The organism is Martinezella sp. CNPSo 3964, from assembly GCF_057784375.1.
Genome location: NZ_JBXSOW010000010.1, coordinates 1 through 55379, shown reverse-complemented (window position 1 = coordinate 55379; position 55379 = coordinate 1). Strand labels below are relative to the sequence as shown.

Below are 55379 nucleotides of genomic sequence, written 5' to 3'. Positions count from 1 at the left end.
ATGCTTCTTTTTTAATGGGTTACGCACCATATGTCGTTAGCCGTACATCCTGAAACTTGCAGCAGCGTCCATTTTCGCGATTGCTGAAGTGCGGTTTTGGGGCTGATGCGGGGATTGGCGGCAAGACGCGCTCCGCCCGCGCGCCCTCCGCTCCCGCGCATGCCTCGAAGCATCAAATTCGCTGTCTAGTGATAATAGCCGAGGGTTTTCAGCCATTCATCGAAGGAGTGACTGCTGTCGGACGATGCCGGCGAGACGATCTGCCCTAGATAGCGGGGTATGGTGAGGTTTCTGGCTTCACGGGGACTATATCCGAATTCCTTGCCGAAGGCCCGGCTGAAGTGCGCAGCCGAGGAAAAGCCGACGGCAAAGGCGATATCGACGATCTGCTCCCGATTGGCGGGATCGCTGAGGGCGGCATGAGCAGACAGGAGACGACGGCGCTGAATATAGTGATGCACGCCACCATATTGTTCGAATATCTGATAGAGCCTGGTGCGGGATATGCCGAGCTCGCGACATATGTGCTCTACCGTCAGGTCGCCTGACGTGAGGTTGCCTTCCACGAACCGCCGCACGCGCTCCGTCACGGCGAGGGTGCTGTGTTGCTCCATGCCGGTCGATTGCGCCGCCGAAGTCGAAACGGAAGCCACAATCATATTGCGCACCGTCTGGACGACGTGCGGCAGATCGGTCGCTGCAAAGCGTGGAAGATTGTTTTCGACACTATCGAGGAATTCGATCAACATGTTGGTGAACACGCCGGAGAGGGCGATATTGTTCTCGATCTCCACCGGTGTCGGAACGTCGAACAGCAATGCCCTCGGCAGAAAGAGCGAGAGGGCCGTTGCCTCGGTCGAGCGCCCTCGAAATGGCTGTCCCAGCGATCGCAGTTCCACCTTGCCGGGCTTGCCTTCCAAAACACGGCCATCGACCTCTGTCCAGGTCCGGCCGTTGCTCAGCAAGGAAATGTGCCAGTGATCGATGTGGTTGGTTTTCGCCTTCGCTTGCGAGCGCATATAGCTGTGGGGCGGCGTATCTTGCTGAACGATGAGCATGCCGCCAAGATTCCACGCGATATGGTCGGCCGGAAAGCCGGCTTCCGGCGAGACATTGTCCGGCAGTCGCACGTCGGCCACGGGAGCAACATAGGCTTGCCAGGCGGCAAATTGCGCAGCCGGCTCGATGTCACGTGTCGAGAATTTCAACGGCTGCAAGGCCGGCGGTGGCAGGGCTTCCTCCGTCGCTGCCGTCTCCGGTCGCGGAAAACGCCGCCGCTCTGACTGCAAGGACTTTCTGTCCTTGCGCCTTGGCTGATCCTCCGCCTCGTCTGACGCAGATTCGGATCGTTCTTCGCGCCGAAAATCAGACAATCCGTCCTCCTCGAATACGGCCAGGACAGAACATGAGCGCCGCCATCAACTCTCTATCCATCATTCAAGCAGGCGGCTGTCTCCGCTTCGAGCCGCCTTCTTCAGCGAGCCGATATGCTGCTGTAATTCCTGCCGTATTCCTAGCTCTTTCACCATATCAAGACTTTCATTTGCTGCGCCTTTTCGAAAAGGCAAGTCTTGCGGGTCGCCAAACCTATATTCCCGCTGCAATTGTCGCAAAATATGGCCGCTGTCCGAACCGATCTGTCTCCTGCCGGTACATTTTCCAAGTCAAACGCTGCATAGGGGTCGGCATCCTCTGTGCAAGCACATCCAGGCGCAAACGAAAATTTGCTCCATACAGGCGCTTTGCAAAATCGTTCCGAAACTATTCCGCTTTTGCCTCATCCTGCTTGGCACCGCTCGGTTGCTATCGTATTTCCCGAAGGCTTTGACGGGGATGCCTTGCGAACGACCAGTTCCGTTTTCACAGCCCCTATGCGTAGTTTGCAGTTGCCCATCCTGCCAAGCTTGCCTAGGCAGATATCAACCGCAATTTTTGGAATGAGACATGACCGAATCCTCGATAATCCCCGTCTTCGATGGCCATAATGACGTGCTGCTTCGGCTGCGCCGCGGTGGCTTGAATTCCGTCAACGCTTTCCTGAATGGCGAAGCTGCCGGGCATATCGATCTGCCTCGCGCTCGCCGTGGTGGCCTCGCGGGTGGCCTTTGCGCCATATTCATTCCGTCGCCGGATCAGCCGAAGGCTGAAAATGCCGATTTCGCGACACCTGCCCAGCCCGACGCACTGAACGAAACTCTGGCGATGGCGCGGCTTCTGCTTGCGATCGAAGCACGCTCCGAGGGAGCTGTGAAGGTCTGCCGCTCGGCCGCTGATATCAAGGGTTCGATTGCCGAAGGCCAGTTCGCCGCGGTGTTCCACATCGAAGGTGCGGAAGCGGTCGCGGCCGATCTCGATGCGCTTTACGTCCTGCATCAGGCCGGCCTGCGGACGCTTGGACCTGTCTGGAGCCGCCCCAATGTCTTTGCTTATGGTGTGCCTTTCCGTTTCCCTTCGACGCCGGATATCGGCCCCGGGCTCACCGATGCGGGCAAGGATCTGATCCGTGCCTGCAACGAGCTCAGGATTATGATCGATCTCTCGCACATGAACGAGCAGGGATTCTGGGATATCGCCAAACTCTCGAATGCGCCGCTGGTAGCCTCGCATTCGAATGCGCATGCCATCAGCCCGCATAGCCGCAATCTGACCGACAAGCAGCTCGACGCGATCCGCGATACCGGCGGGTTGGTCGGGATCAATTTCGGCGTGCTCTTCCTGCGTGACGACGGCGTGAGAAACACGGATACGCCGCTCGACATTCTTGTTCGCCACGTCGCTTATATTGCCGAGCGCATCGGCATCGAGCATGTCGCGCTCGGTTCCGATTTCGACGGTACGACCATTCCGGCGGCGCTCGGCGATGCAAGCGGCCTGCCGAAGCTGATCGACGCCCTGCGTGTGCATGGGTTCGACGATCAGTCGCTTGCCAAGATCGCCCATCAGAACTGGATCCGGGTTCTCGAACAGACATGGGGCGGCTGAGACGCCCTTTCGTGCCTGTCCGGGCAGGCGGCCCGCTCGACTATCGCTCGATGAGGTTGATCGACAGCGGATGCATGGGCCGCAACGTGACCTTCATGACCGGCTTGGGCGAAGGCTCGCTCGAGCCGGCTACGCGGAATTTCTGCAGGAGCACGGCGAGGATTGCGACGGCCTCCATCATCGCAAAGCCATTGCCGATGCAGACGCGCGGACCGGCGCCGAAGGGCATGAAGGCGTAGCGATGGCGGTTTCTTGCCACCTCCGGCTCAAAGCGGTCGGGATCGAAAACCTGCGGATCTTCCCAAAGGTCTGCATGATGGTGCACGGCGTAGATTGGCACATAGATAATGGTGCCGGCCGGGATCGTATGTGCACCCATGGTAAATTCGCTGGTTACCGCGCGCGAAACGATTGGCGCCGGCGGATAAAGCCGCATGGCTTCGGAGAAGACCTGTCGGGCATAGGTGAGCTTGCCGAGATGTTCGGCCGTCAGCGGGCCGCCCTCGGTCACGGTGGCGATCTCTTCGAAGAGCCTCGCCTGGCAGTCCGGATGGCGGGCGAGAAGATGAAAGGTCCAGGCAAGACCGAGCGCCGTCGTCTCATGTCCGGCGGTAATGAAGGTCATCAGATTGTCGATCACCTCTTCGTCCGTCATCATGCGGCCGGTTTCGGGATCGGCCGCGTCGAGCAGCATGGACACGAGATCGCTACGCTCCTTGCCGCTGCGTCGTCGTTCGGCAATCACCGCGCCAAGAGTAGTTCGCAAGAAGGCGACGGCTGATCGCGCCTTTTCCTTGCCGGGATGTGGCATCCAGTCGGGCAGGCCAAGCAGGCCGAACGCGAATTTCCAGCCTGTCGGCTTGAGGTAGTTGGTAATATTGCGCTCGACCTTGTCGACATCGATGCCATCGCCGCCCGACATCATCGTATCGACGATAATATCGAAGGTGGTGCGCATCATTTCCTGACACAGGTCGATGGAGCTGTTCTTGTAGGTGAGCCAGAGGTCGCGCCTGCGGCTTGCGGCCGCGATCATGGCTGGCTGCAATTCCAGCAATTTCTCGTGACGAAAGGCGCCGGCCACCGATTGACGCTGCCATTTCCAATGGGCGCCATCGGAGGTGAGAATGCCGTTGCCGAGAGCTGGTCCCAACACGCGACGCACGTCCTCGCCTTTGCCGAGCGCATCGGAATTGCGCACCAGCGTCTGATAGATGAGTTCTGGATCCGTGAGATAGATCCGCAGCTTGCCGCCCAATTGAGTAAAGACCATGGGCTCGGTGAAGACTTCCGGCGGCAGCGCATCAAGTGGATTGCGGATCAGCGAAAGCAGGACATGTGGCATGGAGCGCGGAGTAAGGGGAAATGTCATCTCTGAAAGATCGGCGGCGTTCACGCTTGCATTCATCCTTCTATCTCCTTGTTTACCCCGGCGGATGCCTGTAGATCAGGATTAAGGTATTTGCCTTAGAGAGAATAAGGTGGATACCTTAGGGCTTCAAGGGGGATCAAAATGGCGGCCAAAAAAAACAAGAGCGTGGACGCCACAGCACGACCCGACACACGTGAGCGGATTCTTATCTCGACTTTGTCTCTCTTCAATCAGAGGGGGCCGGAAGCGGTGACCACGGCCGAGATCGCCAAATCCGTGCACATCAATCAGGGCAACCTCTATTATCATTTCCGCACCAAGGAATCGCTTGTGCTAGCCCTGTTTTCCCGCTTCGAAGCGGACGCCTTGGCGCTGGTCGGGCAGGCCGATGCCGTTCAGGGAACGGACTCTAAGGCCTATGCCGGCTTTCTGCGCAAGTGGTTCTCGCTCATCTGGACTCATCGCTTCCTATTTCGTGACATTCCAGGCCTTTTGGCGATTGCCCCCGGCTTGAAAACGCCGATCCTGATGGTCAGCTCCGGCATGCGCATCTCCGTCGATGTCATTTTTCAGCGGATGGAAGATGCGGGCCTGATCAGCGTCGCCTTGAGCGACCGCAAGCCGCTGATGACCAATATGTGGATCGTGTCGACCTATTGGGCCGTCTATCTCGGCCTTCAGGAAGGAGTCAGCGATCTTGCACCCCAACATGTGCATTGGGGACTCGGCCAGGTCGCGAGCCTGTTGCGCCCCTATCTTTCGCCGCAGGCACGAGCGGATCTTGAAGAGATGCTCGCGGAGCCCTTCGCGTAAGGCCTTTCTGCTGGGTAAGTCCTTGCCGCCAATCCTTGGGCAAACGAACAAAGAATCTCCGAAGCCAGCCAAAATCGGATGATTTAATCTACTAAAAACATAGGGTTTATATCTAATAATTGCATGCGTCGCAGGGTCACTGTTCCGTCAGACGACGCTTGTGATGGATCGTGAGGATCGCGACGATGAGACTTATCACACGGCTTGCCCTGTCGGCCGTCACTCCGCTTTTTCTTGCGCAGGCCGCGCTGGCTGGCGGTGTGAATGGCGCTCCTGCGCCCTTTGACAAGGGGGGCGTTAAGATCGCTTTGGTCAGCTATATCTCCGCAGGCGATTTCTTCCAGGCTTATCAGGCCGGCGCTGAGGCCCAGGCCAAGGCGCTCGATATCGATCTGCGCGTCTTCCCCGGTCGTCAGGATGCGGCCGCCCAGCGCGAACAGATTCTTCAGGCGATCAATCTCGGCGTATCCGCCATCGTCATTGATCATGGCCTGCCGGAATCGCTTGGCGATGTCGTCCAGCAGGCGCTCGACAAGGGTATCAAGGTCGTCGCTTTCGACGTCAATCTCAACAATCCGAAGATCCCGCAGGTCGAGCAGAGCGATCACGAGCTTGCCGATCTTGCTCTGAAGCAGGTTGTCAAGGAGAACGGCGACAGCTTCAAGGCGGGCTATGTCTATGTCGCCGGCTTCGCGCCGCTCGACCGTCGCAACGAGGTTTGGGACGCGTTCAAGAAGCAGAATGCCGGTGTCGTCGAAAAAGCCCGTTTCGGCAATGTCAGCGATACGACGGCGACCTCGACGGCCGATCAGGCCAAGGCGGCGCTCGCGGCCAATCCCGACATCACCGTCATCTTCGCGCCCTATGACGAATTTGCGCGCGGCGTGAAGCTTGCCGCGACGGATCTCGGCATCGCGAACAAACTGAAGATCTATTCGGCCGACGTTTCGACAGCCGACATTCAGGAGATCACGGAGCCGGGCAGCCCATGGGTTGCGACGGTTGCGACCAATCCCGCTGTCGTCGGTGCCGTCTCCATCCGAGCTGCCGCGTTGCAGGTCGCCGGACAGGAGGTTCCGCACCAGATCACCGTGAAGCCGACGCTGCTGACGCAGGAGGGGCTTCGCGCCGCCAACGTCCAGACGATCGAGGAACTGGCCAAGAAAGTTCCGGCCTTCAGCGCCAGCGATGCGGTGACCGCCAGCTGGATCCCGGACAAGCTTTTCTAAGCAGTCATTCCCGATATGCCGGCGGGACTTTCCGATCCCGCCGGACTACGTCCATGAACCGGAGTTCATATCATGAGCCAGTCCAACGTCGTCTTTGCGAGCAATCGAAACGCCACGCGGGAGGACCTCTTTACCAGAGCCGAAGAGATTTCCGCTGACCTTTCCAAGCGTGCAGCGGAGCTCGATCGCGAAGGTCGGCCGCCGCTCGGCGAAATCGTCAAACTGAAAAATGCCGGATTGTTGAACGCGCTGCATGAGCCACAGATCGGCGGCGGCGGCCTCGATTGGGTGGATGGCTTGCGGCTGGTACGCACCCTTGCGCGCGGCGAAAGCTCTATCGGCCAGCTTCTCGGTTATCACTACGTCAACAGTCAATATATTTATTGGGCCTTCGACGAGGCGCGCGCCCAGGAACTCGGCGGCAAGACGGTCGCCAACAGCCTTTACTGGGGTGCCGCGGTCAACCCGCGCGATCCGGGCCTCGTGCTTACCCGCCGCGGCAACGGCTATGTTCTGAACGGCCGCAAATCCTTTTCCACGGCTGCTCACGTATCCGATTACATCAACGCCAACGCCGCGCTTGAAGACAAGATCATCGGCTTTGCCGTACCGACCAATCGGGCGGGTTACAAAGCCAATGACGATTGGGACAATTTCGGCCAGCGCCTGTCGGACAGCGGCAGCGTCGAGTTTCACGATTTTCCCGTCTATGAGGAGGATCTGGACAGAGCGGCATTGACGGACGGAGAAGCCCCGGTGCTAGCGACGTTCAACACGCCCCTCATCCAGCTCGTTTTCGTGAACTTCTATCTTGGTACGGCTGAAGGCGCATTGCGCGAGGCCGTCGATTATGTCCGCACCACGACACGGCCCTGGATCAGCTCGGGCGTCGAGCGCGCATCGGACGATCCCTATATTCTCGAGCGCATCGGCGAGTTCACGGCTGCTCTCAAGGCTTCGGCTGCGCTGGCCGATAGTGCTGCCGCGGCAGTTCAAGAGGGTCTGGCAAGAGGCGGCAAGGCGACCGCGCGGGAACGAGGCGAGGCGGCAGCGGAGGCCTATGCCGCGAAGGTGCATGCAACCCATGTTTCGCTTGATATCACCTCACGCGTCTTCGAGTTGACCGGTGCAAGGTCGACGGCGGAGAAATACCGCTTCGATCGTTTCTGGCGCAATGTGCGGACACATACCCTGCACGATCCGGTTTTCTACAAGGCCAAGGAAGTCGGCGAATTTGTGCTGAACGACAAGATCCCCGAGGTCAGCCTCTATAGTTGAATACCGGGGTGATGAGCGGTGCAGTCCAAAACTAGGTAGGCTCGTAGTCTGCTCCGGCGGTGAATTCACCCGTACCCAAAATCGGTCAGCGTCGTTGATATCTGCTGTGGTGTGGACAGGGGTTAGAACACGCCGCAGCCTTAAGCGTGCGCTTACGGCTGTGGTTTTCGCACAATGCCGGATGGCTCTTGCTTTAATATCCGGCTCACAAATTCTGTGCTCAACTTATTATTCTGTGGAGGGTTGCCGGCACATGCCGTAATGCGCACATGTTCCTCGCTAGGATTTCCTCTCTCGCGAATCGCTACAACACCCGCTTCCGCAAGGGCAGGCGATCGCGATTGAGAGTGAAATTGATCCAATGGAGTCCTTCATGGCTGACATCCGCGCACCACTTTCCGGGGTGATACCGAAGATTTCCGTCGTCGGTGTCGGCGGTGGCGGCGGCAACGCGATCAACAATATGATCGCGCAACAACTTCAGGGCGTTGAATTCATCGCGGCAAATACGGATGCGCAGGCGCTTGCGACGTCCAAAGCCACCAGGCGCATTCAACTTGGCGCGCAGGTGACGGAAGGTCTCGGCGCAGGCTCCCTGCCGGAAATCGGACGAGCCGCCGCCGAGGAATCCATTGATGAAATCATGGACCATCTCCAGGGCACGCACATGTGCTTCGTCACGGCCGGAATGGGTGGCGGCACCGGCACGGGCGCTGCCCCGATCATCGCGCAGGTCGCGCGACAAGCGGGTATCCTCACGGTCGGCGTTGTCACCAAGCCCTTTACGTTCGAAGGCAACCGGCGCATGCGCACGGCCGATGAGGGCATCGAGCAACTCCGCCAAAGTGCCGATACTGTCATCGTCATTCCCAATCAGAATCTGTTCCGCATTGCGGATGCGACGACCACCTTCGCAAACGCCTTCGTGACTGCGGACCGAGTCCTCTATGCGGGCGTCAGCTGCATCACCGATCTGATCATCAAGGAAGGTCTCATCAACCTCGACTTCGCCGACGTCAAATCCGTAATGCGGGGAATGGGACGTGCGATGATGGGAACGGGCGAGGCTTCGGGGCCGGGCCGCGCATTGAAAGCGGCAGATGCCGCCGTCTCCAACCCGCTTCTGGACGACATGAGCATGAAGGGCGCGCGTGGCGTGCTGATCTCCATCTCCGGCGGAACGGACATGACACTGTTCGAGGTCGACGAGGCCGCCAGCCGCATCCGCGACGAAGTGTTTGCCGATGCCGATATCGTCGTCGGTGCGATCTTTAACAAGAATCTCGACGGGGTGTTCAGGGTATCGGTCGTTGCGACTGGTCTGGAAAGTCTTGCGGCGTCCGCCGGTCAGCCGATGGAAATCAATATGGATCGGCACTAGCTGGCTTCGGCGTGCCGCTCCTGATCTATACTTGATTGTATGAAAGCCCCGGCGCTTATGACGGGGCTTTTGTCTATCCGTCAAAGCGCGCCGTTCTTCGGCGGGATGACGTCGTTGAGGTGATAATTGCCGACGACGTGATATTTCCAGCGAACGGGGTCATGAAGCGTATGCGTGCGGGCATTGCGCCAGTGCCGATCGAGATTGAGGTCGAGCTTGACCGAAGCCGTCCCGGCAAGCTCGAACAGGGTGTTCGTCGCTTCGATGGCGATCTCCGTCGTCAACACCTTGGCCGCAGCAACGGCGAGCGTGGCCTCGATCACTCTCTTTTCGGTCGTCTCGACCTGCGCGGCATCGACCTTGCGGCCAGCGCGCTCGACGGTCGCAGCCGCCGCTTCAAGCCGGATGGCGATCTGGCCGACCTTGGCGATCGTCAGCGGATCGTCGCCCGCGCGTTCGACGCCGCTGTCCATCCAGGGACGGGAGCGGGTCTTCACGAAATCCAGAGTCTCGGCGAAGGCGGCCCGCGCAATGCCGAGATCGACGCCTGCATGGATGATCTGGCCGACTGAGCCGATCGTCGTCGGCCGCTCGAAGCCTTTGTGGTGCAGGACGACATGGTCGGCGTTCACATAGACATTGTTGAGCGCCGTGGTGCCGCTGCCGGTCGTGCGTTGTCCAAAGCCATCCCAATCGTCGATGATTTCGACGCCTTCCGTGCCTTTCGGAACGAAAGCCATGACCAGCTTGTCGGCCTCATCGAGCGCAAAGACGGTGATCCAATCGGCAAAGAGAACGCCCGTCGAATAGAACTTGCGACCATTGATACGATAGCCGGGTCCGTCACGGGTGATGCGGGTATTATAGTGTCCGACTGTCTTCGTGCCTCGTTCGGAGAGCGCGTTGCCAAAACGATCACCTGCCAATGCGCGACCGAAGAAGTATCGCTTTTGATCCTCGGAGCCATCGACGCGCAAAGCCTCGAGGATATAGAAATGGTTCTGCGGGATCTGTCCGATCGAGCCATCGGCCTCAGCAAGGATCGCCGTGATCTCGGCCAGCGCCGCATTCGAAACATCCAGGCCGCCATATTCCTCGGGGACGGTAATTGCCAGCAGTCCGGATTGTGCCAGGGCATCCATCTCGGCAAAAGGGAGCAACCTTTCGCTATCGCGCTCCGAAGCGGTGGCAGCAAAGCGCTCGGCCAGCGCCTGCGCGACTGCCAGCGCCTGTTGTTCGGTCTCCAGTACCGTGGCCTCCGGGTGCGTGGCGTTGATATGGTGCAGTTGCGCGTTCATGGGCAGGCTCCGATTTCATTCGGCGCCACGATGCCGCATTCAAAGCCGGGCTTCGAGAAAAGGCATTTCATTTTTGGCGACGCCGCCGGCTCTTCATTCCTTTCTCTATAGAATTGATGGTCAATTACTGCTTGGGCTGTGCCGGTGCTAATAAAGATTGATCTTACGACCGGCTATCGGCACCCAGCTCGCCAGTCTTCAAAGCGCGCATGCGCCAGGGCAAGCGAAGCGACGATCGGCGTGAAGCCATGAAATGGCAAGGCCCGACCGGATTGGAGTGGGATCGGCAGAGAATCCACCGTCTCGCCGAGTGCCAGTCTCGCCAGTGTCCGGCCGAGTTGCGCCGTCATGGCGATGCCGCGGCCGTTGCAGCCGATCCCTCCGAAGAAGCCGTCGCCGAAGCGGTAGAGTCGCGGCAGGAAATCGGGCGTCATGATCGCCGTTCCGGTCCAGACGATCGCCACGCCGGGGTGGCGCGGCAGGCGGAGCTCGGATGCGAGCCGGTTGACGACGGCGCGGCCGACACGCTCGAAAGCGCCGATCGGATTGATCGCCATGCCACCGCTGATCAGCCTGTTGTCACGATCGAGCCGATAGGTGAACAGGTTGGAGCGCGTGTCTCCGACGGGGCGGCGATGCGGGGCGATCCGCGCAATGGTTTCAGCGTCGACCGGCTTTGTTGCCACCTGATAGACTTTCAGCGGCACGCCGGTTCGGCCCATGCGCGAAGCTATGCCATCGGTAAACGCATTGGTGGCGAGGATGACGACATCCGTTTCGATCTCGTGACCGGCGAGGCCGACGCGCCAAGTGCCGCCATGTCGTTCGACGCGCTCGACCCTGCTGCTCTCACGGATCATGCCGCCGCGCCGGATCACCGCATGTGCAAGCCCATAGAGATAATTCAACGGATGGATGGTGCCGCCGGAATGATCGAATAGTCCGCCGGAATAGATCTCCATGCCTGTTTCGCTCTGGATGGCGCGCGCGTCGAGAAATTCGACCGGACGGCCAAGCTCCGTCCAATCCTTCGCTCGTTGACGCAAGATCGCAGCCATGTCGTCACCATAGGCTGGCTGCAGCCAGCCGGTCTGCGCCGCATCGCAGGAAATCTTTTCGTCTGCAATCGTCGTAAAGACCTCGTCGGCGCCGGCGCCGACCAGCGACAATAGGGCATCCGCCTTGTCGAGTGGCAGCTTCTGGCGGACGGTTGCCGGATCCGCCTTGGCGAAATTCGGTACGACGAAGCCGGCATTCATGCCGCTCGCACCGGCGCCCAACAGCCCCGCCTCAAGGACGATGACGGATCGGCCAGCGCGGACAAGGTGAAGGGCTGCAGTCAGGCCGGTGAAGCCGCCGCCGATTACGACAACATCCGAGCGAGGCGGCAAATCGCGGGAAAGTTCGGGGGCTGGGCCTGCCGTCAAAGTCCACAAGGTTGGATTGGTCGGGCGAACAAGGGGGCTGGGCATCAGCGGACGATCTCTCAATAACTATGCCAGATGGCTGTCACGACAGGTGAGCGCCGAAGGGGTATGCAGGAATGTTGTGCGTGAGGCGCGCCGGATAGCGCGCCTCGCCGTTTGCGGAAAGAACGATTACTTGAGCTTGTCCTTGAGGGCGGCGATGTCTTCCATCGATAGCTGGCCATCGGTGGCGACCTTGCCGTCGGCAATCTTCCAGAGGCGGAAGGGGCCGGTGATGTCGCCATACTGATCGAAGGAGACCGGGCCGATGACGCCTTCGTAACGGATCGGCTTGCCTTCCTTGATAAGGCCGAGCGCCTTGGCGAACTCGTCCTTGCCGGCATAAATCGGCGTGCCCTTGGGGTCGACGACCTTGTAGATATCATCCTTCAGCTTGGATGTGTCATCGCCGGCAATCGCAAGCGCGAGACCGACGATCGCACCGGCATCATAGGCGCGGTCAGCGGCCGGATTGGTCGGATCGATGCCCGAAAAATCCTTGTAGTTCTTGTTGAAGTAATCGGTCGATGGGGTCGGGTTCGTACCCGAGGAGGTGCCGTAGGTTTCCTTCAGATAATCGGCGCCGACGGAATCGATGAAATCTGGACTGTTCATGCCGTCATTGAGCAGGAATTTCTGCGGGCCGCCCTGCGAGATCCAGGTGCGGGCGATGGTCGCGCCGTCGACTGGCGTGCTGACGAGATAAAGGCCGTCGGGATCGCCGCCCATGCCGGCTGTGACTTCGGAGGCATAGCTCGACTGCTTCTCGTTATAGGGCGTCGTCGAGACGATGGTCCCGCCGAGCGCCTTGTAGGCTTTTGAAAACTCCGCGACCATGTTCACGCCGAAATCGTTGTTGACGTGGATGATCGCGAGCTTCTTGAAGCCCTTGTCGATCGCATATTTGGCGGCCGCGATACCCTGCAGCGAATCCGAGGTGATGGTGCGGAAGAAGATGCCGTTGGTCTTGCCGTCGCGGCCAAGTGCCGTCAGCGTCGGCGAGGAGGCGGCGGGCGACACCTGTACGATCTTCGCCGGCGCAGTCACGGAGGTCAGGATCGGGATCGTCACCGAAGAAATGATGCCGCCGATGATGGCCGGGACCTTCTTGACCTGTACCAGTTGGGTTGCTGCGTCGACCGCGACATTGCCCTGGCTCTGGCTGTCGCGCGTATCGGTCACCAGATCGCAGCCGTGAGCGCCGCCGGCGGCATTGATATCGCGGAAGGCCATCTCGACGGACTTTGCGCCCGCCTGGCCGTATTCGCCGGCCGGACCGGTGAGCTCCATCACGAGGCCGACCGTTACTTTGCAGTCTGCGGCATTGGCCACGCCGGCTGCGGTTAAGAGGGCCAGAGCCGTGGTGATTTGAAATATCGTCTTCTTCATCTTTGTTCCCCTTGTTCGGTCAACGATTTTCATTTCTGTTTTTTCAGAACCTGTCAGGTCTCCGGCATCTGCAGCCAGGTTTCATGCAGATGCTGCCATTCGACGCCGTTGGGTGCCGATGAACTTGTGGTGAAAAGAGCGCTTGCTTGCCGACGGCTGTATTTGCCGGCGCGCATCTGTGCTTCGACATAGGTGAGAACGATCATGTCCTCCGTCTCGAAGCTGGCGCGGATATCCGAAATCTCGATGCTGAAATCGCCATGAAAGCTTGCCCGGTTTGTCCGGATCAGCTCGATGGTCTGAGCGCGATCGAAGAGGCGGCCGGTTGGCGGGATCATGTGAAAAGCTTGACCGAAGGTGCGCTCGCAGCGGCCAAAATCCGTATTGTCGGCCGTTGTCGCATCATACCAGGCTTCGAAGAAACGATGGAAATCGAGAACTTCGGCGCTGGCTTTCTGAAAGAGGGGCGATTGCTGGCTCATACTTTCCCCGCATTGAGATTGTAGTGCATGATCGAGCCGTGCCTGCCGGCGCGGTCGCGCTCCAGCGTATAGACGTCGCCTTCGAGGCCGGGGCTCTGGGTGATGATGGCGGCGATCTGCTGGCGGTCGTCGTCCGAAAGGGCGATATCCATGATCTTGGCGTTGGCAAGCGCATGTGCCTGGTTGCGCGCGCCGACGATGACGGCCGCTACCTGCGGCTGCTCCAGCACCCAGGCGCTGGCGATCGTGGCGATATCGACGCCATGGCGATCACCGATAGCCTTCAGCGCACCAAGCAACGATTGGAACAGCTCCCAGCCACCGAAATCGTCGATGATTAGCTTGTACTTGACGAGAGAGCGGTTCTCGAGCGGCATCTCTGGCTCCGGCTGCCCGAGCCATTTGTCGCTCAAAAAGCCGCCGGCCACCGAGCCGTAGCAGAGAAATTTCACGTCATTCCCGGCAGCCAGCTTGGCGAGGCTGTGCGACGGCCGCTGATCGAGAACCGAATATTGCAGCTGCTGGCTGACCAGCGGAATGCCGGCTTTGAGGATTTCAGCGATATGTGGCGTGTCGAAATTCGTCGTGCCGACATTGCGCACCTTGCCTTCGCGGCGCATTTCATCCAGCCAGCTCAGCGCTTCCAGATAGCCGGGCAGGGCGTAATCCCACCAGTGAAACTGCACCAGATCGAGCTGCTCGGTTTTCAGCTTGCTCAGCGACTTGTCGACGATCCCCTGGATATAGTCGCGGCTGATCGTTGCCAGTTTCTCAAGATCTGGCACCAGCTTCGTGTGCACCTTCATGGCGCCTGCGGCTTCCGCGCCGCGCTTGTTTCGGAGCCGCTGCCGCGCTTCGCCGATCAGCTCCTCGACGCCCGTATAGATGTCGGCGCAGTCATAGGTGCGGATGCCGACGTCGAAGGCGGCGATCAGGTCGGTGACGGCCTGGGCGCGATCGATGGCGCCATGCCCTCCGGCAAGCTGCCAGCCGCCGCGGATGACGCGGGAGATTGAATATCCGGGGCTGAGCTCAAAAGCCTTGGCGGTCATGCGGTTCATTCTCCTTCGGGCAACGGCACTGCCGTCGTTTCGGCATGGCTGAACCGCCGCTTGCCCGTTCTGACGATCCGCAGACGGCTCGCGCAGTTCGGGTCGGGGCAGGCGATTTCGGCGTCCGAGGTCATCCAGTCGTTCTTGTGGGTGGGCCGTTGCTTGGCCGCAAGCAACGGCAGGACGGCCGATATAGAGTAGATCGAGAAGCCCTGGCCCGGCGGCAGGTGCAGCATTTCGCCCTTGAGTTCGAAATAGTCGCCCGGCTTGGCGCCGCAGTAGATCGGCTTGCCTTCAGGGATAACGGCCTCGACCCTCAGGTCGAACAGTTCGAAACTGTCGTCGCTTGCCGCCATCTCAGATCTCCGCACGCTCGAAGGTGACGTCACAGGCGCCGTTGCGGCGGATAACGCCGCAGGCCGCGGCAAAATCTTCCCGTTCGTCGGGTCGCACTTGCGCGACGACACTGCCGGCAAGCCAGCCGATTGGGAAGAGCAGGCGCGCGCCTGGTCCATAGAACAGTCCGATATCGAAGATTGCATCGGGATTGCCGCCCCACATGCGCGGCGGCACATAGCTGAGCACGATATCGCCGGGCTGCGGCGTCAGTGTTGCATTCTCGGCGGGCAGGGCGTTCGCGTAGGACGCACCTTTCAGATGCGCCGGCGGGATTGGGCAGGAAATTTCCGGCCCGGTCCACATGGCATGAATACCGCCCACGACGCGCGGTTCGCTGAGGTAATGCCAGAAAAAGACGGCATTGTCGGGCGCCTTCGTCTCCAGCAGCGGCGCTAGGACGCTGAGGCCGGAGCGGGGTTCGGTGATCTTGATGGCGCGCTGGCTCATGCGGATTGGCCCTTCTTGGCTTCGGCTTCCAGTTTGTTGCGCAGGAAGGTGAATGGCCGGCTGATGTCTGCGACCAGCGCATCGCGGGCTTCTTTTGCATCCTGCGCGGCGATCGCCTTGACGATCGTGCGGTGATAATGGGCGGTGTCGATTTCGCCGGCATCCGAGAAGGCGTAGATGGCGACGCGGATACAGGGACCGGATTGCAGCCACAGGCTTTCGATCATCGGGATCAGGACGGCGGAGCCGCAGGCGCGATAGATCTCGAAGTGAAAGGCCTGGTTGAGCGTCACCTCGCGGTCGACATCCTTCTTGTGCTTCAGCGCACGCATCTCGTCCCACTCGCCGAGCATGCTTTCGATGGTCGTAATCTGGCGCGAGGTCATGCGGGTTGCGGCAAGCGCGATCGCCTCGCCCTCGATGAGGATACGGGCGCGCAGAAGATCATCCATGCGCTCCAGCGTGATCGGCGGTACGCGAACGGATCGATTGGGGAGGGCTTCCAGCGCTTTTTCGGTAATCAGTCGCCCGAGAGCCTCGCGCACCGGCATGGTGCTGGTCATCAGCGCGTCAGCGAGGCCACGGATCGTCAGCACCTGGCTCGGCTCGAAAAGGCCGCCGATCAGCGCACGGCGCAGCTCCAGATAGACCCGGTCCTGAACGGTCTCTCGCCCCACTGGCGCAAGCTGTGCGGCAATCGGATCGCTCTTTTCGGCGGTGGCCTTTTGCATTCGAAATCCCTTTTTCGGCTTGCGAAGAGAATTAAAGCTGATTAGCGTGATCAATGCAAGTGTGATCACAAATCAAATAATCAGGGAAGCGGCAGCGAACGCTTTCCGGCCAGAGGGATCTCATGAGTACGACAACTGAACGGCATGGGGAGGAAGCCCGGCCTGTTCTGACGGCAAGAAACGTGATGCGGCGTTTCGGCGGCCTTGTGGCCGTCAACGACGTTTCCTTCGATGTGCGCCAGGGCGAGATCCTCGGTTTGATCGGCCCGAACGGCGCCGGCAAGACGACGATGTTCGATCTTCTGGCTGGCAGTGTTGCGCCGAGCAGCGGTGACATCGTCCTGAACGGCGCCGAAGTTGCAGGCGAGGCGGCTCATCGCCGCATCGGTCGCGGTCTTGGCCGCACCTTTCAGATCCCTCGGCCTTTTCCCAATCTGACGCTGCTCGACAATGTCATGCTTGCGGCTCAGGACCAGGCCGGAGAGCGGTTGCTATCGAATTTCCTGCGGCCGTGGAAAGTCGCCGCGCAGGAGAAGGCTGCCCATGCCAAGGCGATGGACCTGCTCGAGCTCGTTCATCTGACGCGCCTGGCGCATGAACCGGCACGCGTCCTATCCGGTGGTCAGCGCAAGCTTCTGGAGCTTGCCCGCGTCATGATGGCCGATCCTGCCCTCATCCTGCTCGATGAGCCGGCGGCCGGCGTCAACGCGACGCTTCTGGAAACGATCATCGACCGCATCCGCGATATCAATCAGCGCGGCGTCACCTTTCTCCTGATCGAGCACAATATCGATATGGTGACGCGCCTGTGTCATCGCGTGCTCGTCATGTCGAGCGGCCAGCTTCTTTGCGAGGGAACGCCGGAAGAGGTTGCTCGCGACCCGCGCGTCATCGAAGCCTATCTGGGAGGCGCGGCATGAGCGAACCCGTTCTCATCGTTCGCGATCTCGTCGCCGGATACGAGCCTGGCGTGCCGATCGTGCGCGGTGCCTCGATCACCGTTGCGGAAAAAGAGATCGTCGTCGTCCTTGGTCCTAACGGCGCCGGAAAGTCGAGCTTCATCAAGGCGATTGCGGGCCTTGTTCCGGTCGAAAGCGGTTCTGTGAAACTTGCAGGCGCCGAAATCACCCGCGCGCCCGCGCACACGATGGTGCGGCTCGGCCTCGCCTTTGTGCCGCAGACGGAAAATGTCTTCCCGCTGATGTCCGTCGAAGACAATCTAAAGGTCGCCGGCGGCATTCTGAAGCCGAAGGATGTGCCAGGCCGCATCGAAGAAATGTACGCAACCTTTCCGGATCTCGCCCGCCATCGTCGCATCGCGGCCGGCAATCTCTCGGGAGGGCAACGGCAGATGCTGGCGGTTGCGCGTGCCCTTATCGTTCATCCAAAGCTTCTCGTGCTGGATGAGCCTTCGGCGGGTCTCTCGCCGAAATTCGTCTCGATGGTTTTCGATATGCTGACCGAGATCCGCAAATCCGGCGTCACCATCCTGCTGGTCGAGCAGAATGCCAAGGCGGCGCTTGCCATTGGCGACCGCGCCTATGTTCTTGTCGAGGGCAAGGACAGACACGAAGGCGTTGCCTCGGAGCTCTGGAACGATCCTGTCGTTGCCGAACTTTATCTTGGCCAGCGACCGGCACCGTCAGTAAAGGGAGGCGCGGCATGAACCTGCAATTTATCGTTGACGGATTGCTGACAGGCTCGATGATCGGCCTTGGCGCTATCGGCGTGACGCTGACCTACTCGATCCTGCGCTTTTCGAATTTCGCCCATGGCGATTTCATGGCGTGGGGCACCTATGCGACGCTTGCGGTTGTCAGCGCCATCGGCGCAATCTTCGGCAAGGTTGCACCCATTGGCCCGCTCTCCTTCGGCTGGCCGCTGATCGTGGCGGTGATCGTGGCAATGGGCTTTACTGGCGTCCTTGCCCTTGCGCTCGATAAGGTGCTGTTTGCGAGACTGCGCACCAAGGGACAGTCGATCATCGTCGTCATGGCAAGCTTCGGCGCTTCCATGGCGCTGCGCAGTCTGCTCGAATTCCTCTTCACCTCGCGCCCGACCTATTTCAGCCGCGCGATCCAGATCGCCATGCCGGTCGGTTTCGGCATTCGCATCACGCCCGATCAGATTGCCCTTCTGATCGTCACCGCGCTTCTGGTCTTTGGCGTGCATATACTGATGACCAGAACGCAGACGGGTCGCTCCATGCAGGCGCTCAGCCAGAACCCGGCTCTTGCCCGCGTCGTCGGCATCGATGTCGCCAAGGTCGTGCGCGTGACATGGCTGATCGGCGGCGGGCTGGCATGCGTTGCCGGTGTCATGATCGGAATTCTCGTGCAAATCCGTCCGCTGATGGGCTTCGATATGCTGTTGCCGATGTTTGCCGCCGCCATTCTCGGCGGTATCGGCAGCGTGCCGGGCGCGGTTCTCGGCGGCTTGATCATCGGTCTTGCCGAGGCGGCGGCAGTTCAGCTTGTCGGTGCGGAATGGCGCGCCGCCATCTCCTTCATCATCCTGATGGCCGTCTTGTTCATCCGGCCGATCGGCCTTTTCGGAGTAAGAGAGCGATGATGGATATTGTTGGCTATGGCGCTTTCTTCCTGACCACGGCGCTGATTTTTTCCTTCATCACGCTTGGGCTGAACCTGCAATGGGGCCTGACCGGCCTCTTCAATGTCGGGCTGGCCGGCTTCGTCGCCATCGGCGCCTATACCTCGGCCCTGCTGACGACGCCGGATACAGCCGGGCGATTCGGCGGGTTCGATCTGCCGATCCTTGTCGGCTGGCTCGGGGCCATGGTCATCGCCGGTCTCGCTGCGGCGATCATCGGCATTGCGACGCTCCGGCTGAAATCGGACTATCTGGCGATCACCACCTTTGGCGTTGCCGTGGTCGTTCAGCTTGTGGCGCTGAACGCGCAGAAGCTGACTGGCGGTCCCTTCGGCATCGGCTTTATTCCCCGCCCTTTCTCCAGCCTTGCTGAAACGCCTCTGCTCTTCAATCTTGCCAATCTCGGCGTCGTCGTCGTCATGATGCTGATCGTCTATTTTGCGCTCGAGCATCTGGCGAAAAGCCCCTGGGGGCGTGTCCTCAAGGCGCTGCGCGAGGACGAGCGCGCTGCCATTTCGCTCGGCAAGAGTGCTCGTTTCTACCGTGTGCAGGCCTTCGCAGTCGGCGGCGCCATCATGGGGCTTGCCGGTGCCATACAGGCGCATTTCATCGGTTTCATCGCTCCTGACAACTATCTTCCGATCCTGACCTTCCAGGTCTGGGTCATGCTGATCGTCGGTGGTTCGGGAAGCAACAAGGGAGCTGTTATCGGCAGCATTCTCGTCTGGGGGATATGGGCCGGATCAGGTGCGCTGACGAGCATCCTGTTTTCGCCGGAGCAGCAGGCACGCGCCGCCTCACTGCAGATCGTCGCGATCGGCGTCATGCTCTGCATCATTCTGTTGGTGCGCCCCGGCGGCCTGTTCGGCGACATGCCGAAGCGTCGGCCGGCGGTCGCGCAGCAACCGAAGCCGGTCGCAGATGAGGGCAGCGCCGCTTCATAGGACAGCGTCGATATTGCTCCAACATCGTCTATGTCTTCAAAGAGCGGATCCCGGCAGCGTCGCCGGCGGCAGGACCTGCGGACCCTAGCCTTTAACTGCACCTGCAGTCATCGAGCCGGATAGCTGTCGATACATTATGAGGCCAAGGAGAGCCGGCGGCAGAGCGCCGAGGATCATGACGGCGGATGCCAGACCCCATTGCACGCCGCCGCCGCTGGCCGCAAAGAAGAACGAGGCGCCGACCGTCATCGGCACGGCGCGGTTGGTCGTCAGCATCAATCCGAACAGGAATTCGTTCCAGGCTGTGATGAAGCCGAAGATGAAGGTGGTGACGAGCGCGGGGCGGATCACCGGACGAATGACGCTGATCATGATCTGGAAAACGCTTGCCCCGTCGACCGTGGCGGCCTCGTCGAGTTCGATTGGTATGTCGGATATGGCATTGACCAGCATGACCAGCGCCAGCGGTATATTGACGATCGTCAGGATGAGCCCAAGGCCGATCCGTGTGTCGAGCAGGCCGAGCCACTGATACATCATGTAAAGCGGGATCGCGAAGACAACCAGCGGCACGGCGCGAAGGTTGATGACAAGCGGAAGCAGGATCTTCTGCCCGATTTCGCTGCGGGCGATTACATAGGCCGCCGGGAAGGAGAGCAGGATCGCCAGCAGCGTGCCAATGAGCGCTACCACCGTGCTGTTTGCGAGATAGAGGAAAATGTTGAAGCGCTCGGTTTCTGTCAGCACCTTCAAATAGTTGTCGAAGGTCGGTTGCTCGATCCACAGGCCGGGGTTGCTGGAAATCTCGCGCGTTGTCTTGAACGAAGTGATAAGGGTGACGAGGATCGGGAAGTTCATGGCCAGGACCACGATGCCGTAGACGATCCAGCGCAGAGGCTTCAGCATCTCATTTCTTCCTTCTCGTACCCAGCCAGTTCAGGCCGTAGAGAACCAGCAGCGATGTGATGAACAGCACGACGGAGGCTGCAACTGCCTTCCCGATGGCGCCTTCCTTGAAAAAGGCCTGATAGATGTAGATCGATAGTGATGTCGTCGATCCGCCTGCGCCGCTGCCGGTGAGAGCATAGACATTGTCGAACACGCGGAAACCGTCGATGAAGCGGATGAAGAAGGCGACGGTCAGCGTTGGCAGCATCAGGGGCAGTTCGATGCGCCATAGCCGCTGAAAGCCGGTTGCGCCATCCAGAGCGGCCGCCTCGCGTACATCTTCGGGAATGGCGATATAGGCGACGTAAAAGAGCAGAAAGGCAAACGGCGTCCATTGCAGGACTTCGACGACGACGAGCGTGCGAAAGGCGTTGTTATAGTCGAGGAAGGCCGGGCTGTCTCCGAACCACTCGAAAAGATAATAGGGCACGGGTCCGGCGAATTCATGCAGCACGAGGCGGTACATCAGACCGACCATGGCGGGCGCGACCATCAATGGCAGCATCAACGGCGCCATCAGGACCGGCCGCGCCGACAGCAGCGGCTTGAGAAAGATCGCCAGGAAAAGGCCGAGCAGGCACTCCGAGATAGCCGTGATAATGCCAAAGCGGAAGGAGAACCAGACCGATTGCCAGAAGGCCCCATCCGTCAGTGCCGCGACATAGTTACCAAAGCCGCTGATCTCAGGGCTGCGCAAGGTCTCGAACGAAACGGTCGAGACGGAATAAAGAAGATTGAGAAGAGCGGGAAAGCCAAGAAACAGCAGCAGAAACCCGACAAGCGGTGCCAGGTAGAGCCTGCCTTCGGCGCGTTTTACAAGAGCCATGGGGTTCGATCGCAGTGGCCGGATGCCGTCAGAGCCTTTTCGCTTTTCGTCGAATCGCGAAAAGGCTCTATTCTTCTGTTTTTACGCAATTCCGGACGGAAAACCGCAATACACTTTTCCTGGAATTGCTCCAAAGCCGGCACCCGGCCCTTGTCCTTATTTCTTCAAAAGATCCTGCATGCCTGCCTTGGTATGGGCAAGCGCATCCTCAAGGCTCTGCTGGCCGGACCAATAGCCGGTGAACTCCTTGGCCTGCAGCTCGTAGACCGAAAGTGCCTTGGCGGAGGTGGCGCCGGTCATGACATAGCCGTACTTGCTGGCGAACTCGCCGAGCTTCACGAGATCGGGACGCTCCTTGGCCACCTTGGCGACGACATCCGGCGTCAGGGCAGGCGAGCCGCCGGCGCGCGCATAGGCAAGGGCCGCATCCTCGGAGGACAGCCACTTGAGGAACTTGATCGCACCCTCCTTGTTCTGCGCGTTCTTGTTCAGGCCAAGGCCGAGGCCGTGAATGTGGTCGGTGCGCCCATTCGGCCCGGCGGGTGGCGCAACGATGCCGGTGACATCTGCGACGGCGGGGGACTTCTTCGCATCGGTGAGTTCGGCCGCCGCGGCGTTCCATTGCAGGGCGGTTGCTGCCTGCCCAGAGCTGAAGGCGGCATTGGTTTCGGCATATTCGTAGCTCAGCGAATCCTTCGGCGAGGCGCCGGCGTCGTAAAGCGTCTTGTAGAGCTTCAATGCTGTCTTATAGGCATCCGAGTCGATCGTGACGTTGCCACTGGCATCCATCCAGTCGCCGCCATAGGAGCGCGGCAGGGATTGGAACACCATCATGTTGAAGAGAAGGTTCTTCATCTGCAACACGGTGCCATAGCGAACCGGGCTCTGGCGGTTGACCTGCTTGCTGAAATAGAGCGAGGTCGCCGCCCAGTCGTCCCAGGTCCAGTCATCGGGCTGCTTGGGTGCCATCTCCTTGCCGAGATATTTCTTGGCGATCTCGGCATATTTGGCTTTTGCATCGGGATTGGCAATGAGCGCGTCGACGAGATCTTTGCGGTAGTACATGAAATGCAGCGACAGGTCCGTCGGCACGCCATATTGCTTGCCGTCGAACTGCATCGTCTTCAGCACCGCATCGCCGAATACCTTCGAGGCATCGGTACTGAGCTCGATCGGCTCCATATAGGGTGCGTAACGCCCGATCGAATAGGTTGCGACCAGGTTGACGTCGAAGGCATTGGAGCCGGCCGCCATGTCGGCCTGCAGCTTGTCGAAAAAGCCGTCACGGTTAAAAAACAGGAGCTCGACCTTGTCGGCGTCAGAGGCCGTCTTGTTGTAGAGATCGGCGGTGGCCCGCAGCGCCGTTTCCTCCGAACCTCCCGGCCAGCCGAGGATGACGACCTTCGCGTTTGCCAGCCCCGGCAGCGCGGCGGCAGATAGCATCAGGGCGAGCATTGCGGACGATATGCGCTTGAATTTCATTTCTGTTCCCTTTCCTTATCATTATTGGTTGGGCTAGGCAGGTCTGTTTATCGATGGCGTCCGGCAAGGTCTGCCGCGCCGATGATGCCGGCATGGTGACCGAGGCTTGCGGCAACCAGGCGCGGCGCCAAATGCGACGGAAGCCCGGCAAGCTGCACGCCGATGGCTTCGAGATAGCCGGCCGCCAGACCTATGCCGCCGCCGATGACGATGCGTTTCGGTGCAAACATCATCTGGATGTCACGGCATAGAAGTGCGACGCGCGATGCGGACTGCGTGACGATCGCCTCGGCCCAGCCGGTGCCCTCGCGCGCCTTTCGAAAGATCTCGGGGGCTTCGGCTGGATGCCCGGCGCGGGCGGCTTCGGCCGCCATCCATCGACCTGAAACGACGTCCTCCAGTGGCGACTGGCCGTGCGTCGGTCCACGGAGCAGGCCGAAATGGCCGGCTACACCCAATAGCGGCCGCCCATTGACCACGACGCCACCGCCGATCCCCGTCGATATGGTCAGGAAGACGGTATCCTCGTTGGCGCCGGCGCCGAACCTGTGTTCGCCCCAGGCTGCTGCCTGAGCATCGTTGACGGCGAAAGACGGTTTGCCGAAAAGCTTGCTGGCCTGCGCTACCAGCGGGTAGCCGTCCGGGATTGCAAGCGTTGCGGGATTGAGCGCCGACCAGCGCCCGTCGTCTATCAAGCCGGTTGCGGCGATGCCAACACGTCCGTATTGGCCGATCCAGGACTTTGTGTGCTCTGCAATGGCTGCAAGCCAGGCGTCTGGACCTGCCTCGCGGCGGGTTACGATGGTCGTTTTCCCAAGCACTTGCGCGCCTCGAACCAACGCCGCCAGGGTCTTCGTGCCGCCGATATCGATTGCGAGCGTTGCGCCATCACGCTCGGAGAACGCAGCCGAAACGGCAGCGTCGAACCAGGATGTGACGTGCTCGGTCCGCGTGATCGCGGAGCCGACGACGACGGCGCAGGCGCCGGCCCGCACGGCATCCGCCGCGTGTTCGGGGGTGCGGATGCGTCCCTCCGCGATCACATGGGGCGTGAGCTCGCGCATGGCGGCAATCAGTGCGATATCCGGTTCCACCGGCTCGGGGCCACCGACATAGCCTGACATGGTGGTGCCGACGAAGTCGACGCCGGCGCTGAGCGCGCGTTTCGCATCCTCCAGGCATGAGCAATCGGCCATGGACAAGAGACCGCGCGCCTTGATGGCGGCAAGCAGCGCCTCGATCGTTGCCGGCCGCGGCCGGTCAGTGGCGTCGAAGGCGATGATGTCGGCGCCGGCATCAGCCAACGCCTCGACGTCGGCGATAAAGGGGGTGATGCGCACCGGGCTGTCATCAAGGTCACGCTTGATGATACCGATGATCGGCGCGTCGACGGCGACCCTGACGGCTGCGACATAGGCTGCCGACTCGATGCGCAACGCCCGGGCGCCGGCGGCCAGCGCAGCACGCGCAAAGCCGCTGACGAAAATAGCCTCATCCATCGCCCCGCCCGGAACGGGCTGGCATGAGACGATGAGGCTCAGATTGAGATCTTCCTTGCGCATTCGGCACCCCTTTTGGAGCGCAACGATAGAGAATGATCACCAGAAAGCAACCGGTTTTAAACTGGTATTATCTTTGCAGTTCGAAAACGAAGTCATAGACCTCGCCCTTGTAGCGAGTCTCGCAATATTCGACGATCTCTCCATCGGCGAGAAAACACCGCCGTTCGGTCGTCAGAATTGGCGCGCCAGGCTCGCAGCGCAGATGCTGCGCATCTTCTAGCGTGGCGGCACGCGCCCGCATGCGCTGAACGGCACGCCTTGGAAGGACGCCGCGCTCGGCAAGCGCTTCGTAGAGGGAGTCGCCGACAAGCGAAGGTGAGGGGAGGAAGCGTACCGGCACGGCGGCATGTTCGACGGCGATCGGGGCGCCGTCGGCCGTCCGCACCCGACGCATTCGCAGGACCTGCGCATTGGCGGAGATGCCGAGCGCCATCATTTCGGTCGGCGAAGGGCGGGTTAACTGCTTGGAAATCCAGACGCAACCCGGTTCCATTCCACGGGCACGCAGGTCCTCGGAGAAACTGGTAAGGGTGGAAAGGGATTTTTCGACGCGGGAGCCGATCTCGCTGCGCGCGCCCTGCCGTCGGCTCAACATGCCTTCCTCTTCCAGCATGGCGAGTGCTTTTCGAACTGTGACGCGCGACAGGGAGAGGGTTTCGGCAAGCGATCGCTCGCCCGGCAATACCGAGCCGGATTTGAAGGCATGGCTGCGAATGGCCGCTTCGATCGCGCTCTTGAGTTGCTTGTAGAGCGGCATCCCCTGAGCGCCGGAAGCCAGTTCTTTCCTCACCAGTTCGATAATATCAGTTGCCAAGGCAAACTTCCTTTGATGGCACGATGACGAAAATCTCGTCTCGTTCGAGACTGGTATTATACTGTACAGGTTTTTGCGATCTGTCGAGGCGGGCAAAGGGCATACCGGTCCGCTGATACGGGCCGGTATGCAGTTCGTATTAGGAGGCTAGAGCACGACGTTCGGTCTGTGCCGGCATGGCTTTACCGGGAACCCGCAGAGGGGCCTTCGCGACGACGGGAGAGACGGCAGGTGAAATGCGGGCCGTATTGGCCTTCGCAGCTCCCAGCCAGCGAAGAATCGCGTCGAAGCCGGGCTGGGCAGCCCGCTTGAATTCCGGGCTCATTTCCTCATCCATGCCGCAGAGCGAGGCAATTTCCTGGAAATCCACACGTCCTGCCCGAAGAGGGGGACGCGACTGGAAAACGATCAGGCCGATCATGAAGCCTTTGATATTCTCGAAGCTACGCGGCTGAAGCAGCGGCTTGAGCCGCATATCGCAAAAATCCGAGATCTTGCGCTGGAAAACGTCAGAGGCAGAGCTTTTCTTTATGGGCATTATTCATTCCTTGCAGGCGACATCATCCAATAGTCGGGGTGTGGCCCGCTAAAGCACGCAGGTTAACGAAGCGCAAACAACCGACCGATTGGCCGCTTTCAAATCTACGATGCGTCGCCATTTGGCAAGCGAAAGATCGATCACGCTTCGGTCAGCACCGTCTCCGGCATGAGGTGGCGGCAAAAGGCCAGAAGTCTTGTCGCCAGGCCATCAAGACCATGAAAAAACTGTAACTTGCCTCCCGCGCCATTGAGAGCGACATTTGCCTCGCGCCGGAATTATGAGGTGAAAGACATGTCAGTCTTGGAAATGCTAGTCAGACGCCGGATGCAGGAAGAATATGCCAAGGGTACATCGCCAGAGCGCATATCGCGTCTCCTGCAGGAATTCTTCAACGGAGCAGAAGCCTCCCAAGCTGATGTCTCCCGTTCAATGGATAGTGCCAATGAATTCAAGATTGCAGATGGTTAGGCTGTGATCTTTGCATGAAACAAAGCGCTGTTTCACGGGAAGTTTTACGACGCTTTGTTCATTTATAGTGCTCTTTCGATCTGGCCTGCCCATGTTGGCAGGCCTCATTCAGCAGGCGAATGGCTTCGCGCGTAGCGGAGCTGCGGCGGACATGGCGCTGAATGATCTTGTCACCTGCTCCTCTCTCGACGTCGTCGTTTCCGCCATGACGCAAATTGAGAGGCCAGCAGTTTAGAACCCGGTCGCCGCGATTTCTCTCAGTCAAATGATGACTGCTTTCGGCCCTGCCTGGCAGCCCTGGCCGCGATCAGAGCACGACGACCTTTGTTCCCACGCCGACCCGGCCATAGAGATCCATGACATCCGGATTTGCCATGCGGATGCAGCCGGAAGACACCGCCTTGCCGATCGAGTTCGGCTCGTTGGTGCCGTGGATGCGATAGAGGGTGGAACCGAGATAGAGCGCTCTTGCTCCAAGAGGGTTATTGAGGCCGCCCTCCATGTGGTCAGGCAATTCTGGGCGGCGAGCGATCATTTCCTTGGGCGGCGTCCAACCGGGCCACTCCGCCTTGCGGCTGATCGTCTCCGTGCCCTTCCAGGAGAAACCTTGCTTGCCGACACCGATGCCGTATTTGAGGGCAGTTCCGTCGTCGAGCACGAGATAGAGGCGCTTTTCCTTGGTGGAGATGACGATGGTGCCGGGGTCGTAGCCAGAGAAGCGCACGACCGTACGCGGGATCGGCGACTGCGCCAGACTGGCCCGCTTGTCATCCTTGAGGCCCGGACTGAACTGGGGAGACACCGCATTCCGATCGATCGAAGCCTGCCGCCGCGGACGAGGAGCTGGCGGATAATCACTGTCTTCATCGTCGTTATAGTTATAGGGGTCACCCCGATAGTAATAGCCATCGTCGAGACGCGGATCGTCGCGATAGCGTCGCGGCGCCTCTCGCAAATAGCGTGGAGCAACATAGCCGCCGTCCAGGTCATCGCCGTAATCCGGCAGATATCTCCATTCCTGCGCATGCGCAGCAGTGCTTGCCATCAGTAAAGCCAGAGCGGGCAAAAGAACAAATTTCGTAGTCTTCATGTGATAACCATACTTCCCGAAGAACGCATCGGATTGCGCCCCGTGTCGACGGGGTATGCGTGCCGCAGACAATTCCGGAAACGGCGGGCGTAATTGTGGCAGCGGCGATCGAAAGTCGTGTTTTTCCGACCTGTTTTTGAGGTGCTGCTACCGATACGCGATGCGTAAACGGGAGGCCGCACGGCGCGTTTCTGTCATCGACCCGAAAAGATTCTCGCAGCTGGCGTCTACCGAAGACGGCCTGACCGGTTATCGAGCGGGACACTGTTCGTTGGAATAACCTCCTCTACCAGTTTGTCGAACCCGCCTGGCTCTGGCCGAACGAAACGGCACCGGATGATTACTTGGTGGATATTGCCAGTTTCGACCAAGCGGGATCACTGGAAGGATCCGTCGACCAGAACTGGATATCTGCGAAGTCGATTGACTGCACGATATCGGGCAAAGTGTCCCTGTAGATCCCAAAGCGCGGTTGAACGTCGATGAACGGACGGCCGTCTTGATGGCGCATACCGTGATCGAGAAAGCCGAGGCGCCCCGTATAGGAAGTGTCGCAGGCGCGTCCGTTGAGATGGACCTGCAGAGAGCTTGCTCCCTCCTGCAAGCTCGGCTTCAGCATCACATTCACATCGTTCCAGTCACCCACATTCAGGTGCCAGGGACCGCAGATTATCTTGGACTCACCGGCGTTGCAGTCGGCGCTTCCGCGCACCTTGGCAACGAAGTTCGCCCCTGTTTCCGTCGGTATGGCCTCGATTTTGAATAGCGGATTTGCCGCCTGGCAAGCTCCAAGAGGTTTCGTCTCTTCCGTTGGGATGTTTTGCTTTACCTGATGGATGACGGTGCGGTTGCCAAGCCCCCGCCAGGGGGCTTCGAGCCGAAAGGCAAAATGATACCAAGTCGGCTCATCGAATTTGATGACCTCTTTCCTGATCTGGATTTCTACCCGTTCCGTCGGCGCATCGCCGACACTCTGGTCCGGGGCGTCACCTGGATGCACCGTGATACGCAATATCGGCCTGGAAGGGGAGGAGAGATCGCAAACGATACGCGATCTCCATGAGGCAGGATCCAGCCTGCTGCTGATCCGCCAGAGCTTCGATGGATGCTCGCTGTCGGCGGCGCATAAGTCGGCAAAGCTGCCCGCCAGGGGAGACACGGCTTCCTGTGCCATGGCGTGCGATCCGTTCAAAGCACCCAGGCATAGTAAAACGAAGACAAGCTGCAGAATTCTCGAGGTCATCATCGTCGGTCTTTTCTGAAAGACAGGATAGGGTCTGGGAAGCGGCGGCTCCAGCCAGCTTTCTTGACCAACGATATTGGTTGCAAAGCCTCAGTTCATTTCTATCGGTCGAAAATTGTGGGTCAAGCGTGTTTCGATCGGCAACGTCACGCTGGGCACTGCAGGGGTGGATGGACGCCAGTCAATCATCCCGTTTACCGTCGGCGGACAGTTTCCAGCCTTCCTCATCGATACGGCTGATATTGAGCTTGTCACCGTTGAGCGACAGGACATATTTGATCTGCGTGCCGTATCCTATGTCTTGCATGTCGATCACGAATGTATGCCCATCCGACCACCTCCCTTTGGCGGCGGGGATGTGGCCCGGGTAGTGGCCGGAAAGCGCGGGCTGGCCTTTGCGATAGAGCCCGTCAAGTCCGATCGGTACGCCTTGCGCGATTGAAGAGCCCGCCGGATAACGCAAATACTGTTCATATTCGAGATGCGGATGAGGGCCGGTCAGAAATAGGGTAAGTGACCTTAATTCCAGATCGTTGTCGGGAAATTTATAGGTTTTTCCGGAACTGGTGGAGGCCATCTCCGGGGTTGGGCCAACGGCTGTTGGTTTCTCAACCGCAGCATCTTTGGTGATACTGGCAAGCTGCTCGGCCGCGTTCGGGTTTGGGGGAAGCGCAGATTCGGATTTGACCGCCGAGGAAACATTATCAGCCAGATTGCGGAGCGGGACATATTTTCTGGCGGTCGTCACAACCACGATATCCAGATCGGGAAACACCGCTATATTCTGACCATCCTTGCCGTTCGCCATGTAAACGTGCCGTTCGGGCAATATCCAGAAGAAGTTCGAGTAGCTCTGGCTGGGATCGTATGATGCATGCGTATTTACGATCCTGTGGTTCAAAACATCCGCCCAGCCGGCTGGAAGAAGTTGCCTTCCCTCCCACTCGCCATGATGCAAATACAGATAGCCGAATTTTGCCATGTCGCGCGGCAGCAAGAACAGCATCCCGTCTCCGATTGTCAGACCTTGGGGATCGCGGTCCCAATGCAAATCGGTAATGCCTAGGGGAGCGAAGAGCTTTTCGCGCGCATAATCCTCCTCGGGCTTGCCGGTAAGCCGGGTGATGATCGCGGAAACGAGATCCGGGTTGCCGTTGCTATAGTTGAAAACTTCTCCTGGCGGATGGGCCATGGGGCGATCAAGAATGAATTGGGTCAAATTGGACGCCCGGTACATATCCTGCATTGTTTGCTGCGTACCGCCCTCAAACCCCTGATCCCAATCGAGGCCGGACGTCATGTCCAGAAGGTTTTGAATCGTGATCGCCTTCTTTCTGTCGTCCACATTGGCAATGTGCCGGTCGGCGAAGAAGTCGAGTACGGGATGATCGAGACGGTCGAGCAGGCCGTCCTTATAGGCCATGCCGAGAAGCGTGCCGGTAACCGCCTTTGTGGAGGAAAATATCTCGTGCGGAACATCCCCAGTATAGGGCGCATAATAGGCTTCAGTGACAATGTGCCCGTGACGCACGACGAGGAGGCTGTCAAAATTGTGACTTTCCCCATAGGCGACAAGCTTGGCGAGTGCGGCGGAATCCATGCCCTGCTCTTCCGGCGTTGATGTCAGCCATTCTTTGGTCGGCCATACCGAATTATTCGTGTCCTGCGCCCGAGCAGGCTTGAAGTGAGCGAAGGCGAGCAGAGCGCACAGGCTCAACATCGCACTCAAGACGAAACGTTCTTTGATTGGTACGTTCATGGCGGTCTCCTATCTTATGGAGACTATGCCGCGCGGAGCCCGCGCATTCTCGCCGAAAATTGGAAAATGACTTGCCGATTTCTCACCGCGGCTTGCCGATTATAACATTCCTTGCTGCATCCGGCTGTTTCGCCGTCGGCTGGGTGAGGATTTGACGGCGAAATTCGGTCGGCGTCAGGCCTGTTTCTGCCTTAAAGGCTCGGTTGAACGGGCCGAGCGACTGGAAGCCGGCATCCATGGCGACCGTCAGGATCGACACGTCCTTTTGGCTGGGATCGGCCAGAGCCACCTTGGCTTCATCGATCCGATACCGGTTGAGAAAGGCGTTGAAATTGCGGTAGCCAAGACCTTCGTTGATAATTTGACGCAAGCGATATTCCGGCAGGCTCATAAATGCGGCAAGAGAGCCGATGGTCAGCCCTTCGCGACGATATATGCGCTCGGTCGTCATCAGGCGCTCCAGGCGAGCGAGAAGTGTCGGTTCAATTCCTGGGCTGCCTTCCGTTTCGATCGGAGCGGAAGAGGGCCTGTCGACGGATGTAGCTGCCCGTTCGGAGATAACGGCTTGATCGGGCGAGGCCGTGCGGAACACGCTCCAGCCGGCAAGCGCCGCCAACAAGCAAAGACTAATCCCGTTGGCGAGGTTTCGCGCCGAGGCGGACCATGTCAGGATGGCGACAGAGGAGAGATTGGCGATCGCATTGAACGCGATATAGGTCAGCGTTCCCATCAGCACGGCGACGCGCAACCGTCGTCGCCCGGCAACCAAATCCATTCGCCAGCTCGCAATCGTCTGCATCATTGCGAGCACCCCGAAGCTGAGATTGGCGACCGTAAGAACCCGATTGATCGCCGAGGCTGCAGAAGCCGATACGATGCCATAGGAAGCAATCAGCGTCAGGCCGACCAGGGCGATCCAGACGTTGCGATGCCAGGGCCGGAAGACAAAATCGTCGTCGAAAACCACCCGTGCCCAGAGCCAGAAGGCGATCGAGCCGCTCGATGACAGTGCGATGAGTGGCAGCCTTGCCCAATGCCACTCCGACGGCAAGCCCGGTGCGTCGATAATCGCAGAGGCGGAACCGGCCGCAGCCAGGGCGGGGCGAATGAATTCTGCGGGGCGATGGCGCAGAAAAACGGCGGTCATCATCAGCAGCAAACCTGCGGCCGCACCACGACAACCGTTATCGAGAGCAATGAGGCCAGCGCTGCTCATGCCCCAAGGGTCTCCACCGCGACACAGTTCAAGAATGCACGGCGGCGAGTGGCCTGAGCATGTTGGCACCGAGCCAGATGCTTGAGAGTTACGGCGTCATCGTCAGCCGATAACGTTGCCAGCTGATGGCGCTTCCCGAATTCATTCGCGAGATCGGGACTTCGTGGCAGGTTGGAAGGCATGTGGGAACCGCCTAAACAGTTACAATCCGTCCGAGGATATGTCCGGCAACCATTTTCTGCCCCAAGGGATAGGATGACCTCGTGCGATCGTCAATTCAGCTTGGCGAGCGATTTTCCCTCATCGTCGAAGAGATGACACATGCCCGGATCGATATGGAGTGAGATCGGTGTATGGAGTGGGGTGGTGTCGGCGCCTTCTGTCTGGACGACAAGAGAATGACCCGATGCGGTAGCGACGTGAAAGATCGTCAGGCCCCCAAGCCGCTCTGCAAGCACGACCTGTCCTGTAAACTGATCGCCTTGGCCGATACGGATATGTTCGGGGCGGATTCCAAGCGTCAGTTTTGAACCTACCTTCACCTTTTCGGAAAAGACTGGAACGGTCATGGTGCTTCCGCCGCCCAATGCCACGGATATGCCATCTGGGCCGATGGTCTCAGCCGTTGCCGGCAGCAAATTCATCTTCGGCGAACCGATGAAGCCGGCCACGAAGATGTTTGCGGGGGTATTGTAAAGCGCCAGCGGCGAGCCGACCTGCTCGATCCGGCCGCCGTTCAAGACGACAATCTTGTCGGCCATGGTCATTGCCTCGATCTGGTCGTGGGTGACGTAGATCATGGTTGCGGCCAGTTCGTCGTGCAGGCGCATCAGCTCCAGCCGCATGTTGACGCGCAGCGCTGCGTCGAGATTGGAAAGCGGTTCGTCGAACAGGAATATCTTCGGATTTCGAACGATCGCACGGCCGATGGCAACGCGTTGCCGCTGGCCACCCGACAGATCTTTCGGCCGGCGGTCGAGCAGATGCGTCAATTCCAGAATCTTTGCCGCTTCTTTGACCTTCTGATCGCGCTCGTCTGTCGAGACGCCGGCGATTCTGAGCGCAAAACCCATGTTGTCGGCGACAGTCATATGCGGGTAGAGCGCGTAGGATTGGAACACCATTGCCAGCCCGCGTTGCGACGGATCGATATCGTTCGAGCGCTTGCCGTCGATCATGAGATCGCCGCCCGTTATTTTCTCGAGACCGGCGATCATGCGCAGAAGCGTGGACTTGCCGCAGCCGGAGGGGCCGACGAAAACGACGAATTCACGGTCGTCGACATCCAGATCGATGCCCTTGATCACCTCAAGTGCGCCGTAGGACTTACGGGCGTCGCGGAGTTTGAGATTAGCCATTGCTGGCCTCCTTTTTACCGGCAGATACAGACGTACCAGGTTTGTCCGTGCTTTTAGGGCTCATCGGCTCGAAGTCAGCTTTGCCGTAGCCATCGAAGATGAGGCTGGCGGCCCCGATCAGACCGGCATGGCGCCCGAGCTGTGCGGCAACGATCGGCACGTTGCGATAGGCGGGCATGGCGCGCTCGCGAACCGTCGCCACCATTTGATCATGCAGAAGATCGAAGCCATGTGAAATTCCGCCGCCCATGACAAGCACGTCGGGGGAATAGAGGTGGAGCAGATTTGTAAAGCCGATCCCGAGCCACCGCGCCTCGGCATTCAGCAGCTCCAGGGCTTCCGTGTCGCCCTTTCGCGCGGCTTCGACGACATGCCGCCCGGTGACGTCGGCATCGGCGGCGAGCGAGCGCAGTACCGATCCGTCTGACGGTCTGGTACGGGTGGTTGCACGCCTGCCGAGCGCCGTGCCGGAGGCGACTGCCTCAAAGCAGCCGACTGCCCCGCAAAAACAACGTTCGCCCTCGCTCGTGATCGTCATGTGGCCGATCTCGGCAGCGAGGCCACGTCTGCCGTGCAGAATCCGGCCGTCGGCAATCACGCCACCGCCGATACCAGTCGATACTGTGACGAACACCATCGATCCCGCCCCACGGCCGGCGCCATATCGCCATTCGCCAAGCGCTGCCGCGTTTGCATCGTTTTCAAGCCGTACGGGCAGCTGGAAGTGGCTGTGGAGAATGTCCGCCAGCGGAACTTCATGCCATCCGACCAGGGTCGGAGCGGCAATGACAACACCGGCGTCCGGATCGAGCGGGCCAGGCGCGCCGATCCCGATCCCGATTGGAGAAAGATCGGGCGTTTCCGTCAGCACCGTTTCGGCCAGCAGTTCGATCTGCCGGATGACGGCGGCCGGGCCTCCGGCCGCGTCCGTCGACAGCGACGAGAACGCCAGAAGGCATCCGGCATCATCGATAAGCGCAGCGCGAAGCTCCGTTCCACCGAGATCGAATGCAAGAGCGACCTTTTTCACGAAATTCGGCTCTCCAACCCATGCAGCCAGGCAATACGGTCGCCAAGGTTCTTGTCGCCGAATGCCAGCGACCCGAGAACCACCGTCTGTGCTCCGGCCTGGCGCAGAAGCGGCACCGTCTGCTCGCGAATGCCTCCATCGGCGGCGAGTATGATCTGATCCTCGCGGCCGGCTTTTCTCAGGAGGGAGCGCGCTTCGACCAATCGGTCGCATGCCTTTTCGGAAAGGCTTTGTCCTTTGACGCCGATCGAGGTTCCAAGCAGCGTGACGAAGGCGACATGATCGATGAAAGGCTCGATCGCCGATACGGGCGTCTCCAGTCGTAGCACCACGCCAGCTTCGGCACCCAGCTCCTTGGCAAGTGCGATTGCGCGCAAGCCCGCATCGCCGTTTTCAGCATGAACGCTGATCAAATCCGCGCCCGCCTCTATGAATTGGCGCGTCTGTTCCTCGACGATTTCGGCCTCGACCATGAGATGGACATGGATCGGCTTGGCGGTCGACTTGGCAATGCGTGCGACAAAATCCGGAAAGAACAGGAAACCCGGGGTAAAGCGCGCGTCGGCAACATCGATGTGATGCAGATCGACATAGGCTTCGATGCGCTTGAGGTCGGTTTCCATATTGGCAAGGTCGGCCGACCAGAGCGAGAATTCGCCGAGAAGCCTGTTGCGGGGAAGCGCTGCGATGGCCGCCGGGCCGGAAAGGGGTTTGGACGTCATGATAGAACAAAGCTCCGGATTGTTTTGGATGCTAGAAAATGCGCAATGGCGTCTTGGACTTCGGCAAAATGCCTGATCTTGTCGACAGCCTTGGCGGTGACTTCGACAAGGCTTGCGTCTGGAATGACATCGGTGAGTGTCTGCGCGCAGGAGAGCGGATGGATCGCGTCCTGCCGGTTGCCGATGATCAGGGTGGGCATGGCAAGGACGGCGGCAGCTGCCTGCGGAACATCTGGCCCGTCTGCGGCGATATCAGCCAGAACAGAGGCAAAGGCGACGGCATCTGGCCTGTCGAAATAGCCGAGCAGGGAAGAGAAGTTGTCCGGTGCTTCGGAGGCGATCCGTCGCCCTATTTCGGAGGCGACAAAACGCCTTTTGGCCTCCTCGATCGGGTGCGAACGGATCAGGGCGGCGACGGTGCGGATCGGCTCGAGATTGTCTGGCGATGCCTCGAAGGTCCAGGCAGGGCGCACGAGAACGAGCCCGGCGACCCGGTGGGGGTGATGATGGGCAAGATGCAGGGCAATGGCCGCGCCCATTGAAATACCGCCGACGACGAAGCGGTCAAAACCGCATTCAGTCGCCGCGGCCAGAACGTCCTCGGCAAACATACGGATCGAAAAGGGCCGCGCATTGCCGAGCGAGGATGCGCCATGTCCACGGCACTCCAGCGTCAGCCGGCGAATATTTGCGGCAGGGACATTCTGCGCCACCTGCATCTCATCGCCGCCAAGACCATGCTGAAAGACGACCGGAAGCCCCTGACTATTCTCATAGACGGCAAGTTCCGCATCGCCGCGCTTGAACGTTTTCTTTTCCATCAGATCAACGCCTTGAGGAAGCCGGCGACGCCGGACGCTTCCGAAGCCGAAAGGCCATGCGTCACGAGCGGTCCGTCGAAATTCACGGCGCGCAGCCGTGCGATGAAGTCGGCAAAATCCACCACACCTTGCCCGGCGGTTGCGAAGCGGCCGTCGGCATGACGATCCTTGGCATGGGCCAAGGTGATGTGACCGGCCGAGGTTTCGATCGCCTCTGCGACGATCGCCCTTGCTTGCGCCGGCGTCGCCTGTTCGAAGAGATTGGCAGGATCGAGCACGATGCGCAGCCGCCGGGATCCCATCTCGCCGATCAGCCGGCGGGCATCGCTTGCCGAGGTGACGATATTGGCCTGCTCCGGCTCGATGCCGAGATCGACGCCGTGCCGCTCAGCCAGCTCCAGAGCCTCCGACATTTCCGCCGCCATGTCGGCCCAGGCCGAAGGATCGCCATTGTCGGGATGATGAGCCCATTGATCATTCGGATCGCGCGTTCCTGTGCAAAGCGTCACCAGCGGAATGGCGAGTGCTGCTGCCGCTTCGATGACGACGGCGAGCTGGGCAAGGCCTGCCCGGCGCACGGCGATCTCGGGGTGAGCCATGTTGTAGGTACCCGACAGGGCGGCAAGCGAGATGCCCGTCGCGTCTACGGCCGAACGAACCGCTGCGATCGTCGTTTCCGAAACGGCATCGGGCATGGACGGGAGGCCGCAGCAGGCAAGATTGAACTGTGCGCATGCATAACCGCTGTCGCGTACTGCCGAGAGAACGCCGAGCGGCTCCGTTCCGGGAAAGGTCTTGGCGAAGATCCCGATCTGCATCAGACCGCTCCCGAAACCGATGCGAGTTCGACGCGCTCGCCCCGTTCGACCGATCGGGCGATCGCTACCATTGCGCGGATGGAGGCAAGGCCGTCCTCGACATTGGCGCCGCGCATCGGCGCGCCGTTCAGCGCAGTATCGGCAAGCCCCTCCAGTTGCCGGCGGAAGAAATGGCCGTCCGCACCGAGCGGCTTTCTGCTCGTCGCATCCTTTTCATGGAAGATTTCCACTTCACTCGAGCGGAAGTACCAGGGATTGAAGGTCTTTGCGAGAACCGAGCCGTTCTCGCCGTAAAGCTGGAAACCCTCGTGCCAATCCATACGCACGGCAACCGTCAGGTCCAGATGCCCGAGGGCAACATTGGCAAACTCGGTCTCCACGAACCAGCAATAGGCGCCGGCGCGTTCCAGAAGCCGCGCGCGAACCGCGACGATCTCGCCGCAGAAGAAGCGCGCGGTGTCGACCAGATGCGAGCCATGCGCCAGCATGAAATATTGCCTGAGATCAGCCTTGGGATTGCCTGATGGTTTGCGCGCAAGCTTGCTGGTGACGGGCAGGGGCTGCACCGCATCCGTATTGGTGTAGCGGTGGGTGGAGTCGCAATACCAAGCCTTCATTGCAAAGATCTGGCCTATGTCGTCGCGCACGAAATCGCGCGCCGCCTCAAGCGCCGGATCGAAGCGCTTCATGTGCCCGACCTGCAGGATCTTGCCCGATCGACGTACCGCCTCGGCCAGCTGCTGCCCTTCCTCGACGGATACGCCGATCGGCTTTTCGCAGAGCACATGCTTTCCAGCTTCGAGTGCCTTTATGGACATCGGCACGTGATAGGCGTCAGATGTCGCGACGATCACGGCCTCCAGATCCGGATCGGCAAGCATGGCATCGTAATCGTCGTACATCTTCTGCGGCTCATAGGTCGCGCCCATGCGGGCGAGAAGATCGGGCGCCGCATCGCAGATCGCGTAGAGATCGGCGTTCCGCGCCTTGACGCAGGATTCCAGATGCGCGAATTGCGCGATCGGCCCGCAGCCGAGCACTCCGACGCGAAGACGGCGACTTTCCTTTTCGATCATGGTTCTGTTCCTTATGCGCCGTAGCCGCGCATGGTTTGGCGATTGGCTTTGACCGCAGCGGCGGGATCGGCGCCGGCCGTCTCGGATTCTTCCTCCAGCACCAGCCAGCCATTGAAGCGTGGGGCTGCCGAGACGAGATCGATCACGGCTGGCGTATCGAGAACACCCTTGCCGAGCATCGCCCATCGGTCATGCGCATCGACATCCTTCAGATGCAGGTAGCGGATACGGTCCTGATAGGTGCGCATCGTGTCAAGCATGTCGGCATGTCCCCGCAGGATATGGCCGGTGTCCGGCACCCAGCCGACCAGGCTCGGGTCGAGCAAGGCGAAGATGCGGTCGTAATCGGCGCGGTCGAACAATAGCGTATTGTGATGCGAGCTCGGATGCACGGCGATCTGGACACCGGCGGCCTTGCCCAGCTCTCCGGCGCGATTGTAGAACTCGCCAGCAATGGCGAACTTGCCGTCTCGCGGACCGTCGGACACGACTGTTGCCGAACCGATGGAAACGAGTGCTCCCGGAAAATGCGCGGCATAGTCGATCCAGCGCTTCGACGTCGCCAAGTCATCCTTCATCGCGTCGGCCACCGTAAAGCCGCTCTTGGAACCGAAGGCGAAGGAGACGAGTGTCAGGCCGTAGTCCTTCAACGCATTTGCAAAGGCATGCGGGTCTGCGGCATAGCGGCCGATCATCGTGTCGGTGATTTCGATGCCCGAATAGCCGCCGGCGGAAATGGCCGAGAGCAGGTCGTCTGCCGTTCCCGCCCAGGCATTGCCGAGCATTTCCCATGTAAACGTCTGGCAGCCGACTTTTATGTCCTTGCGCATTCCCTTTATTCCTTGATTCCGCCTTGGGTGAGGCCTTCGATGATGTGTCGTTGGAAGAAGAGCACCAAGATGATGAGCGGCACGGTGACGACGGCCGATGCGGCGGCGATGTCTCCCCAGGGCACATAATATTGGTTGGTGAAATTGGCGATGCCGACCGGGATCGTCTGGCTGTCGCTGTCCGAGGTGAAGGCCAGCGCGAACAGGAACTCGTTCCAGGCGGTGATGAAGGCAAGCAGGCCCGTCGTGACCAGGCTCGGCAACGACATCGGCAGGATGATATGCCAGAGCAGGCCGACCGGTCCGACGCCGTCCATGCGGGCTGCCTCGTCGATCTCGCGCGGGAGCGTTTCGAAATAGCCGAACAGGACCCAGGTCACCAGCGGCAATCCGAGGGCGAGATAGGTGATGATCAGCGCCGTATAGGTGTCGAGCAGCCCGAGATCGGAGGCGATGAGATAGAGTGGTCCGACAAGCGCGATCTGCGGAAACATCGATACCGAAAGGATGACCGTCAGGATGCCGAAACGGCCCTTCACATCGAGGCGCGACAGCGAAAAGGCCGCCAGCGAACCGACGATCAAGCAGAGTGCTGTGGTCGCAAGCGAAATGACGAGCGAATTCAGCACATAGTGATGCAGGCCCTTTTCGACGAAGGCGTTGTAGTAGTGCTCCAGCGTGAACGGGTTCGGTATGAGCGAAGGCGTTCCCTCGGTCAGAGCCTTGTCGAGTTGGAGCGACGTCGAAAACTGCCAGATGAACGGGCCGGCGGACCAGATGAGGATGAACAGGGCGCCGAGATAGATGAGGATGTTCTGGAAGACTGAGCGACCTTCGTTCATGTCGTCCTCCTGATCTGGCGCACGAGGAAGATGCAGAAGCCGACGGCGATCAGTCCCTCGGTGATGAACATGGCGGTCGATACCGCCGAGCCGTAGCCGAACTGAAGCGTCGAGAAGAGTACCTTGTAGGAAAGCGTCGAAAGCGTCTCCGTGGAATCGGCCGGGCCGCCGCCCGTCAGCACATAGACCAGGTCGAAGACGCGGAACGCATCGAGCGCACGGAAGAGGCCTGCAATCAGCAGCGTCGGCATCAGAAGCGGCAGGCGGATATGCCAGAAGATCGTCCAGGCTCTTGCCCCATCCATGCGAGCCGCCTCGATCAGCGATTTCGGGACAGTCTGCAGTCCCGTCAGCAACAGAAGCGCCATGAATGGCGTGGTCTTCCATACATCGGCAAGGATGATCGTCGTCAGCGCCGTATCGGGCGAGCCGTACCAGTTGACGTTCTGGTCGATCAGTCCAGCATGCAGAAGGATGAAATTGATGATGCCGTGTTGACCGTCGAAGAGCCAGCCGAACATTTTAGACGTGACGACAGTCGGCATGGCCCAGGGCACGAGCATCGCGGCGCGGATCATGCCGCGGCCGGCGAAGGTCTCGCAAAGGATCAGCGCCATCGCCAGGCCGATGAACGTCTCGAGTAAAGTCGAGATGAGAGTGAACCAGATCGTGTGCCACCAGGCATTCCAGAACGGTGGGTCGGCCAGCAACTGCACATAATTGGCGATGCCGATGAAATCATTGTCCTGGGTGATCAGCGAGCGGTTGGTGAAGGACAGATAGATGCCGTTGACGATCGGATAGAAGGATACCGATGCCAGCGAGAGAAATGCCGGTAACAGCAACAGCCAGGGCCAGAGGGCGCTTGACAGCGCCCTCGATTTGCCTGGGGCTTGCTCGGAAACGGCAACCGTCATCGTCATGGCCATTTCAGCCGACGATCTTGTTGATCTGGGCCGCGGCTGCCTGCAGTTCCGCCTTGACGTTGCCGCTGACCAGCGCTTTCGAGATGCTGGACTGCAATGCCAGCGTCACCTTGGCATATTGCGGCGTAATCGGCCGCGGCGTGGCCCCGGTGAAGACGCTCTGAAGGCTCGCCATGAACGGCTGCTCCGCCTTCAGCTTCGCATCCTGGAAGATGGCGGGACGCGAAGGCGCGAGACCGAAATTGAGCGCAAGCCGGGTCTGGGTTTCCGGCGAGGACATCCAGGTCAGGAATTCGATCGCCGCTTCCCGCTTCTTGGAGTTGGCATTGACGCCCAGCTGATAACCGCCAAGGCACGCGGAACTCTTGCCGCCGGCAAAATGCGGCAATGGCGCGACGGCGACCTTGTCGACGACATGCGAGGCTTTCGGGTCCTGCGCGATCGGATAGACATAGGACCAGTTGCGCATGAACATGGCTTCGCCCGACGTAAACGGCTGGCGAGAGGGCTCCTCGTCCCAGGAAAGCACGTTCTGAGGGCTGATCTTCGTCTTGTTGATGGTGTCATACAGGAACTGGATCGCGGCAACGGCGGCATCGTCGCCGATGACAGAGGATTTTCCGTCGGCGGAAAGAATGGAGCTGCCGTTCGATGCGATGATTTCCACCGCATCGCAGACCAGAACTTCGGCCTGCTTGCCCTGCCAGAGATAACCGAACTTGGCGTCGCCGGCCTTCTGCGCCTCTGCGGCCATCGTAGCCATGTCGGCCCAGGTTTCCGGCACCTTGCCGCCATGCTTCTCCACCAGATCCTTGCGATAGTAGAACATGCCGGAATCGACGAACCATGGCAGTGCGGTCAGCTTGCCGCCATAGGTGCAGGCAGCCACCGTGCCCGGGAAATAATCGGCGCGCTTGTCTTTCGGGAAATATTCGTCAAGCGGCAGCGCCCAGCCGGCGGAGGCAAAGCCTGCAATCCAGATGACATCCTGGCTGAAGACGTCGGGCGTTCCGTTACGGCGGGCGAGCTGCTGGACGAGGCCCTGATAGACTTCCGTCGACGAACTCGGCGGCGGCAGTTCGATGAACTTGACGGTGATGCGGCTTTGCGACTCGTTGAAAGCCTTGACGAGGTCGCCAAGGCCTTCCTTGCCGAAGAAGCTGGCGCTGGCAAAGCTGATTTCCGTTCGATCGGCAGCGCGTGCCGGGCGGATGCCGAGGCCTGAGGCTACTCCAAGCGTTGCCGTGCCGATAGCGGCGCCGGCAGCACCCAACAGCAGCTGACGACGATCAAGCATTATCGATTGTCCGGCAATCTTGGAACCAGCCGGTGTCTTCTTGATATCTGTCATATTTCCCTCCCAGGAAGACTGGCGACCTCCAAACCTCCGCGCCAGTATTCGCATATGTTTTATAAAAATTTGTCGCGCGTCAAGAAATAAGATGCTTTAAATCAACCCGGGAGTCGTCGCTTGGACGCGCTGAAACGCGGCGAGCGGGCGTAGAGGATCAGGGAGGATCGGGAAATATGGCTGGTAATTCAAAAGCTAAACTCGGCATCGGCGTTATCGGTTGCGGTAACATCTCGATGACGTATCTGCGCAATGCGGCGCTGTTTTCAGGCGTCGAATTGCGGGCCTGCGCCGATATATCGGCCGATGCGGCCGTGCTGCGGGCTCGCGAATACGGCATTCGTGCGCTGAGTGTCGACCAATTGCTCGCCGATTCCGAAGTTGATCTCGTGCTGAACCTCACCGTTCCCGCCGTCCATTTCGACGTCACCAAGTCGGCCCTATCGGCCGGCAAGCACGTCTTCACGGAAAAGCCGCTAGCAACATCGGCGGCGGATGGTCGTGTTCTCGTGGCGGAAGCCAGGCGGCGCGGATTGCGGCTGGGTTCTGCTCCTGACACTTTCCTAGGTGCAGCGGGTCGCCGGGCGCGCCGCCTGATGGAAGAGGGTGCGATCGGCCGTCCGGTCAGCGGTACCGCCTTCATGATGGGGCGTGGCATGGAGCACTGGCACCCCAACCCGCAATTCTACTACCAGCTGGGCGGCGGCCCCGTCTTCGATATGGGTCCCTATTATCTGACGATGATGGTGAACCTGCTCGGCCCGGTCGTGCGGGTCATGGCAATGGCGACCAAAGGCCAGGAAGAGCGGGTGATCACCGCCGATGGCCCATTCAAGAATACCAGTTTCAAGGTCGGCACGCCCACAAACATCCTGTCGCTTCTGGAATTCCAGTCCGGCGCGACCGTGAATTTCGGTGCGTCCTGGGACGTTTTTCGCCACTCCAATCATCCAATCGAGCTGCACGGCACCGAAGGTTCGCTGCGCTTGCCCGACCCGGACACGTTCGGCGGAACGGTCTCACTGTCCGAGCGCGGCGCAGATTGGTACGACTTTGAAAGCGAGGGTGAACTTTACGGTGCGAAAAATTGGCCTTTTGCCGCACCGGATCGGGCCAATTACCGCATGCTCGGTGTTGCCGATCTTGCGCGAGGGCTTCAGGAGGACAGGCCGCCCCGAGCCTCGGGGGACCTCGCACTTCATGTCCTTGAAGTCATGGAGGCTATTCTTCAATCGGGCGAAAGCCGGCAGTCGATCGGCATCGGTGGGGAGTTCACTCCGCCGCCGCGTCTTGACGAGGATGAAGCACGCAGCCTTCTGGCTTGATCGCAGCGGAGGAGAAGCAGTCCAATGGAAAAGCTGGATGAAAGCGCCCGGCGTGTTCTCGCTATGACCAGCCGGTCGGATGGCCGGCCATTCGAAACCGGGACACCTCAAGAGGCGCGTATCGACTACGATGCGAATTGCCCGACACTCCAGGGTGCAAGGGAGGCCGTCACTTCGGTGGACGATCGGCGAATTGTCGGCCCGAATGGTCCGATCACCTTGCGCATCTATCGCGGTATCGGTGCGCCTTCGAAGGATGGTCCAGGTCTCATCTACCTGCACGGCGGCGGCTGGGTCATCGGCAATCTCGAATCGCACGACGAAATCTGCCGATGGTTCGCAAATACTGCCAAATGTACCGTAATCTGCCCCGAATACCGCCTAGCGCCGGAACACAAGTTCCCCGCCGGATTGACCGACTGCACTGCGACTTTGGCATTCGTGGCGAAATCGGCTGCGGATCTCGGCATCGATCCCAGCAGGATCGCGGTCGCCGGCGATAGCGCCGGCGGCAATCTTGCCGCCGTGCTGGCATTGATGTCGCGCGCTGGCGATGCCCCGCCGCTTGCGGCGCAATTGCTCATCTATCCCAATACCGATGCCGCCCAGACGGCCGATAGCTATCGCCGCTATGCCGAGGGCTTCGGCTTGACCGCTTCGACCATGAAATGGTTTCGCGATCACTATGTTCGCACTATAGCCGATATAGCAGACTGGAGGGTTTCGCCGCTGCAGGCCGAGACCCTGGTCGGAGTGGCGCCGGCCTTCGTCGCGACTGCCGGACACGACATTCTGGTCGATGAAGGCATAGCCTATGCCAGGCGGCTGCGGGAAGAAGGGGCGCGCATGGTGCATCGCCATTGGCCGGGGCAGATCCACGGCTTCGTGTCGATGGGGAGATATGTGGCAGAGGCCCGCCGGGCGGTGGAGGAGGCCGTCGCGGCGTGGCGCAGCTTCGAGGGCGCCTTGCTTTAGATGAATAGCGGGCGCCGCTTCAGGCTGACTGTCGCATGACCAGCGTTCCATCCAGGCTGACCTTGCGTGCGATCGGCTGAGTGGGCGTGGCTGTGTCCCCAAGCAGCGTCAGCAGTGTATTGACGCTATTGACAGTCATAGCGGCGAAATCCTGTGCCATCGTCGTCAGCGGCGGGCAGGTGTAGCGGCTCAAGGGGTGATCGTCATGGGCGGCGATACGCAAATTGTCCCCCTTTTTACGTCCTACCTTCAGCCGATGCGCGAAGGCGGCCGACATCACGCCGAAGGCGAGGCGATCATTGGCACAAAGGATGGTCTTGCGCGGAAGAGACTTCGTACGGAGCAGGCCGTCCATCTGCTCGTATCCGATGCGCTCGAACTCCCATGTGTAGGCGGCATTGGTGCTGATCACCAGCGGCTCGCAGCCTGCGGCTTCCATGGTGGCGATATAGCTTGCCAGCCTCTCCGGTGAGTTGTGATTGACATGCGGAATGTCGAGGTAGGCTGGCGCCTCTCCGGATCGGCAGAGATATTCGACGATCGTTGCAACGGTCTGGTAGTTGTCGTTGCCGATGAACGGCGTGTCCCCTTCGATATAAGTGTCGAAATAGACGATGGGCAGGTTCTGCGTAAGCTTTTCAAAGGCGCGTGGATCGGATTTCTGTCCCAACGGTGCGACAAGCGCACCGGCTACCTTCAACGACAACATCGTGTTGACCGCTTCGGCTTCCAGTTCCGGCAATCCATGCGACGAGAATACGATCGGCCAATAGCCCTCATTGCGCAGGCGCAATTCCAGGCGATTGACCATTTCGGCATAAAAGGGGTCGGTAAGGGCGGGAACCAGGATGCCAATATTGCGTGTCCGCTTGCGATTGAGGTTCCGCGCATAAAGATTCGGCTGATAATCCGACGAACGAAGTGCCGCTTCGATCAGCACTCGGGTCGCCGGTTTCACGCTGGTCGGATCGTCAAAATACTTGGAAAGGGTAGGGCGGGAGACACCGCAGGACTTCGCGAAGTCCTCCATCGTCTTATGCGTCAGTTTTTCCATCGAAAGTCGACCATTTTTCCAGCTGCCGCCTCTAATCGTGGTCTTATGCGTCCACAGGGTCGGGAGCGCAACCAGGGACGTAAATTCCAGGTAAGTTCTTTTGCGCTTTGCGTCACAATAAAAACTAACGCGCGAGAATTTTATTGTTTAACGCGTTAAAATTCAAGCTGCAGCATGAGTGGCCCGATCGAGCATGAGCGCATCAACGGAAATCCCCTGCTGAGATCCTTCGCCGAAGCTCATGTGAATGGCGATAAGGCGCGCCGATGAGCGGCTACGGCGACATTCAAACCGCAGCAGCGTGCGCAGTATTCCTATATTGAGGAGGGTGAAGCGGGAATGGGTGAAGCAGAGGGCGCAAGAACGGCTTGCTTGCCGTCGGCATGCGTATCCTCATGCCAATGGTAATTTCGTGCTGCTTTTCGCGATTGCCACGAACCGCGCCTGAGGCTCGATGTTTGGCTATTGTCGTCGCCTCGATTCGACCGTTTTTGCTGACGCAAATTTATTATCGAATCTTCGCGACAAGCCGGCGCAGGCTCTCAAATCCCCGACCCGTCGAGTTGCTGGGCGTTGTCGCCTTCCCAGGGGGAGGGCATTGAGGTGCGATTGAGATTAGCCGAGGGCATCGGCATCCAGCACTTCAGTTCCGGTTCGGCATATTCGATGATGTGCCCGGGCGAGGAATCGGAAGCGCGCCAGCCTTCCGTGCCGAACTGATCGCCATTCGACCAATATGCGAGGTCAACTTCTGCCGGCCCCTGTTCTGACGGGCGGATCGTGACAAGAATCCGACTGCCGTCTTTCGGTGCGCTTGCCATGTGCCGCCAGCGGTCTGGCTCATCCATCGTTTTTCCTCCTGCCTTGCTAAAGGTTGCAAGTGTCGCCCCGCCATCGAAAACGGTCAACTCAAACTTTGCGCGACCCGTTCCCTATCGTTTCAGATGTTGGCGGCGGTATATATTTCAAAAGGAAGCATGTGCTGGGATACGGTCGGCGTTCTGTGGGTGTCCAGTGCCTCCGCCATCGCCCGCACCAGCGTATCCGCAAGCAGCCGCGCCGGATGTGAAAGAACAACCTTGATCACGCCCTCGGCCAGACCGGCGCGGGTCTCGTTCGTCAACTCGTGAGCCACCACCACGAGGCGCTTGGCAGCCCGGCCGCCATCCTCACGAAGCGCACCGAGGTCTCCCACGAGACGATCTTGTTCCATAGTGGGTGCGGCCCCGCGCCTACAAGGAGCGCATCAGCGAGTTCGAGAAAGACTTCGGAATCATGGTGTGAAAGTCGCACCGCCATTTCCGATGTATCGTCAGGTAAGCCCGCGCGAAGACGAACGGCAGGCTGAGGGTTCTATTGGACGGAGGCGATTCAGCTCGCCGTCGATACGATATTCAGAGTTCGGGCGCTGCCCTTCGCCGGATCGCGGTCATTGCTCCAACTGCTGCGGTGGTTCATATACGCACGAACACAGCGAGGCAGTTTGGTGGTACTCCATTGAGGCGCTTGTGTCAGTCTTTGAGAAGGAAGAGGGCTGCCATTCATTTCCGAGCTAGTAGCATGGTCTTGGCGATCGGAAAGATTTCCAGCGATCTCATTCCGCCATGGCGCCGGCTGCCTATCCCTTTATCCCGGCTGAAAGCATGATCGCGCGCGTGATCTGCCTTTGGAAGACAAGGTAGAGAATGGCGACGGGGAGGCCGGCGAGGACCGCTGCGGCCATATCCTTGGCGAAACGCACGCCGAAAACATCCTTAACCTGGGTAATTCCGACGGGAATGGTGATCGTGCTGTCCGATGTCGCGACCAGGAATGGCCAGAGGAAATTGTTCCAAGCCGCGATGAAGGTGGTTATGCCGAGCGCTGTGATGACGCCCCAGTTCATCGGCACATAGATCTTCCAGAGCGTTCTCAAATGCCCGGCATTGTCGAGCATCGCCGCCTCGCGGAATTCTTTCGGAATCTGGTCGAAAAATTGTTTGAGGATGATGATGACTGATGGCACCACGAGCTGTGGTAGCACGATGCCGCCCCAGCTGTTGATGAGCCCGAACGTGTTCATCAGCACGAAATGGTTGATGATGAGCGCCTCCGCCGGCACCATCACCGAGGCAATCAGCGCCCCATAGATCACGCGGCGGCCGGGAAACTGGATTTGGCTGAGCGCATAGGCGCAGCCGACGCTCATCGCAAGCACCAGAATCGCAATGATCGCCGAGGTGCCGACCGAGTTCACATACCATTGCACGATGCTCGATCGCTCGATCACATAGCGATAGGGCTCGAGCGTCGGTTCCTTCGGAAAAAGCCCGGGCGAGCGGCTTACCACTTCGGTGTCCGATTTGATCGACGTCATGACCGCCCAGTAGAGCGGAAAGAACCAGATGAGAGCGCCGAACGCCGTCAGGGCGGTCAACGCGTGCCCGCTCCAGCCTCGTGAGGCGACATGGCTCTTTGCCGTGGTCAATTCTGTTTGTGCGCCTGTGGTGAGAACGCTCATTTTTCGCCTCGCGCCCGCAGGAACTGATATTGGAGGACCGAGGCAATGAGAATGATGACGAACAGGATGGTGGCGACGGCCGCACCTTCGCCACCCTTGTTCTGCTTGAAGGCCAGATCGTAGATGACGGTCATGACCACCGTTTGCGCATCCGCCGGCGTATGGGCGAAATAGCCGAGCAGATAGGGCTGTGCGAAGATCTTGAACTGCGCAATCAGCTGCAGCGTCAGCACCAGCGCCGTGACCGGCCAGATCAGCGGCCAGGTTATTCTCGAAAACACCCGCCAGCGGTTGGCATTGTCGAGTGCCGCCGCTTCGTAGACGTCAGGTGAGATGCTACGCAGCGCCGCAAGGAACAGCAGGATGTTAAAGCCGATGGTCCACCAGATCGTGACCACTGCAACTGACGGCATGAAATAAGTTGGCGAACGCAGCACCGGAAGCGGCCGCCCGCCGGTAAACAGCCCAATGACAGTCTGGATGACGCCGTATTGCATGTTTGCAATCCAGGTCCAGATCTGGGTCACCACCGACACCGGCAGGATCGAGGGCAGGAAAAAACAGGCGAGAACCAGCATCTGTATGCGCCCGCTCAGGCGATTGATGCCCATGGCGATGAACAGCGCGAGAAACGTGCCGGGGACGACGGTCAGGACGATGAAATAGAGCGTGTTCAGAAGCGCCTTTTGAAATTGAGGCGAGGAGAGCTGGCGCGCATAATTGTCGAGACCAACCCATTCGCCCGATCCGATCAGTGGCGCATTGGTCAGGCTCATCGCCACCATCCGCCATGTCGGGTAGGCGAAGATCACCAGAAACGCGATGACCGCCGGTGCGACCAGCAGCGCTGCAACCGCATTATCCTGTTTCCTGTCGCTGACGGCAGCCATCCATCACCTCTCTCGTTAAAGCAGCCCCGGGACAGGGAGGAGCCCCGGGGCTGTTGAAGAAAACATCACTGAGAGTTCATGTGTTCGCGAAACTTCTCGAGTGTTTCCTTCACATCGCCTTCGCCATTCAGCGGTCCGGACGCCATATTCTGCCAATCGTCGTCAAATTTCGATGCCGCACCCGTCAGCGGCGTCTTCGGCATGTAGAAGGCGTTGAGCGCCATGGCTGCATAATCTGCCTGCGGCTTGAGCGCCTTGTAGGCGGCCGAAGTGCTGACCGGCAGATAGGCGGGGATATGGCCGGCGGCCGCCCATTCCAGCGAGTTGACATTCATCCAGCGGATGACTTCGAGAACCGCCGCGCGTTTTTCCGGCGTCATGGTCTTGCCGACATTGTTGGGGATCACGAAGGAATGAGAGTCAGACCAGTTGGCGGGTTTGCCCATCCAGGCCGGAATGTTGACCATGCCGTAATCGAAACCGTTGCCCTTGGCGACTTCCGTTTCCATGGTCGGCAGTTCCCAATTGCCATTCAGGAAGAAGGCGGATTGTCCGGCGATGAAGGTGGGTGTGATGGTTTCGGTGTCGATATAGGGCTGCGCCCAACCTTGTTTCACCCAATCGGCGACTTCGTTATAGGCTTTTTCCATCTTGTCGAAATTGTCGCCCTGCAGGAACTTGCCGTCGGTGGTGAGCTGGCCGCCCTCCTGGCCGAACAGGGTGTAGATATCGCGCAGATCGCCGTTGGATGAGGAGATGACGACGCCGTTCTTGCCGGCCTCCTTGGCCTTGGCCAGCACCGCGCGCCAGCCTTCCAGGGTGTCGATGCCGGTCGGCTTGCCGTCGTTGCCCAGCGCACCCAGATCTTTCAGTACAGTCTTGTTGTAGTAGAGCACTTCGCCGTGCACATCGAAGGGGACGGCATAGCGGACGTTATCGACCGTCGAGGCGGCGATTGCATTCGGTGGATAGTCACCGTCCTTCAGCCCGACGGCCTCGAGCTCCTTCGGATCGATCGGCGAGATGGTCTTGGCCGCAACCGCGCCTGCCAGGCGAGACAGGTGGTAGGTGGCGATGTCCGGCCCTTGGCCGACTGCTGCGGATGTCTGCAGCTTGGTGTAGTAGGGGATGCCCCATTCGAGCGTCGTGCCCGTGATCTGGATCTTGTCCTTGTGCTCATCGTTGAAGCGCTGGATCAGCGACTTCATTCGCACGCCATCGCCTCCGGACAGAAAGTCCCACCAGACGACATTTTCGACTGCGAATGCCGGAAAGGCGGTCATTAGGGCTAATGCCGCAATCGATGTTCTCAACAGGTTACGCATGTCTCTCCTCCAGGCTGTTTTGTTTTCCTCCCGGCCGCCCGTTGCGGGCTGGCCCTTATGCGCTGCGCCGCAGCTAACGAGCTGCGTGATATTCGTTGACGGCTTATCCGGCTGCCGTCTCGATGATGCAATCAAGCAAGGTCGCCGCCACCGGATCGACCCCGGCCGCCTCGCGCATCAGGCCGAAGGTCGTGGCGACGATGCGGCCGGCACCAACCTGCCGCTCGGCAATGGTTGCGCATGGCTTGTGGATCCAGCCAACCATCGTGCCGGCATGGACCAGGCCGTCAAAATGGATCGGCCGGAAGCCGGTGATGACGCGGTTCGGGTTGACGCCGACGAAGGAAAGGTCGGTCAGCGGGCCGCCCGGCAAGCGCTCGAATTTTCCCGAGCGCTTTACCCAGCTGAAGCCTGTGACCCAATTGCCTTTCCATATGGTGCCGTTGCGTTCGGTGACGCGCATCTGCGGCATGGATTGCCCGCGGTCGCCGCCGGTCGGGTAGTTCCAGTTCGGCTGGTCGTTGCGCAGATTGCCGAAGGGCAGCGGCGCCACATCGGCGAGCGACACATACCGGGCGCCATGCTCCATGGCGTCGATATCAGCCTGGCTCAGGGAAGACGCAACCCGCACATCCGCCTTATTGGCCTCGACAACCGCGTAGCCGAGCGCGGTCAGATATTGGGCGATTTCGAGTTCTGCCGAGTAAACGGAAAGCCTGGGCTTGGGGCGGCGTTCATAGACGCTGACGTCGAGGCTGTTGCGTGCAATCTCCTTGCCGCTGGTGATGATTGTAAACTGGACGCTGACCTGTCTGCCGGCCATGGCCGCGGTAAAGGGCAGAGATAGTGCGGGCAGATGATGCACCGACGTTGCGTTTATCGCCGGGATTGCCATCTTGCCGGCGGTTGCACCATCGATGCTCCAGCTCAGTTCGGCTGTGGGGATCGCCTTGCCGCCGGTCGAGATTTCAAGCTCGACGCTCGCCGTATCGCCTGCCCAGACCGCATGGTGCTGCATGCGCGGGACGATGACGACATCGGTGTTAATCTCGTGGAAGCGATGGTGATAGGCGCGTGTATTGCGCTGCATGTCCATCAGGCCATTGGCTTCCCAATGCAGGTCAGTCAGCTCGGTGATGACATAGCCCTGGATCGAGGCGTGGCGGCGCATCTCCTCTATTTCAAACTTGAGGGCATTGAACTGATGCCACTGCGCGTCCTCGATGAAGGAGCCAAAGGATGGAAAGACCTTGTCGAACTGATAGGTACGGAAGCGCTGTTCGACCCCATGCGGATAGGTCGCACCGTCGCTATCCCATTCCAGGCCGTTGATGAACCAGAAGGGTTCCTTGCCGTCCTTCTTGAGCTTTTCGGGATGGGGCAGGCCCCAGACGCCGAACTCGGAGACGACGAGCGGCTCGTCGCCACGCCGCTTCGCATCGCCGTTCGGCGAATAGGACCAGTCGGGCCGTCCGGCGAAGGCCGATACCCAGTCGGTCCATTCGCGCGCCATTTCCGGAACCGAGGCGTAATAGTGGTAGTCGTCGATGTCGGAGACGACATGGAAGTTCGGAATGCAGGCGGAATTGTCGACGACCAGCCGCGTCGGGTCCTTCTTCTTCAGCCAGTGATAGGCATTTTCCAGCCAGGCGCGCTGATCGGCGCTTTCGACGAGGCGCGTTCCCCAATCCTCGTTGATGATGGTCCAGATCACGATGGAGGGATGGTTGCCGTCGCGGCGCAGGATACCTTCCATCGTATCGAGCAGGCGCTTCGCCGACTTCTCGGTGAAGGTCTGGATATTCGGAATTTCCGTCCAGACCAGCAGGCCGAATCGGTCCGCCACATCATAGTAGCGCGGGTCGGGAACCTTGATGTGGCAGCGCAGGAGGTTGAGGCCGAGCTCCTTCGACTTGCGTGCCTGATCCTCCAGGAATTCGAGCGACGGCGGCGTATAGATGCCCTCGGGATAATAATCCTGGTCCAGTGCGCCGCGCATGTAGAAGGGCTGCCCGTTCAGGAAGAACTTTCCATCCTTCGCCTCGAAGGTGCGAAAGCCGAAATTCTGCTCGGCGGCATCGATGACGGCGCCACCCTCGGACAGCTCGGCAACGGCCCGATAAAGCGCGGGATCATCGAGCGACCACGCCTCCACATCAGCGACTTTAAGCGCGACCGAAGCCCACGCTTCGTCGTCGAGCCCAAGTTCGGTCGAAGCTACGACTGCACTGTTGCGGTCCAGAAGCGTGATCTTCAAGGCGCCGCTAAAGGCCGCTGCCAGCTCGACATCGATGGTGACATCGCCCGTGGCGAGATCAGCGCGAATGGCCTGGTGGGTGATATGCGCCTGGCTGCGGCATTCGAGCCAGACCGATTGCCAGATGCCGCCCAGCATTCCGTACCAGCTCTGCTTGCCGTGCGGGATCTCGTCGAACGGAAAATCCGGGAAGGCCCGGGCATCGGCGCTCGGCAGCGTAACCTTCACGTCCAAACGCAATTCGCCGGCAAGCAGATCGGCGGGGATGACAAATTCAAACGGCAGATAGCCGCCTTCGTGGGAACCAAGCGCGCAGCCGTTGACCGACACTTCGGCGAAATAGTTCACGGCACCGAAATGCACAATGACCTGATGGTCGAGCCACTCCTGCGGCACGGTGAAGCCGCGGGAATAGGTTGCGATGCCAGCCGTTGCCCGCAGATCCGGAAAGTGGGCCTGCCAGGGCGCGGGCACGGCAATCGTCGTCGGCGTTTGGCCATCCAGCTGAAAATCCCAGGTTCCGTCGAGAGACCGGCGCGCGCGCGGCCCGGAATGAGTATCGGCGAAACTGCGGGAGGCAATGGTCATGGCCGCAAGCTTTCTGGTTGGATTAAGTTACAAAATAAGTTACAGAAAAGTTTCGTAACTTATAAACTTAACTTCCGCAAGGGCCGCAGCTTCACATTGCCCGTCAGATTTTCTAACGTGCATGCAGGCTGCCCTTGAGTCCGAGAAAGAAACTGAGTGAACGACAAGACGACGAAACGACCGACCATGTCCGACATCGCCTCGCAGGTCGGTGTTTCGCATGCGACGGTTTCACTCGTGCTGAACGAGGCACCCGGCAAGAGGGTTTCGGAGAAGGTGCGCGAGCGGGTGCTGGCTGTCGCGGAGGAACTTGGCTACCAGAAGACCGCGCCGGCCAATGACCCGATCGGCGGGATCATCGTTCTCCTGATCGACGATCTCATGGCCTCGCAGCATGCCGCGCCGCTGATCGAAGGTGTCCGGAGCGCGGCGGAAGAGCAGGGCTTAGCGGCACTCACCGTCGTGACCGGCGGACAGGTCGAATTCGCTGAATCCATCCTCGACTATCTCGGACGACGCCAGATCGTTGGCGTAATCTATGCCACGCTCATCACCCAGCTGGCGCCGGTGCTGCCCTCCAAGCTTGGCAACTATCCGGCCGTCCTTCTGAATTGCCACCAGCAGCGGGCCGAGTTTTCGTCGATCATTCCCGGCGATCACGCCGGTGGTTATGCGGCGACGGAAGCCCTGATCAAGGCCGGCCATCGCCGCATCGCCATGATCGATGCCGGCAGACAGCGGCTTGAAGCGGCTCGCGATCGTCTGAGCGGTTATCGCCAGGCGCTGACGACTTACGATATTGCCGTCGATCCGGAACTGATCCTTTCGGAAGCATGGTCGCTCGATCTTGGGCGGGAAAAGATGCTGCAACTGCTCGACCTGCCGTCGCCGCCGACGGCTGTGTTCTGCTTTTCCGACCGGGTGGCGATGGGCGCTTATGATGCGATCAGGATGCGCGGTTTGAGGATTCCCGACGATATTTCCGTCATCGGTTTCGACGATGAAAGCCTCGCCCGAAAAATTCTGCCGCCGCTCACAACGTTGAAGCTGCCGCACGAGGATATGGGCCGTTGGGCGGTCACCGAACTCCTGGAAAAGGTGATGCAGCCGAAGAAGCCGCCGGTGCGGCTTAAAATGGAGTGCCAGCTGATCCTTCGAGCGTCCGTCGCGCCACCGCCTTGAATGCAATGAAGGGACGGGCGGCCAATCATATGGGCTGCGGCCCGGACATATCCATTAGGGAAGACGGGATACGTCTACGATAATTCGCCCGTGATTGTCGGGATCGACCAGGACCGGCAGCATAGTTCCCGCTGCAGTGCGCTTTAGGCGGCGTTCGGAACTGCTGAATGACATGCGCGTCACTGCGTCCCAATCCGGGCCGCCATTCGGGTGGATCACGCGGACTGTGATGTCCCATGTCCCGCCTGGCGCACTGCTCGGCCTGACTTCGTCGGCGGTCAATACCTTTGCGATGGAGGGCTCAAGCCCGACCGCAGCGCCTGCGCCGGCAAGCGCGAGTTCAGTTTGCTGTGCGGTGAGACCATTGAGCAGCTCCGGCGACGTCGCCCCGTCCGTCGCCTCGCGCCAAACGCGGGGAAAGGCCGGGTGGTCAATCTCGTCGATCCGCTGCTCGTCCTGCTTCTGGGCGCGCAATCTCGCGGCGAGGTTTTCGGCCGCCTGCTGCCCCGTCGGAACTTTTTCCCATTCGACCCTATAATGTCTGGGGTCGGCAAGATCCACGACGACCGGAAGCATCATGCCCGGATGAGGCCATTTCAGCTTCGGCACATCGCGGCCGCTGAAATGGACTGCGGTCGGCGCCATGCGCGCGGCGATGATCACGCCATCGATGTCGCATTTCGGAAAGAGCGTCACCTCGCCGGCAATGTCCGATGGCGGCGAGCACGCCACGACTTTCAGCCAGCCGCTCACTGGGTTCATGATCTCAGTTCGTTTGACTTTACCGAACAAGCTCATGCGCGGTACCTGTTCAATCCGCTTCCGATACGATGATATTGAATCATGCCGAAGTCGAGTATTCAAGGCCTGTCGGCACCGTATGCAGAAACACGCCGACAGCTACGGACGGAATAATGGGACGTTTTCCCGAAGGGAGCCGATGATTCGGCACGTCAATTTTTCAATGAGGAAGCGGCCGCTTCTGCATTGCTCCAGATTTGCGCGCCCTTTTCCTATCGGAACCGTTGCATCTACCAGAACCTATCATAACGGTATTGTCGATCGCATAGGTGCGGTGCTTTTCCGCATCTTGAGTTCCGGCTTGATCTCAACCGAAGTTAGTAGGTGGTGCCCTTCCGCTATGGCTTGCGGAAGGGCTGCTGCAGCATGGCTTCCGATTTCCTGGTTGTCGATCATCATCGTGGTAAGTACCGGATGAAATCGTGACGATATCGTAGGGTTGTTGAAGCTGGTTATCGAGAAATCAGTGGGCGCGGGCAGGGGGGCCGGAAGGGACTTTGCGGTCGTTGAGCAGGAAGTGCGCGATCTTGCCCAACGGTCCGCAGAAGCTGGGCGGCAGATAAAGCAACTCATCGGGCGCTCACGGACTGAAATTGCATCCGGAGCGCGGGTGGTCCTGGAGATCATTTCGACGCGAGTGGTGAGTGCCTCTCGGCAAATGGAAGTCATAGCCCGTTCAAGCAAGGAGCAGTAGAGCGCTCTCCATGAGGTGAACTCCTCCGTCAACAGGATGGATAGATGACACAGCAGAATGCGGCTATGGTTGAAGAAACAAGTGCCGCAACGCGCGAACTCGCCGAGGAGACAAAAGCACTCCTCGTGCTGGTCGATCAATTTCAGCTGTCGGCGACAAGCGAGCTCGATTGAGCCGTGGCCTAAGCGCCTC

Annotated in this window: 54 protein-coding genes and 1 pseudogene; 16 read left to right on the top strand and 39 right to left on the bottom strand. The window is 59.8% G+C overall.

All coding sequences use genetic code 11. The features are described from left to right. Window positions 1-185: 185 nt before the first annotated feature. Complete coding sequence (locus AC13Q5_RS26420; RefSeq protein ID WP_083961348.1) at window positions 186-1289, bottom strand: helix-turn-helix domain-containing protein; 1104 nt, start codon at window positions 1287-1289, stop codon at window positions 186-188. Between the two features lie 655 nt (window positions 1290-1944). On the opposite strand from AC13Q5_RS26420, the gene AC13Q5_RS26415 reads away from it, so the two are divergent. Next, the gene (locus tag AC13Q5_RS26415; protein ID WP_075853186.1) at window positions 1945-2982 is read left to right on the top strand and encodes a dipeptidase; all 1038 of its coding nucleotides are present in this window, start codon (window positions 1945-1947) and stop codon (window positions 2980-2982) included. A gap of 40 nt (window positions 2983-3022) precedes the next feature. On the opposite strand, the gene AC13Q5_RS26410 is transcribed toward AC13Q5_RS26415, so the two are convergent. Beyond that, the gene (locus AC13Q5_RS26410) at window positions 3023-4390 is read right to left on the bottom strand and encodes a cytochrome P450 (RefSeq protein ID WP_488503708.1); all 1368 of its coding nucleotides are present in this window, start codon (window positions 4388-4390) and stop codon (window positions 3023-3025) included. Between the two features lie 105 nt (window positions 4391-4495). On the opposite strand from AC13Q5_RS26410, the gene AC13Q5_RS26405 reads away from it, so the two are divergent. The 4 genes from AC13Q5_RS26405 to ftsZ all read left to right on the top strand — a co-directional run bounded on the left by AC13Q5_RS26405 (window position 4496) and on the right by ftsZ (window position 9055). Beyond that, a complete protein-coding gene (locus AC13Q5_RS26405; RefSeq protein WP_488503707.1) occupies window positions 4496-5167 on the top strand; it encodes a TetR/AcrR family transcriptional regulator in 672 nt (223 codons plus the stop codon). Between the two features lie 185 nt (window positions 5168-5352). Continuing rightward, complete coding sequence (locus AC13Q5_RS26400; RefSeq protein WP_075853189.1) at window positions 5353-6396, top strand: substrate-binding domain-containing protein; 1044 nt, start codon at window positions 5353-5355, stop codon at window positions 6394-6396. 72 nt (window positions 6397-6468) lie between these two features. Further along, entirely contained in the window at window positions 6469-7674 is a 1206-nt protein-coding gene (locus AC13Q5_RS26395) for an acyl-CoA dehydrogenase family protein (RefSeq protein ID WP_488503706.1), read from the top strand. A 373-nt stretch (window positions 7675-8047) separates the two neighbouring features. Next, window positions 8048-9055, top strand: coding sequence for a cell division protein FtsZ (gene ftsZ, locus AC13Q5_RS26390; RefSeq protein ID WP_488503705.1), 1008 nt, complete (start codon window positions 8048-8050; stop codon window positions 9053-9055). An 80-nt stretch (window positions 9056-9135) separates the two neighbouring features. Here the strand turns inward: ftsZ and AC13Q5_RS26385 are convergent, their stop codons facing one another. The 8 genes from AC13Q5_RS26385 to AC13Q5_RS26350 form a co-directional block, all read right to left on the bottom strand. Beyond that, a complete protein-coding gene (locus AC13Q5_RS26385; RefSeq protein ID WP_488503704.1) occupies window positions 9136-10353 on the bottom strand; it encodes an SfnB family sulfur acquisition oxidoreductase in 1218 nt (405 codons plus the stop codon). 173 nt (window positions 10354-10526) lie between these two features. Further along, the gene (locus tag AC13Q5_RS26380; RefSeq protein ID WP_488503703.1) at window positions 10527-11825 is read right to left on the bottom strand and encodes an NAD(P)/FAD-dependent oxidoreductase; all 1299 of its coding nucleotides are present in this window, start codon (window positions 11823-11825) and stop codon (window positions 10527-10529) included. 126 nt (window positions 11826-11951) lie between these two features. Then, a complete protein-coding gene (locus AC13Q5_RS26375) occupies window positions 11952-13208 on the bottom strand; it encodes an ABC transporter substrate-binding protein (protein ID WP_488503702.1) in 1257 nt (418 codons plus the stop codon). A 53-nt stretch (window positions 13209-13261) separates the two neighbouring features. Beyond that, entirely contained in the window at window positions 13262-13690 is a 429-nt protein-coding gene (locus AC13Q5_RS26370) for a hypothetical protein (protein WP_488503701.1), read from the bottom strand. Further along, window positions 13687-14742, bottom strand: a complete 1056-nt coding sequence (locus tag AC13Q5_RS26365; RefSeq protein ID WP_488503700.1) for an aldo/keto reductase — start codon at window positions 14740-14742, stop codon at window positions 13687-13689. Before AC13Q5_RS26365 ends, AC13Q5_RS26370 begins: the two co-directional genes overlap by 4 nt. 5 nt (window positions 14743-14747) lie before the next feature. Beyond that, window positions 14748-15098 carry a TIGR04076 family protein gene (locus AC13Q5_RS26360; protein WP_488503699.1) on the bottom strand — a complete coding sequence of 117 codons (351 nt, stop codon included), beginning with the start codon at window positions 15096-15098 and terminating at the stop codon, window positions 14748-14750. 1 nt (window position 15099) lies between these two features. After that, window positions 15100-15588, bottom strand: a complete 489-nt coding sequence (locus tag AC13Q5_RS26355) for a DUF3830 family protein (RefSeq protein ID WP_488503698.1) — start codon at window positions 15586-15588, stop codon at window positions 15100-15102. Continuing rightward, window positions 15585-16319: a GntR family transcriptional regulator gene (locus AC13Q5_RS26350; RefSeq protein WP_174180926.1), complete on the bottom strand. Its 735-nt coding sequence runs from the start codon at window positions 16317-16319 to the stop codon at window positions 15585-15587. The genes AC13Q5_RS26355 and AC13Q5_RS26350 overlap by 4 nt, the downstream gene beginning before the upstream one ends. Window positions 16320-16441: 122 nt before the next feature. On the opposite strand from AC13Q5_RS26350, the gene AC13Q5_RS26345 reads away from it, so the two are divergent. The 4 genes from AC13Q5_RS26345 to AC13Q5_RS26330 are packed head-to-tail and all read left to right on the top strand — an operon-like array spanning window position 16442 to window position 19873. Next, the gene (locus AC13Q5_RS26345; protein WP_488503697.1) at window positions 16442-17239 is read left to right on the top strand and encodes an ABC transporter ATP-binding protein; all 798 of its coding nucleotides are present in this window, start codon (window positions 16442-16444) and stop codon (window positions 17237-17239) included. Next, complete coding sequence (locus tag AC13Q5_RS26340; protein ID WP_488503696.1) at window positions 17236-17985, top strand: ABC transporter ATP-binding protein; 750 nt, start codon at window positions 17236-17238, stop codon at window positions 17983-17985. Before AC13Q5_RS26345 ends, AC13Q5_RS26340 begins: the two co-directional genes overlap by 4 nt. Further along, a complete protein-coding gene (locus AC13Q5_RS26335; RefSeq protein WP_488503695.1) occupies window positions 17982-18890 on the top strand; it encodes a branched-chain amino acid ABC transporter permease in 909 nt (302 codons plus the stop codon). The genes AC13Q5_RS26340 and AC13Q5_RS26335 overlap by 4 nt, the downstream gene beginning before the upstream one ends. Further along, the gene (locus AC13Q5_RS26330; protein WP_488503694.1) at window positions 18887-19873 is read left to right on the top strand and encodes a branched-chain amino acid ABC transporter permease; all 987 of its coding nucleotides are present in this window, start codon (window positions 18887-18889) and stop codon (window positions 19871-19873) included. Before AC13Q5_RS26335 ends, AC13Q5_RS26330 begins: the two co-directional genes overlap by 4 nt. Before the next feature lie 84 nt (window positions 19874-19957). Here AC13Q5_RS26330 and AC13Q5_RS26325 read toward each other — a convergent pair whose 3' ends face one another. The 6 genes from AC13Q5_RS26325 to AC13Q5_RS26300 all read right to left on the bottom strand — a co-directional run bounded on the left by AC13Q5_RS26325 (window position 19958) and on the right by AC13Q5_RS26300 (window position 26043). After that, the gene (locus tag AC13Q5_RS26325) at window positions 19958-20779 is read right to left on the bottom strand and encodes a carbohydrate ABC transporter permease (protein WP_488503693.1); all 822 of its coding nucleotides are present in this window, start codon (window positions 20777-20779) and stop codon (window positions 19958-19960) included. 1 nt (window position 20780) lies between these two features. Next, window positions 20781-21647 carry a carbohydrate ABC transporter permease gene (locus AC13Q5_RS26320; protein WP_488503692.1) on the bottom strand — a complete coding sequence of 289 codons (867 nt, stop codon included), beginning with the start codon at window positions 21645-21647 and terminating at the stop codon, window positions 20781-20783. A gap of 156 nt (window positions 21648-21803) precedes the next feature. Next, window positions 21804-23129, bottom strand: a complete 1326-nt coding sequence (locus tag AC13Q5_RS26315) for an extracellular solute-binding protein (protein WP_488503691.1) — start codon at window positions 23127-23129, stop codon at window positions 21804-21806. 47 nt (window positions 23130-23176) lie between these two features. Continuing rightward, a complete protein-coding gene (locus AC13Q5_RS26310; protein WP_488503690.1) occupies window positions 23177-24691 on the bottom strand; it encodes a putative N-acetylmannosamine-6-phosphate 2-epimerase in 1515 nt (504 codons plus the stop codon). Window positions 24692-24758: 67 nt separating this feature from the next. Continuing rightward, a complete protein-coding gene (locus AC13Q5_RS26305; RefSeq protein ID WP_488503833.1) occupies window positions 24759-25448 on the bottom strand; it encodes a GntR family transcriptional regulator in 690 nt (229 codons plus the stop codon). Between the two features lie 196 nt (window positions 25449-25644). Beyond that, window positions 25645-26043, bottom strand: coding sequence for a hypothetical protein (locus AC13Q5_RS26300; protein ID WP_075853206.1), 399 nt, complete (start codon window positions 26041-26043; stop codon window positions 25645-25647). Window positions 26044-26337: 294 nt separating this feature from the next. Here AC13Q5_RS26300 and AC13Q5_RS26295 point away from each other — a divergent pair, with 294 nt between their 5' ends. Then, entirely contained in the window at window positions 26338-26514 is a 177-nt protein-coding gene (locus tag AC13Q5_RS26295) for a hypothetical protein (protein ID WP_167459824.1), read from the top strand. Window positions 26515-26821: 307 nt separating this feature from the next. Here AC13Q5_RS26295 and AC13Q5_RS26290 read toward each other — a convergent pair whose 3' ends face one another. From AC13Q5_RS26290 to AC13Q5_RS26225, 14 genes are all read right to left on the bottom strand, one after another. Further along, window positions 26822-27559, bottom strand: coding sequence for a L,D-transpeptidase (locus AC13Q5_RS26290; RefSeq protein WP_488503689.1), 738 nt, complete (start codon window positions 27557-27559; stop codon window positions 26822-26824). 385 nt (window positions 27560-27944) lie between these two features. Continuing rightward, on the bottom strand, window positions 27945-28778 hold the full coding sequence (locus AC13Q5_RS26285) for a heparin lyase I family protein (RefSeq protein ID WP_488503688.1): 834 nt from the start codon (window positions 28776-28778) through the stop codon (window positions 27945-27947). Between the two features lie 250 nt (window positions 28779-29028). After that, window positions 29029-30606, bottom strand: coding sequence for a serine hydrolase domain-containing protein (locus AC13Q5_RS26280; protein WP_488503687.1), 1578 nt, complete (start codon window positions 30604-30606; stop codon window positions 29029-29031). Window positions 30607-30688: 82 nt separating this feature from the next. Beyond that, on the bottom strand, window positions 30689-31822 hold the full coding sequence (locus AC13Q5_RS26275; protein WP_488503686.1) for a helix-turn-helix domain-containing protein: 1134 nt from the start codon (window positions 31820-31822) through the stop codon (window positions 30689-30691). A gap of 272 nt (window positions 31823-32094) precedes the next feature. Continuing rightward, complete coding sequence (locus AC13Q5_RS26270; protein ID WP_075853210.1) at window positions 32095-33180, bottom strand: ABC transporter ATP-binding protein; 1086 nt, start codon at window positions 33178-33180, stop codon at window positions 32095-32097. Next, entirely contained in the window at window positions 33173-34210 is a 1038-nt protein-coding gene (locus AC13Q5_RS26265; protein ID WP_488503685.1) for an ROK family protein, read from the bottom strand. Before AC13Q5_RS26265 ends, AC13Q5_RS26270 begins: the two co-directional genes overlap by 8 nt. Beyond that, window positions 34207-34932 carry a ribulose-phosphate 3-epimerase gene (locus AC13Q5_RS26260; RefSeq protein ID WP_488503684.1) on the bottom strand — a complete coding sequence of 242 codons (726 nt, stop codon included), beginning with the start codon at window positions 34930-34932 and terminating at the stop codon, window positions 34207-34209. Before AC13Q5_RS26260 ends, AC13Q5_RS26265 begins: the two co-directional genes overlap by 4 nt. Then, window positions 34929-35753 (bottom strand): alpha/beta fold hydrolase, encoded by an 825-nt coding sequence (locus AC13Q5_RS26255; RefSeq protein ID WP_488503683.1) that lies wholly within the window; start codon window positions 35751-35753, stop codon window positions 34929-34931. The genes AC13Q5_RS26260 and AC13Q5_RS26255 overlap by 4 nt, the downstream gene beginning before the upstream one ends. After that, window positions 35753-36571: a sugar phosphate isomerase/epimerase family protein gene (locus AC13Q5_RS26250; RefSeq protein WP_488503682.1), complete on the bottom strand. Its 819-nt coding sequence runs from the start codon at window positions 36569-36571 to the stop codon at window positions 35753-35755. The genes AC13Q5_RS26255 and AC13Q5_RS26250 overlap by 1 nt, the downstream gene beginning before the upstream one ends. Further along, window positions 36571-37647, bottom strand: coding sequence for a Gfo/Idh/MocA family protein (locus tag AC13Q5_RS26245; RefSeq protein WP_488503681.1), 1077 nt, complete (start codon window positions 37645-37647; stop codon window positions 36571-36573). The genes AC13Q5_RS26250 and AC13Q5_RS26245 overlap by 1 nt, the downstream gene beginning before the upstream one ends. Window positions 37648-37658: 11 nt before the next feature. After that, the gene (locus AC13Q5_RS26240; RefSeq protein ID WP_488503680.1) at window positions 37659-38477 is read right to left on the bottom strand and encodes a sugar phosphate isomerase/epimerase family protein; all 819 of its coding nucleotides are present in this window, start codon (window positions 38475-38477) and stop codon (window positions 37659-37661) included. Window positions 38478-38482: 5 nt separating this feature from the next. Further along, entirely contained in the window at window positions 38483-39319 is an 837-nt protein-coding gene (locus AC13Q5_RS26235) for a carbohydrate ABC transporter permease (protein WP_488503679.1), read from the bottom strand. After that, entirely contained in the window at window positions 39316-40242 is a 927-nt protein-coding gene (locus AC13Q5_RS26230) for a carbohydrate ABC transporter permease (RefSeq protein WP_488503678.1), read from the bottom strand. The genes AC13Q5_RS26235 and AC13Q5_RS26230 overlap by 4 nt, the downstream gene beginning before the upstream one ends. 7 nt (window positions 40243-40249) lie before the next feature. Further along, window positions 40250-41596 (bottom strand): ABC transporter substrate-binding protein, encoded by a 1347-nt coding sequence (locus tag AC13Q5_RS26225; RefSeq protein ID WP_488503677.1) that lies wholly within the window; start codon window positions 41594-41596, stop codon window positions 40250-40252. A gap of 176 nt (window positions 41597-41772) precedes the next feature. Between AC13Q5_RS26225 and AC13Q5_RS26220 the strand changes: the two genes are divergently transcribed. Both AC13Q5_RS26220 and AC13Q5_RS26215 read left to right on the top strand, forming a co-directional pair. After that, a complete protein-coding gene (locus AC13Q5_RS26220; RefSeq protein WP_488503676.1) occupies window positions 41773-42921 on the top strand; it encodes a Gfo/Idh/MocA family protein in 1149 nt (382 codons plus the stop codon). 24 nt (window positions 42922-42945) lie between these two features. Continuing rightward, window positions 42946-43896, top strand: a complete 951-nt coding sequence (locus tag AC13Q5_RS26215) for an alpha/beta hydrolase (RefSeq protein ID WP_488503675.1) — start codon at window positions 42946-42948, stop codon at window positions 43894-43896. 19 nt (window positions 43897-43915) lie between these two features. Here the strand turns inward: AC13Q5_RS26215 and AC13Q5_RS26210 are convergent, their stop codons facing one another. The 3 genes from AC13Q5_RS26210 to AC13Q5_RS26200 all read right to left on the bottom strand — a co-directional run bounded on the left by AC13Q5_RS26210 (window position 43916) and on the right by AC13Q5_RS26200 (window position 46163). Beyond that, window positions 43916-44950, bottom strand: a complete 1035-nt coding sequence (locus AC13Q5_RS26210) for a LacI family DNA-binding transcriptional regulator (protein ID WP_488503674.1) — start codon at window positions 44948-44950, stop codon at window positions 43916-43918. 542 nt (window positions 44951-45492) lie between these two features. Continuing rightward, window positions 45493-45798, bottom strand: a complete 306-nt coding sequence (locus tag AC13Q5_RS26205) for a hypothetical protein (RefSeq protein ID WP_069610414.1) — start codon at window positions 45796-45798, stop codon at window positions 45493-45495. A gap of 92 nt (window positions 45799-45890) precedes the next feature. Beyond that, window positions 45891-46163, bottom strand: a complete 273-nt coding sequence (locus AC13Q5_RS26200; RefSeq protein WP_488503836.1) for a hypothetical protein — start codon at window positions 46161-46163, stop codon at window positions 45891-45893. On the opposite strand from AC13Q5_RS26200, the pseudogene AC13Q5_RS26195 reads away from it, so the two are divergent. Next, window positions 46142-46479 (top strand): annotated as a pseudogene (locus AC13Q5_RS26195) (sugar phosphate isomerase/epimerase); the annotation flags it as partial. The gene AC13Q5_RS26200 and the pseudogene AC13Q5_RS26195 sit on opposite strands and share 22 nt — an antisense overlap. 89 nt (window positions 46480-46568) lie before the next feature. Here the strand turns inward: AC13Q5_RS26195 and AC13Q5_RS26190 are convergent. The 4 genes from AC13Q5_RS26190 to AC13Q5_RS26175 form a co-directional block, all read right to left on the bottom strand. Then, a complete protein-coding gene (locus AC13Q5_RS26190; protein ID WP_488503832.1) occupies window positions 46569-47306 on the bottom strand; it encodes a carbohydrate ABC transporter permease in 738 nt (245 codons plus the stop codon). A gap of 140 nt (window positions 47307-47446) precedes the next feature. Next, window positions 47447-48340, bottom strand: a complete 894-nt coding sequence (locus AC13Q5_RS26185) for a carbohydrate ABC transporter permease (RefSeq protein ID WP_488503673.1) — start codon at window positions 48338-48340, stop codon at window positions 47447-47449. Between the two features lie 65 nt (window positions 48341-48405). Then, window positions 48406-49665 carry an extracellular solute-binding protein gene (locus tag AC13Q5_RS26180; protein WP_488503672.1) on the bottom strand — a complete coding sequence of 420 codons (1260 nt, stop codon included), beginning with the start codon at window positions 49663-49665 and terminating at the stop codon, window positions 48406-48408. A gap of 103 nt (window positions 49666-49768) precedes the next feature. Further along, the gene (locus AC13Q5_RS26175) at window positions 49769-52510 is read right to left on the bottom strand and encodes a glycoside hydrolase family 2 protein (RefSeq protein WP_488503671.1); all 2742 of its coding nucleotides are present in this window, start codon (window positions 52508-52510) and stop codon (window positions 49769-49771) included. A 156-nt stretch (window positions 52511-52666) separates the two neighbouring features. Here AC13Q5_RS26175 and AC13Q5_RS26170 point away from each other — a divergent pair, with 156 nt between their 5' ends. After that, window positions 52667-53692 carry a LacI family DNA-binding transcriptional regulator gene (locus AC13Q5_RS26170; protein WP_244557829.1) on the top strand — a complete coding sequence of 342 codons (1026 nt, stop codon included), beginning with the start codon at window positions 52667-52669 and terminating at the stop codon, window positions 53690-53692. Window positions 53693-53746: 54 nt separating this feature from the next. Here AC13Q5_RS26170 and AC13Q5_RS26165 read toward each other — a convergent pair whose 3' ends face one another. Continuing rightward, complete coding sequence (locus tag AC13Q5_RS26165) at window positions 53747-54454, bottom strand: hypothetical protein (protein ID WP_488503670.1); 708 nt, start codon at window positions 54452-54454, stop codon at window positions 53747-53749. Window positions 54455-54736: 282 nt separating this feature from the next. Further along, window positions 54737-55066 carry a substrate-binding domain-containing protein gene (locus AC13Q5_RS26160; RefSeq protein WP_488503669.1) on the bottom strand — a complete coding sequence of 110 codons (330 nt, stop codon included), beginning with the start codon at window positions 55064-55066 and terminating at the stop codon, window positions 54737-54739. On the opposite strand from AC13Q5_RS26160, the gene AC13Q5_RS26155 reads away from it, so the two are divergent. Together AC13Q5_RS26155 and AC13Q5_RS26150 are read left to right on the top strand one after the other, a co-directional pair. Further along, window positions 54960-55187, top strand: a complete 228-nt coding sequence (locus tag AC13Q5_RS26155; RefSeq protein WP_488503668.1) for a methyl-accepting chemotaxis protein — start codon at window positions 54960-54962, stop codon at window positions 55185-55187. The genes AC13Q5_RS26160 and AC13Q5_RS26155 overlap by 107 nt on opposite strands. 44 nt (window positions 55188-55231) lie before the next feature. Beyond that, window positions 55232-55360, top strand: coding sequence for a hypothetical protein (locus AC13Q5_RS26150; RefSeq protein ID WP_488503667.1), 129 nt, complete (start codon window positions 55232-55234; stop codon window positions 55358-55360). Window positions 55361-55379 lie beyond the last annotated feature (19 nt).

Excerpts from the sequence above, each read along its gene's own strand:
- AC13Q5_RS26415 (WP_075853186.1), top strand. The coding sequence starts at position 1,945 with ATGACCGAATCCTCGATAATCCCCGTCTTCGATGGCCATAATGACGTG.
- AC13Q5_RS26350 (WP_174180926.1), bottom strand. The coding sequence starts at position 16,319 with ATGCAAAAGGCCACCGCCGAAAAGAGCGATCCGATTGCCGCACAGCTT.
- AC13Q5_RS26230 (WP_488503678.1), bottom strand. The coding sequence starts at position 40,242 with ATGACGATGACGGTTGCCGTTTCCGAGCAAGCCCCAGGCAAATCGAGG.
- AC13Q5_RS26295 (WP_167459824.1), top strand. The coding sequence starts at position 26,338 with ATGTCAGTCTTGGAAATGCTAGTCAGACGCCGGATGCAGGAAGAATAT.
- AC13Q5_RS26180 (WP_488503672.1), bottom strand. The coding sequence starts at position 49,665 with ATGCGTAACCTGTTGAGAACATCGATTGCGGCATTAGCCCTAATGACC.
- AC13Q5_RS26290 (WP_488503689.1), bottom strand. The coding sequence starts at position 27,559 with ATGGCAAGCACTGCTGCGCATGCGCAGGAATGGAGATATCTGCCGGAT.
- AC13Q5_RS26375 (WP_488503702.1), bottom strand. The coding sequence starts at position 13,208 with ATGAAGAAGACGATATTTCAAATCACCACGGCTCTGGCCCTCTTAACC.
- ftsZ (WP_488503705.1), top strand. The coding sequence starts at position 8,048 with ATGGCTGACATCCGCGCACCACTTTCCGGGGTGATACCGAAGATTTCC.
- AC13Q5_RS26190 (WP_488503832.1), bottom strand. The coding sequence starts at position 47,306 with ATGACGTCGATCAAATCGGACACCGAAGTGGTAAGCCGCTCGCCCGGG.
- AC13Q5_RS26205 (WP_069610414.1), bottom strand. The coding sequence starts at position 45,798 with ATGGATGAGCCAGACCGCTGGCGGCACATGGCAAGCGCACCGAAAGAC.
- AC13Q5_RS26200 (WP_488503836.1), bottom strand. The coding sequence starts at position 46,163 with ATGGAACAAGATCGTCTCGTGGGAGACCTCGGTGCGCTTCGTGAGGAT.
- AC13Q5_RS26250 (WP_488503682.1), bottom strand. The coding sequence starts at position 36,571 with ATGCAGATCGGGATCTTCGCCAAGACCTTTCCCGGAACGGAGCCGCTC.
- AC13Q5_RS26305 (WP_488503833.1), bottom strand. The coding sequence starts at position 25,448 with ATGCCGCTCTACAAGCAACTCAAGAGCGCGATCGAAGCGGCCATTCGC.
- AC13Q5_RS26325 (WP_488503693.1), bottom strand. The coding sequence starts at position 20,779 with ATGCTGAAGCCTCTGCGCTGGATCGTCTACGGCATCGTGGTCCTGGCC.
- AC13Q5_RS26330 (WP_488503694.1), top strand. The coding sequence starts at position 18,887 with ATGATGGATATTGTTGGCTATGGCGCTTTCTTCCTGACCACGGCGCTG.
- AC13Q5_RS26400 (WP_075853189.1), top strand. The coding sequence starts at position 5,353 with ATGAGACTTATCACACGGCTTGCCCTGTCGGCCGTCACTCCGCTTTTT.
- AC13Q5_RS26365 (WP_488503700.1), bottom strand. The coding sequence starts at position 14,742 with ATGACCGCCAAGGCTTTTGAGCTCAGCCCCGGATATTCAATCTCCCGC.
- AC13Q5_RS26285 (WP_488503688.1), bottom strand. The coding sequence starts at position 28,778 with ATGGCACAGGAAGCCGTGTCTCCCCTGGCGGGCAGCTTTGCCGACTTA.
- AC13Q5_RS26385 (WP_488503704.1), bottom strand. The coding sequence starts at position 10,353 with ATGAACGCGCAACTGCACCATATCAACGCCACGCACCCGGAGGCCACG.
- AC13Q5_RS26220 (WP_488503676.1), top strand. The coding sequence starts at position 41,773 with ATGGCTGGTAATTCAAAAGCTAAACTCGGCATCGGCGTTATCGGTTGC.
- AC13Q5_RS26270 (WP_075853210.1), bottom strand. The coding sequence starts at position 33,180 with ATGGCTAATCTCAAACTCCGCGACGCCCGTAAGTCCTACGGCGCACTT.
- AC13Q5_RS26315 (WP_488503691.1), bottom strand. The coding sequence starts at position 23,129 with ATGAAATTCAAGCGCATATCGTCCGCAATGCTCGCCCTGATGCTATCT.
- AC13Q5_RS26150 (WP_488503667.1), top strand. The coding sequence starts at position 55,232 with ATGACACAGCAGAATGCGGCTATGGTTGAAGAAACAAGTGCCGCAACG.
- AC13Q5_RS26260 (WP_488503684.1), bottom strand. The coding sequence starts at position 34,932 with ATGACGTCCAAACCCCTTTCCGGCCCGGCGGCCATCGCAGCGCTTCCC.
- AC13Q5_RS26300 (WP_075853206.1), bottom strand. The coding sequence starts at position 26,043 with ATGCCCATAAAGAAAAGCTCTGCCTCTGACGTTTTCCAGCGCAAGATC.
- AC13Q5_RS26310 (WP_488503690.1), bottom strand. The coding sequence starts at position 24,691 with ATGCGCAAGGAAGATCTCAATCTGAGCCTCATCGTCTCATGCCAGCCC.
- AC13Q5_RS26345 (WP_488503697.1), top strand. The coding sequence starts at position 16,442 with ATGAGTACGACAACTGAACGGCATGGGGAGGAAGCCCGGCCTGTTCTG.
- AC13Q5_RS26340 (WP_488503696.1), top strand. The coding sequence starts at position 17,236 with ATGAGCGAACCCGTTCTCATCGTTCGCGATCTCGTCGCCGGATACGAG.
- AC13Q5_RS26405 (WP_488503707.1), top strand. The coding sequence starts at position 4,496 with ATGGCGGCCAAAAAAAACAAGAGCGTGGACGCCACAGCACGACCCGAC.
- AC13Q5_RS26165 (WP_488503670.1), bottom strand. The coding sequence starts at position 54,454 with ATGAACCCAGTGAGCGGCTGGCTGAAAGTCGTGGCGTGCTCGCCGCCA.
- AC13Q5_RS26360 (WP_488503699.1), bottom strand. The coding sequence starts at position 15,098 with ATGGCGGCAAGCGACGACAGTTTCGAACTGTTCGACCTGAGGGTCGAG.
- AC13Q5_RS26355 (WP_488503698.1), bottom strand. The coding sequence starts at position 15,588 with ATGAGCCAGCGCGCCATCAAGATCACCGAACCCCGCTCCGGCCTCAGC.
- AC13Q5_RS26160 (WP_488503669.1), bottom strand. The coding sequence starts at position 55,066 with ATGAGTTGCTTTATCTGCCGCCCAGCTTCTGCGGACCGTTGGGCAAGA.
- AC13Q5_RS26175 (WP_488503671.1), bottom strand. The coding sequence starts at position 52,510 with ATGACCATTGCCTCCCGCAGTTTCGCCGATACTCATTCCGGGCCGCGC.
- AC13Q5_RS26225 (WP_488503677.1), bottom strand. The coding sequence starts at position 41,596 with ATGACAGATATCAAGAAGACACCGGCTGGTTCCAAGATTGCCGGACAA.
- AC13Q5_RS26215 (WP_488503675.1), top strand. The coding sequence starts at position 42,946 with ATGGAAAAGCTGGATGAAAGCGCCCGGCGTGTTCTCGCTATGACCAGC.
- AC13Q5_RS26320 (WP_488503692.1), bottom strand. The coding sequence starts at position 21,647 with ATGGCTCTTGTAAAACGCGCCGAAGGCAGGCTCTACCTGGCACCGCTT.
- AC13Q5_RS26235 (WP_488503679.1), bottom strand. The coding sequence starts at position 39,319 with ATGAACGAAGGTCGCTCAGTCTTCCAGAACATCCTCATCTATCTCGGC.
- AC13Q5_RS26370 (WP_488503701.1), bottom strand. The coding sequence starts at position 13,690 with ATGAGCCAGCAATCGCCCCTCTTTCAGAAAGCCAGCGCCGAAGTTCTC.
- AC13Q5_RS26410 (WP_488503708.1), bottom strand. The coding sequence starts at position 4,390 with ATGAATGCAAGCGTGAACGCCGCCGATCTTTCAGAGATGACATTTCCC.
- AC13Q5_RS26280 (WP_488503687.1), bottom strand. The coding sequence starts at position 30,606 with ATGAACGTACCAATCAAAGAACGTTTCGTCTTGAGTGCGATGTTGAGC.
- AC13Q5_RS26245 (WP_488503681.1), bottom strand. The coding sequence starts at position 37,647 with ATGATCGAAAAGGAAAGTCGCCGTCTTCGCGTCGGAGTGCTCGGCTGC.
- AC13Q5_RS26380 (WP_488503703.1), bottom strand. The coding sequence starts at position 11,825 with ATGCCCAGCCCCCTTGTTCGCCCGACCAATCCAACCTTGTGGACTTTG.
- AC13Q5_RS26240 (WP_488503680.1), bottom strand. The coding sequence starts at position 38,477 with ATGCGCAAGGACATAAAAGTCGGCTGCCAGACGTTTACATGGGAAATG.
- AC13Q5_RS26395 (WP_488503706.1), top strand. The coding sequence starts at position 6,469 with ATGAGCCAGTCCAACGTCGTCTTTGCGAGCAATCGAAACGCCACGCGG.
- AC13Q5_RS26275 (WP_488503686.1), bottom strand. The coding sequence starts at position 31,822 with ATGAGCAGCGCTGGCCTCATTGCTCTCGATAACGGTTGTCGTGGTGCG.
- AC13Q5_RS26335 (WP_488503695.1), top strand. The coding sequence starts at position 17,982 with ATGAACCTGCAATTTATCGTTGACGGATTGCTGACAGGCTCGATGATC.
- AC13Q5_RS26210 (WP_488503674.1), bottom strand. The coding sequence starts at position 44,950 with ATGGAAAAACTGACGCATAAGACGATGGAGGACTTCGCGAAGTCCTGC.
- AC13Q5_RS26255 (WP_488503683.1), bottom strand. The coding sequence starts at position 35,753 with ATGGAAAAGAAAACGTTCAAGCGCGGCGATGCGGAACTTGCCGTCTAT.
- AC13Q5_RS26185 (WP_488503673.1), bottom strand. The coding sequence starts at position 48,340 with ATGGCTGCCGTCAGCGACAGGAAACAGGATAATGCGGTTGCAGCGCTG.